The organism is Nocardioides zhouii, assembly GCF_004137345.1.
In the GTDB taxonomy this organism is placed as follows: Bacteria; Actinomycetota; Actinomycetes; order Propionibacteriales; family Nocardioidaceae; genus Nocardioides; species Nocardioides zhouii.
In genome coordinates this window covers 1-54,075 of the sequence record NZ_SDWV01000030.1, presented here as the reverse complement: position 1 = coordinate 54,075, position 54,075 = coordinate 1, and the positions used below count along the sequence as shown (strand labels likewise).

Here is a 54,075-nt window from a genome sequence, read left to right as displayed (position 1 = left end):
ACCTTCGCCGACCGCTGGCCGGCAGCAGAGACCTACTAATGGAAACCGCCGGAAACACCGTTACTGAAACAGTCCCGTCGCCCTGGCCGCCTTTCCGTGTCTGGGTATCTAGGGACGTTCTGGTAGGCGATACGGGGGTACGACCTACCAGAACGTCCCTAGATACCCAGAGGTCGGCGGTCCACCACGACGAGGCCGGGCCACCAACTGTCCACAGAGCAGTCGGATGGCGGTCTGGAGGGCGCCTTGGGGACAACCGGACGCACCGGTCGGTGGCTCTGCCGATGCTCGGTGGATGGACGAAGAGCGCTGGGTGCCGGGCGCGTGGCCATTGCGTGGTCTCGGTCCCCGTGAGGGACTGCTACCCGACCTCGTGTGGCCCGTACGCCGCCACGACGCGGGCGGGCCGACCGACTGGCAGACCCGCTCGGGCGCGTTCAGGCCCGTCGGCGGCGGGCTGTGGGTGCCTTCCGGCGTGGAGCAGACCGTCGGCCAACGGATCGTGGAGGCGGTGTCGAGGCTCCCAGCACATGGTGCTGTCACGGGCTGGGCGGCGCTGGGCTGGCTCGGGGCACGCTGGTTCGAGGGCATCGGGCCCCGGATGGAGCCGCGGCCCGTGACGCTGGCTCTCGGCAGTCGCCACACCCTCCGCCCGGACCATCACATCGAAGTGAGCCAAGAGCTCGTACCCGCTGGGGCGATCCGTCGCGTCCGAGGGATTCGTGTCACCAGCCCGTTGTGGAGTGTCGCCTTCGAGATGCGCAAGGCGCGATCCGACGAGGAGGCCGTCGTCGCGTTCGAGATGGCTGCCTACGACGACCTGGTGTCCGTCGCCGAGCTGGCTGAGTACGTCGACTCGGCGCTGTGGATCAGGCAGGGCGTGGCGCGCGTCCGCGAGCTGCTCGCGAACCTGGAGGAGAACAGCTGGTCGCCCCGGGAGCCGGTGATGAGGCGCACCTGGCAGGAGAGCGGCTTCGGCAGGCCACTGGCCAACTGCCCGGTGTTCGACCTCGCCGGCCGCTTCGTGGGGACGCCCGACCTGCTCGACGTCCAGGCCGGGGTCTACGGGATGTACGACGGGGGCCTGCACCTGGCCGGCGCCGTGCGGCACGTCGACGTCGCGAAGGAGGCTGCTTACCGAGCGCTCGGCCTCGAGGGCGCGACGATGATGGCAGGCGACCTGGCCGACAGGGACCCGTTCCGGGCGCGGCTCGGGGAGGCGTACGCACGCGCGGGGCGCCGTCCGCCCGAGTCACGTCTGTGGTTGCCGGGCCTGCCCGACTGGTGGACGCCGACCTTCACGGTCGACCAACGACGTGGCCTGTCCGTGGCCGAGCGATCCCGGGTGCTCCGGTACCGCCGGGCGTCCTGAGTCGTCTGTGGGCCGGGTATCTAGGGACGTTCTGGTAGGCGCACCGCCCTAGACACCTACGAGATCGTCCCTAGATACCGAGGGAGGGGGGATCAGGGGAGGAAGAGGTGGGCGATCCCGTAGCAGATCGCGGCGACGAGGGCGGCGGCCGGGAAGGTCAGCACCCAGGCGGTCAGGATCGACTTCGCGACGCCCCAGCGGACCGCGGAGAGCCGCTTGGTCGCGCCGACGCCCATGACCGCGGAGGTGATGGTGTGGGTGGTCGAGATCGGAGCCTCGAAGACGTACGCCGTCGTGTAGAGGACGGAGGCCGCCACCGACTCGGCCGCGAAGCCGCGGGGCGGGTCGAGGTGGATGATGCGACGACCGAGGGTGCGCATGATGCGCCAGCCGCCCGACCAGGTGCCGAGCGAGATGGCGGTCGCCGCCGCGAGGATCACCCACAGGGGCAGTCCGTCGGACTCGGAGACGTAGCCGCCGGTGAGCAGCGCCAGGAAGATGACGCCCATCGTCTTCTGGGCGTCCTGGAGGCCGTGGCCGAGGGCCATCGCCGCGGCGGAGACGGTCTGGGCGACCTTGAAGCCGCGGTTGGCCTTGCTCGGGTTGGCGTTGCGGAAGAGCCACATGATCGCCAGCATCAGCGCGAAGCCGAGCGTGAACGCCACCACGGGGGAGATGAACATCGGGATGACGACCTTCTCGATCACCAGCGCCCAGTTGGCGGACGCGCCGGCGACGACTGCCGCGCCGACCAGGCCGCCGATGAGGGCGTGCGAGGAGGAGGACGGCAGGCCGTAGTACCAGGTGATGAGGTTCCACGTGATCGCGCCGAGCAGGCCGCACATCACGATCACCAGCCCGTGGCTGCCGGGTCCGGGATCGATGGTGTCCGAGACGGTCTGGGCGACCTTCTGGCCCAGGAAGGCGCCGACGAAGTTCATGACGGCCGCCATGGCCAGGGCCACGCGAGGCTTCAGGGCGCCCGTGGACACGGACGTGGCGATCGCGTTGGCCGCGTCGTGGAACCCATTGGTGTAGTCGAACACCAGGGCCACGACGACGACCGCGATGATGATCGCGAGTTCCATCAGGAGCAGCTCCTGGAAGTCGTCGGGAGGGCGTCAGCACTCATCCCTAGGACTCCTTGACCGCGATCTGTTCCACGATGTTGGCGACCTTCTCGAACGCGTCGATCGCCCCTTCGAGAGCCTCGACGACGTCCTTCAGCTTGAGCACCTGCATGGCCTTGTACTCGCCGCTGAACAGGTGGGCCAGGATCCGCCGGAAGGACTTGTCGCCCATGTTCTCGAGGCGGTTGATCTCGATCCAGTACTCGTCCAGCGAGGACATCGACTCCAGGGACGGCATCGCCGCAGCAGTGAGCTCGGCGCAGCGCTGCAGCACCTCGACCTGCTGGGTGGTCTCCGGCGGCAGCGACGTGACCTCGTAGAGGAGGACGAGGTCGACGGCCTCGTCCATCATGTCCATCACGTCGTCGAGCGCCGAGGCCAGGTTGTAGATGTCCTCGCGGTCGAACGGCGTCACGAAGGTGCTGTTGACGCGGCGCACGATCGAGTGGGTCGTCTCGTCGGCGGCGTGCTCGGCCTCGCGCATCCTCTGCGCGATCTCGGCCTTCGGCGAGCCGTCTGCCAGCATTTCGCTGAGGAGCTGGGCTCCGACGACGAGGTGGTTCGCGGCTTCGGCGAACAGGTCGTAGAACGAGCTGTCGACAGGGCGGAACTTCAAACGCACGGCGAACTCCGAACGGGGGGCGGATGAACCGTCGTTCATGCTAGGGGGTGACCTGCTCCGGCACGCAACCGCGAGCCGGACGATCGGCCCGACTGTGACCCGGGCCGCAGGCGTACGACGCTCAGCGCCGGCGGCGGCGCTGACGGGCGATGAGCTCGTCCTGCAGGTGGCGCTGGCCGGTGTGGAGGTGCCACTCGCCGTCGGAGTCGAGGTCCCACGCGGTGGTGTCGGGGTCCATCGAGAGGTCGAGCAGGTCGCGGACCTCGTCCACCACGTGCGGGTCGCGCAGCCGCACCAGCACCTCGACGCGGCGGTCGAGGTTGCGGTGCATCATGTCCGCCGACCCGATCCACGCCGCCGCGTCGCCCCCGTTGTCGAACCAGAAGACCCGGCTGTGCTCGAGGAACCGGCCCAGCACGGACCGGACCCGGATGGTCTCCGACAGGCCGGGTACGCCGGGGCGCAGGGCGCAGATGCCGCGGATGATCAGCTCGACGCGGACCCCCTCCTGCGAGGCGAGGTAGAGCGCGTCGATCACCGCCTCGTCGACCACCGAGTTCGCCTTGATCCGGATCCCGGCCTCGCGGCCGGCCTGGTGGTGGGCGATCTCCTGGTGGATCTGGGCGACCAGGCCGTCGCGGACACTGGCCGGGGCGACGAGCAGGTGGTCGTACGTGCGGTTGCGGCTGATCCCGGACAGGTTGTTGAAGAGCAGCGCCACGTCCTCACCGATCTCCGGGTCGGCCGTCAGCAGGCCGAGGTCCTCGTACAGCCGCGCGGTCTTCGGGTTGTAGTTGCCGGTGCCGAGGTGGACGTAGCGGCGGATCCCCTCGGGCTCGTCGCGGACGACCATCGAGAGCTTGCAGTGGGTCTTGAGCCCGACCAGGCCGTAGACCACGTGGCAGCCGGCGTGCTCGAGCTTGCGCGCCCACCGGATGTTGGCCTGCTCGTCGAAGCGGGCCTTGATCTCCACGATCACCAGCACCTGCTTGCCGGCCTGCGCGGCGTCGATGAGCGCCTCGATGATCGGGCTGTCGCCCGAGGTGCGGTAGAGCGTCTGCTTGATCGCCAGCACGTGCGGGTCGGCGGCCGCCTGCTCAAGGAAGCGCTGCACCGAGGTGGCGAAGGAGTCGTACGGGTGGTGCAGCAGCACGTCGTGGCGGGCCACCGAGTCGAACACGTCGACGGGGGAGGCGGACTCGACCTCGGCGAGGCTCGGGTGCGTCGACGGGAGGAAGGCGGCGTACTTGAGGTCGTCGCGCGGCAGGTCGGCGATCGAGTGCAGTCCGGTGAGGTCGAGCGGGCCGGGCAGCGAGACGACCTCGTCGCGGGCGACGCCGAGCTCGGAGACGAGCAGGTCGAGCACCTTCGGGTCGATCGACTCCTCGACCTCGAGCCGTACGGGGGCCCCGAACCGGCGGCGCAGCAGCTCCTTCTCGAGCGCCTTGAGCAGGTTCTCCGCGTCGTCCTCCTCGACCTCGAGGTCCTCGTTGCGGGTGACGCGGAAGGTGTGAGCGCCCAGCACCTCCATGCCGGGGAACAGCTTCTTGAGGTGCTCGCCGATGACGTCCTCGATCGGGACGAAGCGCTGGTTGCCGAGGCCGACGAACCGGCCGAACGTCGGCGGCACCTTGACCCGCGCGAAGTGCTCGGTGCCGGTCTTGGGGTGGCGTACGACGACCGCGAGGTTGAGCGACAGCCCCGAGATGTAGGGGAACGGGTGGGCCGGGTCGACCGCGAGGGGGGTGAGGACGGGGAAGATCCGGTCCCTGAAGAGCTTCTTGCAGACCTTCTGCTCCTCGCGGTCGAGCTCGGCCCAGCGGACGATCTCGATGCCCTGCGACCCGAGCTCCGGGAGCAGGTCGGCCAGCGCGCGGGCGTGGCGCTCCATCAGGTCGCGGCAGCTGGCCCAGAGCTGCTCCAGCTGCTGGCGGGGCATCAGGCCGCTGGCGGCCCGGACCGCGACTCCGGCGTCGATGCGGCGCTTGAGGCCGGCCACCCGGACCATGAAGAACTCGTCGAGGTTGCTGGCGAAGATGGCCAGGAATCGTGCCCGCTCGAGCAGCGGAAGCCGGGTGTCCTCCGCCAGCTCGAGGACCCGCTGGTTGAAGCGGACCCAGGAGACCTCGCGATCGATGAATCGGTCGTCGAACTTCTCCACGGCCTCGATCTGCGCAGCGTCCGGGGTGTACGGCGGCTCGACGTCGAAGGTGTCGGTGGGGTGGCCGAAGGGCTCCGTGACAGGTCCTTCCTCGACCGAGGGAGAGGCGGCGCTGGCGAGGGTGGCAGGCTCCGGCATGGAGCCAGTGTGGCACCGGGAGGTGAACGCGGGGTGACGTTCGTTTCAGTAGACGAGGGCCTGGACGTCCTCGGCGAGGACCTGCTCGGCGAAGACCGCGGCACCGGCGATCGTGACTCCGTCGCGCAGGTCGCCCTCGACGATCCCGCGCCGCGCCGCGCACTGGGAGCAGACGGTGATGGTGCCGCTGGTGAGCACCGCGCCGACCAGCCGGTCGAGCGGCGTCGCGAGGTCGAGCGCGAATTCCTCGGCGCGACCCGGGACCGCGAACCAGGCGGCCTCCCCGGTGAGCCAGAGCGACACCTCGGCACCCGCGGCCGCGGCAGCCGCGGCGACGGTGAAGGCTTGGTTGCAGCGCTCGGCGTCCTCGGCCCCGCAGGTGACCTTGACGACCAGTGGGCGAGCCATTCCCCCACACTAGAGTGCTCTCCATGCCTTTCGAGCTGCCGGACAACCTGCACCCCAACTGCGGCCCCGTGGCGTGGCTGCTGGGCACGTGGCGCGGCAACGGCCACGGCGAGTACCCGACGATCGCGCCCTTCCAGTTCGGCCAGGAGCTGATCTTCACCCACGACGGGCGCCCGTTCTTCCACTACATGGCGCGCGCGTGGATCGTCGACGACGAGGGCGAGTTCGTCCGCGACGCGGCGATGGAGACGGGCTTCCTGCGCTGTCCCGAACCCGGCAAGGTCGAGTTCCTCCTGTCGCACAACATCGGCTTCTCCGAGATCTGGTACGGCGCTGCCGAGGGCGGCAAGGTCGAGCTCCACACCGCCGGCGTCGCCTTCACCGAGACCGCCAAGGAGGTGACGGGCGGGTCGCGGATGTACGGCAACGTGGACGGCGACCTCCTCTACGCCTTCGACATGGCCGCCGTCGGCCAGGAGCTCCAGCCCCACACCTGGGCCCGCCTCCAACGCGCATGAGCACTCCCCACGAGCACCCCGCGAACACCAGCGACGACCTGGCGGCACGACTGCGGGAGCAGGGTCTGCGGCTCACCCCGCAGCGACAGCTCATCCTGCGGGCGATCGAGGAGCTGCGCCACGCGACGCCCGACGAGGTGCTCGCCCACGTACGCGGCCAGGTGAGCTCGGTCAACGCCTCGACCGTCTACCGCACGCTCGAGGTGCTCGAGGAGCTCGGGCTGGTGCGCCACACGCACCTCAGCGACCGTGCGCCGACGTACCACTCGACGATGGAGCACGAGCACGTCCACGCCGTGTGCCGTACGTGCCAGGCGGTGCGCTCGTACGACCCCGCGGTCGTCCAGCCGGTGGTCGACGCGCTCGCGGCCGACGGGTTCGTCGTGGACGTCGGCCACCTCGCGATCTTCGGCACGTGCGCGGACTGCTCGGCGGCAGCTGCAGTCCCACCCGCGACCTAGACTTGACCCATGCAGTCCCCCCTCCTCGCCCTGCCCGGGGCCGTCGCCGGCGACGGCATCGACGCCCCGGTGGCCGCGCACTACGGCTCGTTCAACACCGAGCAGCGCGCGCTCTCCCGGGGCGACGGCTTCGTCGACCTGTCCCACCGTGACGTCCTCCGGATCTCCGGGCCCGAGCGCCTGTCCTGGCTGCACAACCTGACGACCCAGTACTTCGACGGCCTCGCCCCCGGTGCGTGGACCCAGGCGCTCGTGCTGAGCCCGCAGGGCCACGTCGAGCACGCCTTCGCCGGGGTCGACGACGGCGAGGCGTTCACCGCCCACACCGAGCCCGGCGCCGGCGCGTCGCTCGTCGCGTGGCTCGAGCGGATGAAGTTCATGACCCGGGTCGAGGTCTCGCTGGTCGACGGCCTCGCAGTGATGTGGCGACCGGGCGAGGGCGGCGGCCGCTACGACCTGGTTCCGCGCGACAAGCTCGCCGCGTACGCCGACGCAGCCGGACCCGCCGCCGGGCTGTGGGCCTTCGAGGCGCTGCGGATCGAGCGCGGGGAGCCGCGCTTCGGGCTCGACACGGACCACCGCACGATCCCCAACGAGGTCGGCTGGATCGGGCCGGCGGTGCACCTCGACAAGGGGTGCTACCGCGGCCAGGAGACGGTTGCGCGGGTCCACACCCTCGGCCGCCCGCCGCGCCGTCTCGTCCTCCTGCATCTCGACGGATCGGAGAACCGGCTGCCGAAGGCCGGCTCGCCCGTGTCCCTCGACGGACGCGACATCGGCTTCGTCGGATCCAGCGCCCGGCACCACGAGCTGGGGCCGATCGCGCTCGCGCTCGTCAAGCGCAACGTGCCCGTCGACGCCGCCCTGACCGTGGATGAGATGCCCGCGGCACAGGAGGTCATCGTGGACCCCGAGGTCGGCCTGCACGTCCGCCCGCTCCGCTGACTTCCCCCCGCCCGCCCCGGGTATCTAGGGACGATCTGGGAGGTGGAACGACCGTCGGACCTACGAAATCGTCCCTAGATACCGGGCGGCGAGGGAGGGCGGGTCGTACGGCGGTACTGCACGTGCGTGTCGGCGTCAGCGTGCTCGAAGCCGAGGCGTGAGTAGACCGCGACGGCCGGCGCGTTGTCGGACTCGACGTAGAGCAGGACCTCCTCGACGCCCAGGCCCGCAAGGTGGTGCAGCCCGGCGAGCGTGAGCACCTTCCCGAGGCCGCGTCCCTGCGCGGCGGGCGCGACGCCGACGACGTACACCTCGCCGGTCACGTCGTCGTGCCGCTTGGTCCAGTGGAACCCCAGCACCCCCGAGGCGTCCTCGGCGACGAGCAGCCCGGCCAGGTCGAACCACGGCTCCGCCATCCGGCGCGCGAGGTTGGCGGCGTCCATCGCGCCCTGCTCGGGGTGGTGCGCGAAGGCGGCGGAGTTGACCGCCACGACCGCGTCCGCGTCGCCGTCGCGCCACGACCGGATCGTCACACCTGCCGGGACCTCCAGCGCGGGCAGCGGCAGCGAGGACCCGCGTCGCATCACCCAGAGGTCGCGCACCCGGTCCCAGCCGTACGCCGCCGCGAGCCGCGCCGCGGCGGGGTGGTCGCCGTGCGACCACGCCGTCAGCCCGCCGGCGTACGACGCCTCGAGCCGGCCGAGCAGTGCCGCGCCGAGACCACGGCCGCGCATCGTCGGGCGCACCACCATCGACAGGTCGCCGTCGTGGACGAGCGCGAACGCATCGTCCTCGGAGAGCACCTCGGCCACCCCGTCGGCGAGCGCCATCCGGGCCGCCTCGTCGAGCGGGGACGCCCCGTCGGCCGCTGCCGACTCGTCCGCGATCGCCAGCACGTGGTCCATGCGGCGACCCTAGCGAGCGGGCGGGGGGCGTCGCGGGACGGCCACGAATTCGCCGAACCCGCGCATCCGGTGGCTGCATCGGGCACGATGAGCCCGCTCGGATCCGGAGGGGGACACATGCTGGGACGCCTGCGCGCGGCGGTGGCGGTGACGATGCTCGGCGGCATCTTCGCGCTGGCTGCCCTGGTGCTGGGCGGCCTGATCGGCTCCATCGTGTGGGTGGTGCGCACCGGCACGCCCGGCGGCGCCCTGCTCGGGGCGGTGTTCGCCTCGGTCGCCTTCGTGCTGGTCGTCGCGCTCGTACGCGTGGTGCGGGCGTCGCCCACTGTGCCCGCGGGCATGGGGGTCTCCGTGATGGCCGAGCCGGAGCTCTGGGGACTGGTCCGCGAGGCCGCTGCGGCTGTCGGCACCCGCACGCCGGACGAGGCACGCCTCGTCATCGACGCCAACGCGGGCGTCACCGAGGACTCGCGGTTCCTCGGCCTGGCGCCCGGCCAGCGCGTGCTCCACATCGGACTGCCGCTGCTGCAGACGCTGACCCGCACCGAGCTGCTCTGGGTCCTGGGCCACGAGATGGGCCACTTCAGCGACCGCCACACCGTGATGTCGGGCGTCACCCGGCGGGGGCTGGTCGCACTGCACGAGGTCGTCGCCGGACTCGGGCCCCGCAACGTGCTCGGGTGGCTCTTCCGCGGCTACCTGGCCGTCTACGCACGGGTCGTCCACGCGTTGTGGCGTGGTCAGGAGCTCGACGCCGACCGCTGGGCCGCGACCCTCGCGGGGCCGGAGTCCGGGATCTCCGCGTTGCGCACCGTCGCCTCCACCTCGGCGGCGTGGGCGACCTTCGTCCACGACTACGCCTCGGTCGGCACCGGCATCGGCCTTGTTCCGCGCGGGCTGCTGGCCGGGTTCGCCGACTTCCTGTCGGAGCCGGTGCACCGCGACGTGGACGTCGACCGGCTGGTCGCCGATGAGCGCCGCTCGGCCTTCGACACCCACCCGTCGACCGCCCGGCGCATCGAGCGCCTCCGTGCACTGGTGGGGGAGCAGGGCCGCCCGGTCCCGGCGGACGACGTCGCCGCACTCCTCGTCCTGGTCGACCCCGCACAGGCGATCGCGGAGACCGAGGCACACGTGGCGCGCACCGACTCGCTCGTCGCCGCCCCGTGGGAGCGGGTGGTGCGGCTCGGCAACCGGCGCCGCGAGGAGGAGCGCGCTCTCGCGGTGATGTCCGCGGTCGACCGGATGATGTCGGGCGCCGGCGACCTCAGCCAGGCGTTCCACGTCGTCGCCACCCGTCGCGGCCGCGAGCTCGCCGAGCTCGTCACCGGAGGCCGAGCCCTCGACGACGCGGACGTCACCCGCGTCGTGCGCGAGGCCCTCCAGGTGCTGGTGCGGGTCGCCCTCGTCGGTGCGGGGCACGCGTCGTACGTCCTGCGCTGGGACAGGCCCGACGTGGTCGTCGACGAGAACGGCGTGGAGGTCGACGTCGCCGGCCTCGTCGCCGACATCCCCGGCAACCCGGACTCGGCCGAGTGGCTGCTCGAGGTGCTGCGCGCGGAGGGGATCCCGCGCACGTGGAACCCGGGAGTCAGCAGCACCGCCGTGGGACCGAAGGGCCCCGAGGTGCTGGCCGTCCTGGTCGTCAAGCAGTCGATGCGATGGAGCTTCCCCGTCGTCTACGTGACCGAGGCCGGCCTGGCCGTGCGGCAGATGGGCTACGGCGAGTGCTGGTCCATCCCGCCGCTCAGCGTGCGGAAGTCGCCCGCCCAGCTCCTGGCCCACTCGGTGCGCATCGACGGCATCTTCCTGCTGGGCGACCCGCAGACCGAGATCGTGCCGTGGGGCGAGGTCGAGCACGTGACGTACGTCGACGGCGCCCGTCCGCGCCTGACCGTGCGCCGCCGCGGCCGGTCGCGGTCCTACCGGGTCATCGGCGTCGCCGGGAGCGCGCTGGACGCCCTCGCGAGGTTCAACTACGGGCGGATGTCGCTCGGCTGAGCCGAGGTCGACACCCCGACCTCGGCTTCCTTGTCGCGGGTCGGCACCACGAAGCGGTAGCCGACGTTGCGGACCGTGCCGATGTGGTGCTCGTGCTCGGTGCCGAGCTTGGCGCGCAGCCGGCGTACGTGCACGTCGACCGTGCGGGTGCCGCCGAAGTAGTCGTAGCCCCAGACCTCCTGGAGCAGCTGCTCGCGGCTGAAGACGCGGCCCGGGTGCTGGGCGAGGTACTTGAGGAGCTCGAACTCCTTGTACGTCAGGTCGAGCGGCCGCCCACCGATGCGCGCGGTGTACGTGGCGTCGTCGACGACGACCTCGCCGCGGTGGATCACGTGCGCCGACGGGTCGTCGGGAGCGGCGGCGCTGGCGCGACCGATCGCGAGCCGGATCCGCGCCTCGAGCTCGGCGGGACCGCAGGTGTGGAGCACGACGTCGTCCATGCCCCAGTCGTGGGCGACCACGGCGAGGCCACCTTCGGTGACGACGAGCAGCACGGGCGCGTCGGCGCCGGTCGTCCGGATCAGGCGGCACAGGTCACGCGCGGCAGCGAGGTCCTGGCGCCCGTCGACGAGGACCAGGTCGGCCTGCGGGGCGTCGAGCAGCGCGGCTCCCTGCGCGGGCAGGATCTTCACCGTGTGGGAGAGCAGCGCGAGTCCGGGGAGCACCTCGGCCGAGGGCTGGAGCGCGCTCGTGAGCAGCAGCAGTGCACTCATGCGGGGTCCCCGTGGCGTTGTTCGGGGGAGCGCAGCGGCGGAGAAGAACGTCGTGGGGTGCTCATGAGGCGGCCTCCTCCTGCGCCGGCGGATGAGGAAGGATATCCCGCATGAGCGGCAACGCGGGGCGAGACGAGAGTCGTGAGACGGTCACCGTCCGCTACTGGGCCGGAGCCCGCGCGGCGGCCGGCACGGCCGAGGACGCCTTCGACGTCGAGGGGGACGTCACCCTGGCCGATCTCGTCGAACGCGTGCTCGCGCGTCACCCGGACGACCGGATGGCGCGGACCGTCGGTGTGTGCTCGGTCCTGGTCGGCGACCGTCCGGTCCGGTCCCAGGATCCCGCGACCGTGGTGGTCGCGCCGGGCTCGGTCGTCGAGCTCCTGCCGCCCTTCGCGGGCGGCTGATCTGTCAAGGACCCCCTGATGCGCATTGTCAAGGAATCCCCTAGGCTTCGCGCGCACGCAAACGGGGGTTTGCCACACGGGGGAATCCCACCAGCCGAAGGTGAAGGCCACGGTCACCGTGTTCGAGATCGTCGGCGTCAAGAAGAACGGCGACGACAAGCTGAAGCAGCTCGGCAAGGGCAAGATCAAGAAGGGCACGGGCGTCGTCCGCTTCAAGAAGGCGCTCGGCAAGGGCAAGCACACGCTCGTGTTCTCCGTGAAGGGCAAGGGCAAGGTCGGCTCGGGCGACATCGAGAAGAAGATCAAGCTCAAGCGTTGATCGACAGCACGGCCACGGCACACAGCACCAGCGAACGGCCCCGCGGAGCACCAGTTCCGCGGGGCCTTCCGCGTCCCGACCCGACCAGCGGGAACACAGCCCGACCCTCCGGGCGTTGAGCCCGTCATGACCTCCGGAGCCTGGATCGCCGTCGGCGCGGTCGCGCTCGCGCTGGCCTTCGGGCTCTGGCGGCTCGTCACCGACGGCCGCTTCCGCGGGACCCATGTCGTACGCCGTTCCGCACCCGACGCGGCAGTCGAGGATCACCCGGCCTCGCGGCCGGCGGCCGACCTGGTCGCAGCGCTCGGCGAGTCGCTGGGGGAGCGGGCGACGCTCCTGCAGTTCTCGAGCGCCTTCTGCGCGCCGTGCCGTGCCACCCGTCGCGTGCTCGGCGACGTCGCGGGGATCGTCGACGGTGTCACCCACATCGAGATCGACGCGGAGCACCACCTCGAGGCGACCCGCGTGCTCGGAATCCTGCGCACCCCCACCACGGTGGTGCTCGACGCCGACGGTCACGAGGTCACCCGGGCCACCGGCGCACCGACCCGCGACCAGGTCCTGACGGCGTTGGCGCAGGCGTGATCTCACGATATGGATGCACTGCTCGCATGGTGAGACAGCGCGGGGGCGTGACGGCGGGAGCGCCTACTGTCGTCGTCATGTCATCGACCATGCTCACCAAGCGCCGCGCAGTGGACCACTGCCGCGTGCGCTCGGCGCTGTGTCGAATGTCCTGACGGTTCCGCCGGAGAACTGAGCACTTAAGTCCATCAGATTACTGGACTACGCTCGTCGGTGGGACCCGCGTCGGCCGTGTGCCGTCGCGCCCGGCTCGTGCTGCGCCGACCACCTCAGGAGAGACATGTCCACCACCGCTTCGCCTCGCACCACCCCCGGTGTCGTCAGCCCCCCGTCCGGGGCCATCGACCCGCGCGGCCCGCAGCTCGCGGCCGGCCTCACCGCCGTGGTGCTCGTCGCCGTGCTGCTCCTGCCGTCGCCCGCCGACGTCATCCTGCTCGCCGGCCAGGCGGTGCTGTTCGCGATCGGCGCGGTGCGCGGCGTACAGGCCACGCCGCACGCCTGGCTCTTCCGCACGCTCGTCCGGCCGCGGCTGGCCCCGCCCACGGAGTGGGAGGCACCGGAGCCGCCGCGCTTCGCCCAGGCCATCGGCCTGGCCTTCGCCGTGGTCGGCCTCGTCGCCCTGCTGTCCGGCGCGACGCTCGTCGGCCAGGTGGCCGTCGGTGCCGCGCTCGTGGCCGCCCTGCTCAACGCCGTCTTCGCCTTCTGCCTGGGATGCGAGGTCTACCTGCTCGTCCGCCGCGTCATCGCCTGACACCGCACCATCCACGACTGTTCACCACCACAAGGAGCACACCACCATGAGCCGCGAGAACACGCTCGTCACCGCCCAGTGGGTCGAGGACAACCTCGACACCGACGGCATCGTCCTGATCGAGGTCGACGAGGACACGACCGCCTACGACAAGGGCCACATCAAGGGCGCCATCAAGCTCGACTGGACCACCGACCTCCAGGACCAGGTCCGCCGCGACTTCGTCAACAAGTCCCAGTTCGAGGCGCTGCTGTCCGAGCGCGGTGTCGCCAACGACGACACCGTCGTGCTCTACGGCGGCAACAACAACTGGTTCGCCGCCTACGCCTACTGGTACTTCAAGCTCTACGGCCACCAGGACGTCAAGCTGCTCGACGGTGGCCGCAAGAAGTGGGAGCTCGACTCCCGCGAGCTGACGAACGAGGCGGTCACCCGCGCCGGGACGTCGTACACCGCGACCGAGCAGGACGCCTCGATCCGCGCCTACCGCGACGAGGTCGTCGCCGCCATCGGCACCCAGAACCTCGTCGACGTGCGCAGCCCCGACGAGTACGCCGGCCGGCTGCTCGCCCCCGCGCACCTCCCGCAGGAGCAGGCGCAGCGCGCCGGCCACATCCCGACCGCGGCGAGCGTCCCGTGGAGCAAGGCGGCCAACGACGACGGCACCTTCAAGTCCGACGACGAGCTGAAGACGATCTACAGCGAGGCCGGCGTCGACTGGGACAAGGACACCATCGCCTACTGCCGCATCGGCGAGCGCTCCTCGCACACGTGGTTCGTGCTCAAGGAGCTGCTGGGCCAGGAGAACGTGAAGAACTACGACGGCTCGTGGACTGAGTACGGCTCCCTCGTCGGCGTCCCGGTCGCTCTCGGTGACGAGAAGGGTGAGGCCTGATGTGCGGCGCGGTTGAGGGCGGCCTGTCGCTCGACGGCGTCAACGTCGCCAAGGAGGCCGTGATCCAGGGCCAGGTGCTGCGCGGTCCCGGCGGCGAGCCCGTGGGGAACGCCTACGTGCGCCTGCTCGACCGGACCGGCGAGTTCACCGCCGAGGTGCCGACCTCGGCCACCGGGCACTTCCGGTTCTTCGCCGGTGACGGTGAGTGGACGCTGCGCACGCTGGCCCCGAAGTCCGACCCCGTGGACACCGCGGTCACGGCCACGACCGGATCCGTCGCGGAGGTGCAGGTGCTCGTCAGCGCCTGATCCCGACCCGCAGAGACCGCCCCGTGGCCAACACGGGGCGGTTTCCGCATTTTCATCGTGTTTCTCACCAAGTCGCGGTGGCGGACCCGGTGCGCTCGTACCGTGGAAATTCCGGGTTCGGGAGGGAGGGTCTCGTGGACACTCGGCTGCCCGACACCGGGGACCTGTGGCGGCTCACGATGGAGCACTCCCCGGTCGGGATGGCGATCGTCTCCCTGACCGGCGACATCGTCCTCGCCAATGTCGCGCTCTGCGACATGCTCGGCTACGAGCCCGAGGCGCTGACCGGGATGACATTCCACGACGTCACCCACCCCGACGACCTCGCCCGGGACCTGCGCCTGGTCGAGCGGTCGCTCGCGGGCGAGATCGGGTCCTACCGGGTCACCACGCGCTACATCTGCGCCGATGGCAGGACCCTCGTCGCCGACATCTCGGTGGCGCTGCTGCGCGACTCCGACGGGGAGCCGATCCATTTCATCTCCCAGGTCGCCGACCGCACGGAGCGGCACGCCTTCGTCGAGCGCCTCGACGCGGCCGACGAGACCGCGTACGACCTGCTGAGCAAGGGTCAGGCGATCCTGGACAGCGTGTCCGTAGGACTCCTCCTCGTCGACGCTGACGGCACCTACAGCGCGTGGAACCGGCGCCAGCAGGAGCTCCTCGACATCGCCTTGCCGGACGGCCATGACGGTCGCGCCGGCCAGAGCGGTTTCGTGTACGACGCCGACCAGCAGGTGGCGTTGTCCTTCGATCAGTTCCCGTGTGCCCGCGCCACCGCGGGCGCGGGGGAGGAGTTCGACGACCTGCTCATCTGGATCGGGGAGGACCCGACGGCCCGGCGGGCGCTCTCCGTGTCGGCGCGGACGGTCCGCGACCGCTCCGGCGCGCTCACGGGTGCCGTGCTGGCCTACAACGACGTGACGGAGCTGATCCGGGCGGTCGGCGCCAAGGACGAGTTCGTGTCGAACGTGTCGCACGAGCTGCGTACGCCGCTCACGTCCGCGCTCGCCTACCTCGAGCTGCTCGAGGAGACGGTCGAGCAGCTGCCCGAGGCCCGCCAGCAGGTGAACGCGGCCCGGCGCAGCATGCTGCGCCTCTCCCAGCTGGTGGCCGACCTGATCTTCTCGACCAAGGCGTCGTCGGGGTCACCGGTGATCGATCCCTATCCGACCGACCTGGCCACGATCGTGCGCGAGGCCGTGGCGGCCGCGGCCGTCGATGCCGACGGCGCCGGCGTGCAGCTCAGCAGCGATCTCCCGGTCTCCGTCGAGGTGGTCGTCGACGGGATGCGGATGCGGCAGGTCCTGGACAACCTGATCTCCAACGCGATCCTCTACGGCCGCCCCGGCGGCCACGTCGAGGTGACCGTCGTCGGGGCCGGCCGGCGGGTGGTGCTGACCATCGCCGACGACGGCGAGGGCGTCGACGCCGAGGAGGTGGGCGAGGTGTTCGACCGCTTCTTCCGCGGCGAGAACGCCCGGCGCCGTCACATCGGGGGAACTGGTCTAGGCCTGTTCATCGTCCGCACCATCGTCGAGGCCCACGGTGGTCAGGTGCTGTTTGACAGCACTGCAGGCGAGGGCACCACCGTACGGGTGGACCTGCCGCGATGAGCCGCGAAAGCCCGTGCCCACAAGCGTGGAAACGCGAGGACCCCCCGCACGAGGTGCGGGGGGTCCGGGCGCGTACCGGGTGGGGTCCGGTGCGTGTCTCGCACGGTGGGGGTCATCGTGCGGGACTGTCGTTCACATCTGCATCGAGAGGCATTTGCCAACGGCTCTTGCCCAAGTTTGCCAAAGCGCGACACACTCTGCACAGGCTTTGACACTATTTCTTTCGACAGCTTCACTCGGGATGCTGCTCACCAACCCCACACAGCACAACAAACCCTGGAGACACACATGAAGAGCAAGGCCCCCCGCCTCGTCATCGCACTCATCGCCGTCGTCAGCCTCGCCGGAATGACCGCACCCGCCGACGCCGCTGCCCCCGCCAAGCAGGCGCGCACGATTTGGTGCTGCTGATCGCTCCCGACGGAGGCTGATCGCTCCGAAGCTTCAGCTGTGGGCGAGCGTGGTCGTGGCCACGCGCGCCCGCAGCCCGGACGACACCGCCGCTCGGCGGTAGGCGTCCAACGCGGCCTCGTGCAGGCCGACTCCGTGGAGGAGGTCGGCGAGGTCGAACCACAGTTGCGCAGCACCCTGATCGGCGCCGATCGCTGACAGCACGTGCACCGCGCGCTGGTAGGAAGCCGTTGCGCGATCTGTCGCGCCCTCCGCCGCCAAGGTCCTGCCCTCCAGGGTCAGCGCCTCGGCCTGGATGAGGGGAGCGTGACCGTCGGCAGTGGTCTGGACCTGCTCGACCAGATCGCGGCTCTCCGCGAGGTCGCCAGCGAGGAATGCGACCCGCGCCAGCCCCAGCAGAGTCCAAGCCATGTCGGCCGGGGTCGCACTGCTCCAACGCATGTCCGCGGCTGCCTGCTCAAGGTTGTCACGGGCACCCGAGAGATCGGGCGGGTCGAGCTCGAGGTGGAGCCGTCCGACCTCACCGCGCAGCCGGGCGAGGTTGCGTGAGTCCTGGCCCTCACCCATGAGAGCCAGTGCGCGCTCGGCGAGAGGGACTGCAGCGGCGACGTCGCCGCGCCTGGCCTGCATGGCGCTTGCGTTCCAGTAGGCCGAGGCGCGGGCCTTGGGTGAGCCGAGCGATTCTGCGGCCGTGATTGCCTTGCGGCAGAGGCGTACGGCGTGGGCCGTGTCGCCACGCTCGAAGTGGGCGGCCGCCACGGTGACGGCGAGCTGGACGGCTTCGTCGCTGGATCCGAGGCCGGCCTCCTCGACGTGAGCCATGACCCGCTCGCCGCACTCGATGGCGCGGCCCAGGTCGCCGGTCTCACGATAGATGCGGCTCAGCGCGATGCCAGCCTTGATCTTGGTCAGGCCGTCGACAGAAGTGTCCTCGATGAGCGACTCCAGCTCGAGAACGGCGTCGTCCTCGCGCTCCGTGGCCTCCAGGGCCCGCGCGTGCAGGAGGCGCGCGCGCACGCGCATGGCGTCCATCTGCGTCGTCGCGAGCATCTCGAGCGCCGTGCGCAGGTGCTCCTCGGCATCCTCGGGCTGGCCCGACTCGAGCGACAGCTCGGCATAGTCGAGGGCCAGACGCATCTCGTCGATCTCACGACGCTCCGCCACACCGAGCAGCGACTCCACGGACACGTCGAGGCGCTCGGCGAGCGTCTCGAGGGCCGGAGCGGTGGGCTGGCGGTGCCCGGACTCGATGCGCGAGAGGTAGGCCACCGACATGACGTCATCGGCCACCTCACCCTGGGTGAGGCCGCGCGCCTGGCGCGCAGACCGGAGCCGGCCGCCCAGTGCCGCGCGGTCGGTCTGCGCCAGCACTTCGGCAAGTCGCGAGTCCATGGGGTCATTCTGGAACACGTTTGCCAGAGAAAGGTCGAATCTGGCGAAGTATTACCTAAGAAAACCCGAACCTGCCGTCCGCACGTGGCGGCCGGCAGGTTCGAAAGCGGGGTTTTTCGTCAGGTGGCGCTGTTGATCATGCCCGCGCCGACGGTCACGCCGGTCGCCTCGTCGATGAGGATGAACGAGCCCGTGGTGCGGTTCTTGGAGTACGGGTCGCACAGCAGCGGCACCGTCGTACGGAGCTGGACGCGACCGATCTCGTTGAGCCCGAGCTCGCCGGCCTCCTGGTCGCGGTGCAGCGAGTTGACGTCGAGGCGGTACTGGATGTCCTTGACCATCGCGCGCCCGGTGCGGGTGGTGTGCTTGATGGCGAGCTTCTGGCGCGGGCGCAGCGGCTCGTTGGTCATCCAGCAGACCATCGCGTCGATGTCCTGGCTGGGCTTGGGAGCGTTCTTCGGACGGGCGATCATGTCGCCGCGCGAGACGTCGACGTCGTCCTCGAGGTGGACCGTCACCGACATCGGCGGGAACGCCTCGGAGACCTCGTTGTCGAAGAGCTCGACGCGGGAGATCGTCGACGTCATGCCGCTGGGCAGCACGACGACCTCGTCACCCTTCTTGAGCACGCCGCCGGCCACTTGGCCGGCGTACCCGCGGAAGTCGTGGTACTGGTCGGACTTCGGCCGGATGACGTACTGCACCGGGAAGCGGGTGTCGACCAGGTCGCGGTCGGAGGCGACGTGGACGTTCTCGAGGTGGTGCATCAGCGTCGGGCCGGAGTACCACGGGGTGTTCTCGGACCGGTTCACGACGTTGTCGCCCTGCAGCGCCGAGATCGGGATGACCTCGAGGTCGGGGATGTTCAGCTTCGTCGCGAAGGTCGTGAACTCCTTCTGGATCTTGTCGTAGACGTCCTGCGACCAGTCGACGAGGTCCATCTTGTTGATCGCCAGCACCAGGTGCGGCACCCGGAGCAGCGACAGCAGCACCGCGTGGCGGCGCGACTGCTCGGTGAGGCCCTGGCGGGCGTCCACCAGGACGAGGCCGAGGTCGGCCGTCGAGGCGCCGGTCACCATGTTGCGGGTGTACTGGATGTGCCCGGGGGTGTCGGCGATGATGAACTTGCGGCTGGGCGTCGCGAAGTAGCGGTAGGCCACGTCGATCGTGATGCCCTGCTCGCGCTCGGAGCGCAGGCCGTCGGTGAGCAGCGCCAGGTCGGTGTAGTCGTAGCCCTTGGACTGGCTGGTCGACTCCACCGCCTCGAGCTGGTCCTCGAAGATCGACTTGGAGTCGAGGAGCAGGCGTCCGATCAGCGTGGACTTGCCGTCGTCGACCGAGCCGGCCGTCGCGAACCGGAGGAGGTCCATCTCGAGCTGGGCGACGGTGTGGGAGTCGTTGGTCTGGGACTCGTTGCTGCCCATCAGAAGTAGCCTTCCTTCTTGCGGTCTTCCATGGCTGCCTCGGAGAAGCGGTCGTCGCCACGGGTGGCGCCGCGCTCGGTCACGCGGGCGATGGCGATCTCGTCGATGATGGCCGCGGTGTCGGTGGCCACCGACTCCACGCAGCCGGTCTGGGTGCGGTCGCCGACGGTGCGGAAGCGCACCATCTTGGTCTCGACCTTCTCGTTGCCCTTGGGCTGGATCTCCGGGCCGAGCGACAGCAGCATGCCGTCGCGCTCAATCACCTCGCGCTCGTGCGCGAAGTAGATCTGCGGGATCTGGATCTGCTCGCGGTGGATGTAGTGCCAGATGTCGAGCTCGGTCCAGTTGGACAGCGGGAAGATGCGCATGTGCTCGCCGGCGTGGATGCGACCGTTGTAGAGGCTCCACAGCTCGGGGCGCTGCATCTTGGGGTCCCACTGGCCGAAGTCGTCGCGGTGGGAGTAGACGCGCTCCTTGGCGCGGGCCTTCTCCTCGTCACGTCGCCCGCCACCGAAGGCGGCGGTGAAGCCGTTCTCCTCGATCGCGTTGAGCAGGGCGCCGATCTGCTGCCGGTTGCGGCTGGTCTTGCCGTCGTCGACGACGTGGCCGGCGGCGATCGCGTCCTCGACGGAGGCGATGATCATCCGCGCGCCGAGCCGCTCGACCCACGAGTCGCGGGTGGAGAGCACCTCGTCGAAGTCGAGGCCGGTGTCGACCTGGAGGAGCGGGAACGGCAGCTTGGCAGGGAAGAACGCCTTCTCCGCAAGACGGAGCATGACGATGGAGTCCTTGCCACCGGAGAACATCAGGACCGGCTTCTCGAACTCGGCGGCGACCTCACGGAAGATGTGGATCGACTCCGCCTCGAGCTGGTCCAGCTGGCTCAGCTGGTAGTCGACGTGGGTGTTGGTCATGACGCAGGGGAGACCTCTCTCGGGACAGCAGCCATCATCGTAGCGACGGGCGTCGCCGCGGACGATTCGCACTCACGCGACGAGTCGGCGAGACTCCCCGGATGAGCCGCACACCTCGACTCGCAGCCCAGCCCCGTCGCCTCGGAGCGCACCACCGCGTGCTGTCCGGGCTCGTCGTCGTGGCCTTCGCCACGACCGCCTGCTCCGCGTCGCCGACCGAGCCCGAGGTGTCCGACTTCCGGGCCAGCGACGACGTACAGGCGCGGGTGCTGCCCCAGCTCGCCGGGACCGGCGAGGACGTGGAGACTGCCGACGACGCCGCCTGGGTCGTCGACGCGACCGTCGCCGGCGTCGAGGAAGGCACGACCGTCACCCTGCTCGCGAAGTCCGAGGACGGCGGATGGGAGTCCGTCTCGGAGGGAGAGACGGACGCGGACGGCAACGCCGCGCTGACCAGCGACACCTCGGGAGAGCTCGCCGTGGTGGTGGGCGAGGGCGACGACGCGATCGGGACCGAGGTCTCGACCGACGACGCCCCGGAGCCGACCTTCACCGACGACTTCGACGAGGACTCGGTCGACGGGACCGGCGCGAGCTGGCACACGCGCGACCAGGGCTTCACGGGCGTACGCAAGTGCTCGCGCGCCGACGACAGCGCGGCCGAGGTCGCCGACGGCGCACTGGTGCTCAGCGTGCTGGAGGATCCGGACGGCGGTGAGTGCCAGCTCCCGGGACGTCGCAAGAGGTTCCCGCAGCGCCTCAACGGGCACGTCGGCACCGAGGGCGTCTACTCCTTCACCTACGGCTACGCAGCGGCCCGGATCCGCACCCAGTCGGCGCGCGGGCAGCACGCGGCGTTCTGGATGCAGGCGGTCGGCGGGCAGCAGACCGGCGGGCCGAAGGCCGGTGGCGCCGAGATCGACATCATGGAGTACTTCGGTGACGACCACCCCGAGGGCGGCCTGACGAGCTTCACCTACTTCCTCGACGAGAACGGCGACAAGCAGACCGTCGGCGGCTGGCTGCCCGACGTCGAGCAGTACGGCGACGACTGGGCGAGCGAGTACCACGTGTTCTCCGTCGAGTGGACTCCCGACGAGTACGTCTTCCGGATCGACGGCCAGGTCACCCAGCGTCTCGAGGGCGAGACCTCCGGCCGCGAGGAGTTCCTGATCCTGAGCCTCCTGTCCTCCGACTACGAGCTGCCCCGCTTCAACGGCGAGCTGCCCGAGCACATGGAGGTCGACTGGGCGCGCGTGTGGGAGACCAACCCCGCTCAGGGCTGATGCGCCTCCTCGAAGATCTGTCGCAGAACGGGAGAAACTGCCGCGCCGTTCTGGTCCACTCCTTACGGTGAGGACCTCGTCCACCGACGAAGGGGTCCCGGTCATGCCGCGTCGCCCGCTCCTCCTGCTCCTCGCCTCTGCCTCCGCGCTCATGGCGATGCTGCTGGGCGCCGGCTCAGCCGCACCGTCCTGGTCGGCTCCCAAGCCATCCAGGGCGACCGCGATCGCCCAGTCCGTCTCCGTGCAGGTGCTGCCGCAGCTGGCGGCCACCGGTACGGCGCCCGAGCCGGCCTCGGCCGCCATGAGCGCGATCACCGCCACGTTCTCGCCCGTCGCACCTGGTCGCCGGGCGGACCTCGAGCTCCTGGACGGCAAGAGGTGGGTCGCCTTCGCGATCGCCTCGCAGGACGCCAGCGGCCGCGTGCTCTTCACCATCCCCTACGCATGGCGTGGCCTCCCGGCGACGTACCGGGTGATGGCCCGCAGCTCGGCCGAGCTCCCCGAGGTCACCTCGGCGCGGGTGCGGACCGATGCCTGGGGCACGCCGATCCTCTCCGACGAGTTCTCCGGGTCAGCGCTCACGGCACCGTGGGACCACCGGGTCCAGGGCTACGAGGTCCCGAGCCGCCGCTGCTCGAAGACGGACCCGCGCGGGACCGCGGTCGGAGGTGGGGTGCTGTCCCTCAGCGTCATCGACGACCCGGACCGTGACGACCCGTGCACCTTCACCAACAACCAAGGTGTCAAGCAGTCGACGTTCTACCGGCTCAACGGGCACGTGGGCACCCAGGGCAGGTTCTCCTACAAGTACGGCGTCACCGCCGCCCGGATCAGGTTCCAGGATCTCCGCGGCCAGCACGGCGCGTTCTGGATGCAGGCACCCGTGGTGGAGTCCGGCGCCGAGATCGACGTGATCGAGTGGTTCGGCACCGGTTCGTCCGGGTTGAGCAGCGGCGTCTGGACCTACAGCGGGGGGACACAGACGAAGGTCGCCGAGACGCCACCCGGCGACGATGCGTTGTACGGCTCGGACTGGGCCGGCACCTACCACGTGTTCTCGGTCGAGTGGACGCCCACGGAGTACGTCTTCCGCATCGACGGCAAGGAGGTGCTGCGCACCACGGCTGGGGTGTCGCAGACCGAGGAGTACCTGATCCTGAGCCTGCTCGTCTCGAACTTCGAGTCCCTCCGGGTGACGTCGCCGGACCAGCTGCCGCAGACCTTGGCTGTCGACTGGGTGCGGGTCTGGCAGCGCTAGGGGCTGTCCAGCACCAGCGTGATCGGGCCGTCGTTGACGCTCGCGACGCGCATGTCGGCACCGAAGCGTCCACGCTCGACGTGGGCGCCGAGTCGCTCGAGCTCGGCGCACACCGCGTCGTAGAGGGGCTCGCTCACCGGCCCGGGCGCTGCTGCCAGCCAGGTCGGTCGACGGCCCTTGCGCGCGTCGCCGTACAGCGTGAACTGGCTGACGACGAGCACTGGCGCCGCGACATCGCTGGCGCTCTGCTCGCCGCGCAGCAGCCGCAGGTCCCAGACCTTCCGCGCCGTCCAGGTGACCTCGCCGGCACCGTCGCCGTGGGTGACCCCGAGGTAGACCAGCAGGCCCGGCCGGTCGAGCTCGCCGACCACCTCGCCGTCGACCGTGACGCTGGCGGAGAGGACCCGCTGGATGACTGCGCGCATGGTGCAAGGATGCCGCCATGCCTGACGCTTTGCTGATCACGGTCGCGCCCACGGGCGCCGAGACCGCCAAGGCCGACTGCTCGGCCCTCCCCACCACGCCCGAGGAGATCGCCCGCACCGCCGCCGAGTGCGAGGCCGCCGGGGCGGCGATGATCCACCTCCACGTGCGCGACACGTCGCACGCGCCGACGCTCGACCAGGCGCTGCTGCGCGAGTGGGTGGCGGCCGTACGCGAGTCGTCGTCGCTGGTGGTGCAGCTGTCCACGGGCGGGTCGGTCCACGATCCGCTGGACGAGCGGCTCAAGGTGCTCGACGCCGAGCCCGACTCGTGCAGCCTCACCATGGGCACGACCAACTTCGGCGACGACGTGTTCCTCAACCCCTGGCCGTTCGTGAAGGACCTCTACCAGCTCGCCCTGTCGCGCGGCGTCGCCCCGGAGTTCGAGCTCTTCGACCTCGGCCAGGTGCACGCGCTCGGCCGCCTGGTCCGGGAGTACGGCGTCCCCGCCAGCGGCAAGGTCCACGTCGACTTCGTGATGGGCGTCCCCGGCGGCATGCCCGGCACCGCGCCGGCCCTCGTCGCCGGCGTCGCCGCGCTGCCGCCCGAGGTGACGTCGTGGTCCGCCACGGGCATCGGTCGCTCGACGCTCGCCGTCGCGATGGCCTCCCTGTCGATGGGCGGCCACCTGCGCGTGGGGATGGAGGACGTGCTCACGATCAGCCGCGGCGTCCCGGTGGACTCCAACGCCCAGCTCGTCTCCCGCGCCGTCGACCTCGGCCGGATCGCGCAACGTACGCCGATGTCGCCTGCCGGGTGCCGGGAGCTTCTCGGCCTGGGGTGAGCGGTGAGTGAGGGGGTTTCCGCGGCCCTGCAGCGCCCCTTGCGCACCGCTGGTCGGCGTGGCGGCGTACGACACGCGCGCCGGCGGTGGCTGAGGAGCATGTGGCGGGCTTGGAACACCCCTCACGCACCGCTGGTCGGCGTGTCGTCGTACGACGCTCGCCCCGGCGGTTGTCCAGCCACAGTCGGGGCGTCGAGGAGGTGGCCTCGCCACCGCTCTGGCCTCAGGTGTCGTCGACCTTCTTCATCCCGACGAGCCCGGGGCGGTAGTCGGGATCCTCGAGCTGGGCGATGGTCGGGGAGCCGAACATCGGCAGGCCCTGCGACTTGCGGATGAAGCCCCAGACGACGGGCAGCACGAGCAGCACGAACAGGCCGACACCGGCGATGAGCATCGGGTGAGTCTCGTCCTCGCCGGCGCCGAGCGGGGCCCAGCCGGCCTTGTCGAGCAGCGCGACGCCGCTCATGGTGAGGACGACCACGATGCCGCGCCGGATGAAGGACTGCGGGACGCGGGGGGCGATCGCCGAGCCGATGAGGGTGCCGGGGACCGAGCCGATCACGAGCGGGACGAGTATCCCCCAGTCGAGGCCGTGCAGCGCGATGTTCGAGATCGCGGCGGCCATCACGAGCGGGACGGCCTGGACGAGGTCGGTGCCGACGAGGCGTACGGCGGAGAGGCCGGGGTAGAGCATCAGCAGGGCGATCATGATGACCGAGCCGGAGCCGACGCTGGTGATGCCGACCAGGAGGCCGCCGAGCGCGCCCACCAGCAGGGTCGGGATCGGTCGGACCGCAGGGTTGTCGTCGGGGTGCTCGCCGCCGCGGACCCGCACCAGGTTGAGGTAGAGGCGCAGGGCGTACGTCGCCGCCGCGAGCAGCAGGGCGAAGCCGATGGAGAGCTTGAGCGCGTCGTCGATGTCCTCGGGGTCCACCACCCACGACACCAGGTGTGGTCCGAGCAGGGCCATCGGGATCGACCCGATCATCAACCACTTCGCAAGCTGCATGTTGGGCGAGCCCTCGCGCTTGTGCACGATCGCGCCGCCGGTCTTGTAGATCGCGGCCGCGGTCAGGTCCGCCGTGACGACCGTCGCCGCCTCGCCGACGCCCAGGAAGATGAGCGCGGGCGTCATGAGGGCGCCACCGCCCATGCCGGTCAGCCCGACCACGATGCCCACGACGAAGCCGGCAGCGAGGATCGAGAAGAACGTGACGGTGATCCAGTCCATCAGCTGTCTCCGGTCAGACGGGGCACGACGACGCTCAGCATGGCAGTGATCGTGCCGGTCGCCGTGGCGGCGGCCTTGGCACCGCGCCGGTAGGGGTCGGCGACGTCGAGCTCGGGGTGGGCCGGCTGACGCTTCTGGCCGACCGCGGCAATGAGCTCGAGGCCCGTCAGCCCAGGGATCTCCGCCACGGCCGCGGCGAACTGGCCGAGGGTGAAGAGCTGGCGGTGCAGCTGCGGGTAGTCGTCGAGGACGTGCTGGCGGTGGATCGACTCGGCGGTCAGGACGAGGTCGGCATCGAGGAGCATCTCCGGCTTGAGCCGACGGCTGCGGAAGCCAGTGACGTCGAGCCCGGGGACCGTGTCCACCATGACCGGGTTCATCCGGTGCCCGGTCCGGGCGTGGGTGCCGGAGCTGCTGAAGACGATGTCGGCATCGGGACCGGCGAGGTCGCGGGCGATGAGCTCCATGGCGGGCGAGCGGCAGATGTTGGCGGTGCAGAGGAACAGCACCGAGAGCGGTTCGGTCATGCGTCGGCGCCCGCCCGCCCGGTCAGGTGGAGGTAGCCGGCCTCGTCGAGGGCCACCAGGACGTCGTCGAGCGCGTCCTCGATGGTGCGGCCGGTCGTGTCGACGCGTACGGCCGGGTCGTCGGGCTCCTCGTAGGGCGAGGAGATCCCGGTGAACTCCGGGATCTCACCGGCCCGGGCCTTGGCGTAGAGGCCCTTGCGGTCGCGCCGCTCGCACTCCTCGAGCGGCGTCGCGACGTGGACGAGGAAGAACGCCCCGCCGGTGCCCTCGACCATCTCCCGCACCTGCGCGCGCGTCTCGGCGAACGGCGCGATGGGGGAGCAGACGGCCACGCCACCGTGACGGGCGATCTCGGCGGCCACCCACCCGATGCGGCGGATGTTGGTCTCGCGGTCCGCCTTGGAGAAGGTCAGCCCGGCCGAGAGGTGCCGGCGTACGACGTCGCCGTCGAGGCTGGTCACGGAGCGACCACCCTGCTCGAGGAGCAGGTCCATCAGTGCCCGGGCCAGCGTCGACTTGCCGCTGCCGGACAGGCCGGTGAAGAACAGTACGAGGCCCTGGTCCTCCGGCTCGGGACGGTCGGCGTCGACGATCTTCGCGATGGCTGCCGGGTGGCTGTCGTCGGCGGGGGAGGCCAGGGCGTGGACCGGGTCCGGCCCGGCGTACGTCGCCACGACCCGCGCGCCGAGCTCGTGGTCCACGTCGGCGTCACCGTGGGTGGGCAGGGGGACGGCGACGACGACGGCGTCGGGGAGCAGCGCGGCCGCGGCGAGGGTCGCGCGGACGAGCGCGACGGGGGAGAGGGCGGCCGTGCCGGTGCCGGTCAGCGCCACGAGGACCACGCGGCCGAGACCGCGCAGCTCGTCGAGCTCGGCGGCGGTGAGCGCGTCGGCGACCGGGACGAACGTGGCACCCGCGTGCTGGTCGCGGACCTGGGCCGGGGTGAGGTGCAGCCGCCGGAAGGGGCCGTACTGGGCGTGGGTGAGCGGCTCGAGCGAGCCGTCCGCCGCCACGCGCGCCAACGGCAGGCCCTCGGGGTCGACGAGCTCCGCCTCCGCCGCGCCGTCGGGCAGGTCGAGCGCGACCGGACTGCCGGGCTCGTTGAAGCGGGTGAGCGGGGCATAGGCGCCGGAGACCAGGAGCTCCAGGTCGTCGAGCTCGGTCGGCGTGGGGCAGTGCTGGATCACCCGCGCATCCTCTCACTGTGCTGGTCGGTAGCCTGCGCACCATGTCTGCTGTTGGTCTGCCCGTCACTGGATTGCCCGTCGTGGCAGAGATCGTCCGCTCCGGGTTCGTCGAGGGCCACCACTACGGCTCGATCGTCGCGCTCGCGGCCGACGGGTCCGTCGACTGGTCGGTCGGCGAGGTCGTCGCCCCGGTACTGCCGCGGTCGAGCAACAAGCCGATCCAGGCCCTCGCGATGGTCGAGCTCGGCCTGGACCTGCCGGCGGACCTGCTCGCCCTCGCGTGCGCATCGCACTCCGGGGAGCCCTTCCACGTCGAGGGCGTACGCCGCACGCTGGCGAGCGCCGGGTTGGACGAGTCGGCCCTGCAGACACCGCCGGACTACCCGCTGGACGACGTGGCCCGCGAGGCGGTCATCCGCGCCGGCGGCTCGAAGTCCTCGATCCTGATGAACTGCTCGGGCAAGCACGCCGCCATGCTCGCGACGTGCGTCGTCCGGGGGTGGGACACCGCGACGTACCTCGATCTCGACCACCCACTGCAGCTCGCCATCCTGGAGACGTTCTCCCGGCTGACCGGCGAGCCGGTCACCACCGTGGCGATCGACGGCTGCGGGGCCCCCCTGCTGTCGACCTCGCTCACCGGGCTCGCGCGGGCGTTCGCCGCGCTGGCGTCCGCGACCGAGGGTCCGGAGCACCGGGTCGCCGAGGCGATCCGGCAGCACCCCGAGTTCGTCAGCGGCACCACCCGCGACGAGGTCGCCCTGCACCGCGCGGTGCCGGGCCTCATCGGCAAGGCCGGCGCCGAGTCCTGCTACGCCGTCGCCCTGCCCGACGGCCGTGCCTGGGCGCTCAAGACCGACGACGGCGCACCCCGCGTACGCCCGGTCCTGATGGCCGAGGCGCTGCGCCGCTCGGGCGTCCTCGACGGCGCCGGGGTCGATGCCCAGGCGGTCGAGACCACCGGCCGGCTGGAGCTCCTGGGCGGCGGCAAGCCTGTCGGCGTGATCCGTGCTGCCTTCTAGCTAGCACCGACAACTCAAGTGCCACCTGCCCTGTGTGAGGGCTATCACCTGCTACCAGTTTGATTCTGCTAACAGTTGTTAGCACACTGGAGGCATGGCCAAGGACAAGAGCACCAAGACGAGCGGCACCGTCGTCGGCTCCTTGGGCTCGCTGGGCGACTACCTCAAGGAGCAGCGCCTGGCCGCCCAGTTGTCGCTGCGGCAGCTCGCCGACCAGGTCGGCGTGAGCAACCCCTACCTCAGCCAGATCGAGCGCGGACTCCGCAAGCCCTCCGCCGAGGTGCTCCAGCAGCTGGCGCGTGCCCTGCGCGTCTCCGCCGAGCAGCTCTACGTCCGCGCCGGCATCGTCCACCCCGACCCGGGCCAGGCGGGCTCCGTCGAGCTCGCCGTGCTGGCCGACACCGGCCTGACCGAGCGGCAGAAGCAGTCCCTGCTCGACGTCCACGCCTCGTTCCTCGCGCTCAACGACCGCGACACCACCCCGACCCAGACCTGACAGACACATCCACCAGAAGGAGCACGACATGGCCACCGCCAAGTTCGACATCAAGACCGCTGACCTGAAGAACCAGGCACTGAGGCCAGTCCTCGCCTACGTCGGCGTCACCGACCTCGCCGTCGAGGCCGTCCGCGAGGCCGTGGCCGACGTGCAGAAGCGCGTCACCGCCCGCGTCGCCGACGTGCAGAAGTTCGACGCCAAGGCCGAGGCCAAGGCCCGTCGTGCGGCCATCGAGGCCCGCGTCGCCGAGCTCCAGGCCGAGGCGAAGGCGTACCCGACGAAGGTCTCGACCCTCGTCGACGAGAACGTCGCCGCGGCCAACGCGACCTACACCCAGCTGGTCAAGCGCGGCGAGTCCCTCGTCGGCCGCATCCGCCGCCAGGAGTCGACCACCGCGACGGTGAAGTCCGCCAGGACCACGGTCGCCAAGGCCAAGACGACCGCGACGCAGGCCAAGAAGGCTGCTGACGCCAACGCCACCGCCGCGGACCGGACCGCCGCCACCAAGGTCGCGCCGAAGCCGAAGAAGACCGCCAAGAAGGCCACCCGCTCCGCTGCCGCCAAGAAGGCGTCCGCCACGACCGCCCGCAAGACCGCGGCCAAGAAGACGGCGACCGCCCAGAGCAGCGCCAAGGCCACCGCCACCGCCGCCACGACGACGGCGACCAACGCCGCGAAGGCCGTCACCGACGCCGCCGAGAAGATCGGCGACTGAAGAGCACTCGACCATGACCAGCTGACGCTGTTCTGAGAAAGGACCCCTGCCCGGTTCGGGCGGGGGTCCTTCGCATCTGCCCTTAGGCTGGGGTGGTGAACATCTACGCGTTCCAGAGCACGGCCATGCTGGTCGTTCTCGTCGTGCTGCTCGCGATCAAGGGATTCGCGTTCATCAACTCGCTCACCTACTCGACCGAGGCGTACGAAGCGGCGGGCAAGCTCACCAAGCAGGCGTGGTGCGCCATCACCGGGCTCGGCTTCGGCGCCCAGCTGATCCTGATCGGCTCCTCGCCGCTCGGGATCATCCACCTGGCCTTCACGATCGCCTCGCTCGTCTACATCGCCGACGTGCGTCCTGCGCTGGCCGAGGTGACGTCCGGCCGCCGTTAGGCAGCCCTAGGCCAGATAGCGGTCGAGGGCGACCAGCGCGTCCTGGGGCTCGAAGCCCGTGGCCCGGATCTTCTCCAGCGACAGCGCGGAGTTGAGCGGTCGCGGGGCGAACGGGTTGCCCTGTGCGAGCACCCCCTCGGCGTACGCCGTGGTGCTGGTGCCGCTGACGTCGTCGGCACTGCGACCGGACCGCTCGAAGACGGCCTGCGCGATCTCGCGCCACGACATCGGGGCTCCGCCGTTGGAGACGTTGTACGTGCCGAAGGCAGCGCCGGTGTCAAACAGGTGGCGGGTGGCGCGCACCAGCTCATCGGTGAAGGCCAGCCGGCCGACCTGGTCGTCGACGACGCTGGGCGAGACGCCCTTGTCGGCGAGGGCCTGCATGGTGCGGACGAAGTTCTTGCCGTCGCCGATCACCCAGGACGTACGCACGACGTAGTGGCGCGGCGCGAGGCCGACCGCGAGGTCGCCCGCTGCCTTGGACTGCGCGTAGACGCCGAGCGGCGACAGCGGCTCGTCCTCGACGTGGCCGGGGTCGAGCGGTGCCGTGCCGTCGAAGACGTAGTCCGAGGAGTAGTGCACGAGCGTGAAACCGTGCTCACGGGCCAGTCGCGCCAGGGTGGCCGGCCCGGTGGCGTTCGCGGCCCAGGCGGCCACGCGGCCCTCGGTGGTCTCGGCGGCGTCGACGGCGGTGTACGCCGCCGCGTTGAGCACGACGGCGTACTGGTGCCACGGCCACGCGGCGACCGCCGCGCTGTCGGTGAGGTCGAGCGCGGTGACACCTTCGCCGGCGAAGAGGTCGACGCGGTCCGCGTCGGGGTGGGCTGCGAAGAGGGCGCGGCCGAGCTGGCCGAGCGCGCCGACGATGAGCGTCTTCTTCGGCGCCATCGCGGTGCTGGGGTCGAGCGTGGGGCTGTTCTGGTCCTTCTCGCTGATGATCGCCTCGCTCAGCGGGATCGGCCAGTCGATCGCCACGGTCGGATCGCCGAGCGCGAGCGCCGGATAGGTGACGCCGGGGCGCCAGTGGTCGTTGACGAGATACGTGTACGCCGTCGCGTCCTCGAGCACCTGGTAGCTGTTGCCGACGCCCCGCGGGACGAAGACCGCGACGGAGGTGTCCATCTCCAACGTGAACGTGGCGCCGAACGTGTCGCCCTGGCGCATGTCGACCCAGGCACCGAAGATCCGGCCGGTAGCCAGCGAGATGAACTTGTCCCACGGCTCGGTGTGGATGCCGCGGGTCACGCCGCGGTCGCTGTTGAAGGAGACGTTGTTCTGCACCGGGCCGAAGTCGGGCAGCCCGATGGCGAGCATCTTCTCGCGCTGCCAGTTCTCCTTGAAGAACCCGCGGTCGTCGTCGCGTCGGTCGAGCCGTACGACGACCAGGCCGGGGATCGCCGTCGTCTCGAGGCTGGGCAGGCTCACTGGCCCTTCTCCGCGTACTTCGCCTCGGTGGCGTCCTTGTGGGGGCGCCACCAGTCCTCGTGCTGCTGGTACCACTCGATGGTGTTGCCGAGGCCGGACTCGAAGTCCTGGAACTTCGGCTGCCAGCCGAGCTCCTGGCGCAGCTTGCCCGACTCGATGGCGTAGCGCAGGTCGTGGCCGGCGCGGTCGTTGACGTGGTCGAAGGCGTCGGCGGGCTGGCCCATCATCGTGAGGATCAGCCGGACGACCTCGAGGTTGTTCTTCTCGCCGTCGGCGCCGATGAGGTAGGTCTCGCCGATGCGGCCCTTCTCCAGGATCGTCAGGACGGCCGAGGAGTGGTCGTCGGCGTGGATCCAGTCGCGGACGTTCTCGCCCGAGCCGTAGAGCTTGGGGCGGATCCCGTCGATGACGTTGGTGATCTGGCGGGGGATGAACTTCTCGATGTGCTGCCAGGGGCCGTAGTTGTTGGAGCAGTTCGACACCGTCGCGCGGACGCCGAAGCTGCGGACCCAGGCGCGCACCAGGTGGTCGGACCCCGCCTTGGACGCCGAGTAGGGCGAGGACGGGTTGTACGGCGTGTCCTCGGTGAAGCGCTTGGGGTCGTCGAGCTCGAGGTCGCCGTACACCTCGTCCGTCGAGACGTGGTGCAGCCGCTTGTCGTGCTTCCGCACCGCCTCGAGGATCGTGTACGTGCCGAGGATGTTCGTCCGGATGAACGGGCTCGGGTCGTTGAGCGAGTTGTCGTTGTGCGACTCCGCCGCGTAGTGGACGACTGCGTCGTGCGCCGCGACGAGCGGGTCGACGGCGTCCTCGTCGGCGATGTCACCGACGACGAGCTGCACGCGGTCCTCGGGGAGGCCGGCGAGCGACTCCTTCGAGGCGGCGTACGTCAGCTTGTCGAGGACGGTGATCCGGAGGTCGGTGTGCTCGACGAGGTGGTGCACGAAGTTCGACCCGATGAACCCCGCGCCCCCGGTCACGAGAAGGCGTTCCATGGCGGGGAGTCTAGGGCGCAGTGCTGCCGGCGGTGGAGCCGGTGACGCTGAAGCTCGGCTGCGTGACGAGTCCCGGGTCGACGTACGACGCCTTGCCGCGGCCCTGCCGCGTCCAGCCCTCGGGGAGGTCGGTGACGTCGTAGCCCTGCGGCCACTGCACGTTGACCGTCAACGCCTGCGCGATCACCATCCCCTGCGGGGTCGCGTCGAGCCGGTAGGTGAGCTCGTCGCCGGTCACGTCCGCGGCGGCGGGCACGGTGTAGGTCAGCACCGCCTCGCGCGTCGTACGCGGAGGCAGGATGAACCGGACCAGCTTGTAGGGGCGGCCGTAGTAGTCGAAGGTGCCCGTGCCGAGGGACCTGCCGCCCGCAGTGGCGCTGGTGATCTCCACGCCGTCCGGCAGGAAGACGCCGACCGTCATGCCGTTCCAGCGGGTGCGGCTGCTGCCTCCCCTGTTGTCGCCGTAGATCTGGTTGGCGCCGTAGGGCGGCGAGTCGTTGAAGACGGAGACGGTCAACGTGACCTCCGCCGAGCCGTCCTCCTGCAGCTGTACGTCGCTCGTGACCGTGCGGCGCTGCCAGAAGTCGGACTTGCTGATGTTGGTGTTCTGGTTGAAGACGGCGATGTAGTCGTGGTCGGTGTCGGAGAGGTCCCCGGCGAGGCCGACGTCGGTGACCGCGGCCTGGAGGTCGGGGTCGCGCATCCAGAGGGCGAAGTGGCGGGCCTGCGCCGAGCTGCGCAGCGACTCGATCTTCTCGAGGTTGTTGCCGGGCTCGAACACGCGGTCGGCGAAGACGGGGACGATCGCCCGGTTGAGGTCGTGGCGAGCCGCGGTGTCGGGGTAGGTGTCGTAGTCGCCGACGAGCTTCTGGGTGAAGTTGGAGGCGTCGAGCGTGCCGTAGAGCGGGGCCTCGACGGGACCGGTGACCCGCAGCATGTCGGCCAGCGCGACGACGTCGACCATCACGAGGCCGTCGACCTCCTGGCCCGTACGCCGCTCCCACCCGCGGAGCAGCTCCTCGCCGGAGACCGACCAGTCAGGGGCGAAGGTCGCCGTGGAGATCCGCAGCTTGCCGTCGTGGAACGGGTTGCCCTCGACCTTGTCCCACCGTCCGACGCGGAACAGGTCGGGGTCAGTGGTGTCGCGGGCGTCGCCCATCGTGAGCTGGCCGTCCGCGACGTCCATGGGCACCACGGTGAGCGGTGCGCCGCCGGAGAAGCGCTGCTCGCTCGGGTTGAGCAGGGCCAGCAGGTAGGTCCGGTCGCCCTCCACGCCGAAGAGGTCGGGGAGGACCGCGGACAGGGACTCGGCACGGCGCGCCGTCGCCGCGACGGGCGCCACGACGTCGGTGGCCTGGTCGCGGGCCTCCGACAGGCGGGTGCCGACACCGACCGCGGAGTCGCTCACCTCGCCGAGCTCGAGCTGGGCGCTGTCGAGCTGGTCGCTCACCTCGGTGACCGTGCGCACCACCGACTGCAGCGTCGGCACGTCGATCGCACCGTCGGCGAACAAGGTGGCGTCGTCCCCGCCGACCGCGGGCCACGTCTCGAGCGCGAGCTCGGCGGCCGAGGTCAGGTGGTCGAGCGCGTTGCCGAGATGGCGTACGTCCGCGACCGGCCGGCCGACGATCGGGACGAAGCTCCAGATGTCACCGCCGATGCCCTGCATCGCGCCCTGCACCTCGTCGGCGTGTCGCCGCGCGCTCTGCACGCTGGCCTCCGCCGCGTCGATGTCGCCGGCCTCGAGCGACGCCTTGGCCGCCTCGAGGTCGGCCTTGGCGCCCGCCGCGTGACCGGGGGCCTTGAGGAACGGGATCGCGAGCAGGGCGAGGCCGACCAGCAGCAGGAACAGGCCGGCGATGACCGTCGTCGGCCGTACGAGACGACGCTCGCGCGGAGGACGGGTGGACGGCATGCGGCAATGGTGCCAGTCCACCCCGAGGATCGTGGCCCCCTAGGCTGAACCCATGCGCGGAATCATCCTGGCCGGCGGCACTGGCTCGCGGCTGCACCCGATCACCCAGGGCATCAGCAAGCAGCTGGTGCCGGTCTACGACAAGCCGATGATCTACTACCCGCTCTCGACGCTGATGCTCGCCGGCATCCGCGACGTGCTCATCATCACCACGCCCCACGAGGCCGACGGCTTCCACCGGCTGCTGGGCGACGGCTCGCAGTTCGGCATCAACCTGACGTTCGCCGTCCAGCCCAGCCCGGACGGCCTGGCGCAGGCGTTCATCATCGGCGCCGACCACATCGGCTCGGAGCGCTCGGCGCTGGTGCTCGGCGACAACATCTTCTACGGCTCGGGCCTCGGCCAGCAGCTGCTGCGGTTCAGGGACCTCGACGGTGCCGCGGTCTTCGGCTACCACGTCGCCGACCCGCGCGCGTACGGCGTCGTGGAGTTCGACGACGAGGGCCGCGCGCTCTCGCTGGAGGAGAAGCCGGAGCACCCCAAGAGCGACTTCGCGGTCCCGGGGCTCTACTTCTACGACAACGACGTGGTGCAGTACGCCGCCGAGCTGGCGCCGTCGGCGCGCGGCGAGCTGGAGATCACCGACCTCAACCGCCGCTACCTCGAGGAGGGGCGCCTCCACGTCGAGGTGCTGCCCCGCGGCACCGCGTGGCTCGACACCGGCACGTTCGACTCGCTCAACGACGCGTCCAACTTCGTGCGCACCATCGAGGGCCGGCAGGGCTTCAAGGTCGGCGCCCCCGAGGAGGTCGCCTGGCGGATGGGCTGGCTCTCCGACGACGAGCTGGTCGAGCGCGCCGGACCGCTCCGCAAGAGTGGCTACGGCGAGTACCTGCTCGGCCTGCTGCAGCACGGCTAGGGTTTCTTCGCCCCCTTGTCGCGATCCCCGGGTACCCGGGGAAACTGGAGCCTCCACCCCGAAACTTCGCGGGCAAGGCTCCAGTTTGGGACTGGAAGCTCCCGCAGACGGCGCTCAGCGGAGGTCGGCGGCGACCATTCGCGCGACGATCTCCTCGAACGCGACCGTCGGCTCCCAGCCGAGCACCTCGCGGGCGCGGGTCGCGTCGCCGACCAGCTCGGTCGGGTCCGCAGGCCGGAAGAAGCGCTCGTCCTGGCGCACCAGGTGCTCCCACTCGCCGACCCCGGCGGCGGCGAACGCGGCACCGACGAACTCGCGTACGGAGTGTGCGCGCCCGGTCGCGACGACGAAGTCGCCCGGCTCGTCGGCCCGCGCCGCGCGCACCATCGCGTCGACGTAGTCCGGCGCCCAGCCCCAGTCGCGGCGGGCGTCGAGGTTGCCGAGGACGAGCTCGTCGGCGTCGCCGCGGGCGATCGCGGCGACGGTCGAGGTGATCTTGCGGGTCACGAAGCGCTCGTGGCGCCGCGGCGACTCGTGGTTGTAGAGGATCGCGCTCGACACGTGCTGGTCGCGCTGCCGGAAGACGCCGGCGCTGAGGTGCGCGAAGGCCTTCGCGGCGCCGTACGGGTTGACCGGCCGGATCGCGCTGGCCTCGGTCTGGGGGCTCTCCGCGGGCTCACCGAAGATCTCGGCGCTCGAGGCCTGCACGAGGCGTACGCCTCCCGCAAGCCGCGCCGACTCCATCAGCGCGACGGCGGCGAGGCCGTTGACGTGGGCTGTGAGGTCGGGCTCCTCCCACGACTGGGCGACCGAGCTGATCGCGGCGAGGTTGTAGACCTCCTGCGGCGCCAGGTCGAGCACCAGGCGGCGCGTCGCGTCGAGGTCGCCCAGGTCACCGGTGTGGAGGACGACCGCGTCAGGGCAGTGCTGTGGGTGGCCGTCGGCGCGCAGCACGAGGGCGTGCACCTCCATGCCGTCCGCGACGAGGCGCTCGGCGAGGTAGGTGCCGTCCTGGCCGCCGATGCCGGTGATGAGGGCGCGAGCCGTCACCAGCCCGCCTTGACCGCCGCGATGTCGCTGTCGACCATCATCGCCACGAGCTCGGGGAACGAGACCGTCGGCGTCCAGCCGAGCTTGTCCTTCGCCTTGGTCGCGTCGCCGATGAGCAGCTCCACTTCTGCGGGTCGCATGAAGCGCGGGTCCTGCGTGACGTGCTTGGTCCAGTCGTCGACGCCGACGTGCGCGAACGCGAGGTCGAGGAAGTCGCGGATCGAGTGCGTCTCACCGGTGGCGATGACGTAATCGTCGGCCTCGTCCTGCTGGAGCATCCGCCACATCGCCTCGACGTAGTCGCCGGCGTAGCCCCAGTCGCGCTGCGCGTCGAGGTTGCCGAGCGCCATCGAGTCCTGCTGGCCGAGGTGGATCCGGGCGACGGCCTGGCTGATCTTGCGCGTCACGAACTCCGGACCGCGGCGCGGCGACTCGTGGTTGAAGAGGATCCCCGACGAGGCGTGCATGCCGTAGGACTCGCGGTAGTTGATGGTCATGTAGTGGCCGTAGACCTTGCTCACGCCGTACGGCGAGCGCGGCCAGAGCAGGGTGCTCTCGGACTGGGGCACCTGCTGCACCTTGCCGAACATCTCCGAGCTCGACGCCTGGTAGAACCTGACGCTGTCGGGCGCGTCGCCCGCGTGGAGGCGTACGGCCTCGAGCATGTTGAGCACGCCCATGCCGGTGACGTCGCTGGTGACGAAGGCGTTCTCCCAGGAGTACGCGACGAACGAGATCGCGCCGAGGTTGTAGACCTCGTCGGGCTGGGAGTCGCGCATGGCGCGCATCAGGCTGGACAGGTCGGTGAGGTCGCCGTTGTGCAGCCGTACGTCGGGCACGAGCTTGGTGACCAGCTCGCGCCGGGGGTTGTTCTGGCCGCGGATCAGGCCGTGGACGTCGTACCCCTTCTCGAGCAAGAGCTCGGCGAGGTAGAGGCCGTCCTGGCCGGTGATTCCGGTGATGAGAGCGCTGGGCATGCCCGCATTCTGTCAGGGGCGCCGATCGTTAGGGTGGCCGCATGAAGATCCTCGTCAGCGGCGGCGCCGGCTACATCGGCTCGCACACCGTCATCCAGCTCGTCGCAGCAGGCCACGACGTGGTCATCGTCGACAACTTCAGCAACGCGAACCCGACGGTGCTCGGGCGGATGGAGTCGCTGACCGGCACCGCCCTCGCGGCGCACTCGTTCGACCTCTGCGACTACGACAAGACCGAGCACCTCTTCGCGTCCGAGGGCTTCGACGCGGTGATCCACTTCGCCGGCTACAAGGCGGTCGGCGAAAGCGTCGAGAAGCCGCTCGACTACTACGAGAACAACCTCGGCTCGACGTTCTCGCTCGTCCGCGCGATGCAGAAGCACGACGTCGACAAGCTCGTCTTCTCCTCCAGCGCGACGGTCTACGGCACCGACCAGGCGGGCGCGACCGAGGACCGGCGCACCTTCGCGACCAACCCCTACGGCTGGACCAAGGTCATGCAGGAGCAGATCCTGCGCGACATCGCGGCCGCGTCGCCGGAGTCGCGTTTCGCGCTGCTGCGCTACTTCAACCCCGTGGGGGCCCACGAGTCGGGCACGATCGGCGAGGACCCGTCCGGCACCCCCAACAACCTGATGCCCTACATCGCGCAGGTCGCGGTCGGCAAGCGCGACAAGCTCCGCATCTTCGGCGACGACTACGACACCGTCGACGGCACCGGCGTCCGCGACTACATCCACGTCGAGGACCTCGCCGCCGGCCACGTCGCGGCGCTGGAGGCGCTCACCACGACCACCGAGCCGGTCAACGTCTGGAACCTCGGCTCCGGACGCGGCACCAGCGTGCTCGAGCTGCTGCACGCCTTCGAGCGGGCCGTGGGCCGGGAGCTGCCGTACGAGGTGGTGGCCCGGCGCCCCGGCGACGTCGCCGAGTCGTACGCCGACCCGTCCAAGGCCAACGCCGAGCTCGGGTGGAGCACGCAGAAGACCGTCGACGACATGTGCGCCGACGCCTGGCGCTGGCAGTCGCAGAACCCTCAGGGCTTCTCGGGCTGATGCTCGCGTCGCTGGTCCTGGCCGCCGTGCTGCCACTCACCGGCACGACCATCGTGATCGACCCTGGCCACCAGCTGGGCAACCACAACTTCCCGGCGCAGATCGACGCGCCGGTGCCCGCCGGCGGCTTCACCAAGCCCTGCAACACCACCGGCGCCGCGACCGACGGCGGGTACGCCGAGGCGACCTTCGCCTGGCAGGTCTCGCGGCTCGTGGAGCGCAGGCTGCGTGCGCTGGGCGCGACGGTGACGCTCACTCGCCACAGCAACCGCCAGGACCGCTGGGGTCCTTGCGTCGACGTCCGCGGTCGCGCGGGCAACCCCTCACCCGGCAGTCCGGGCGCCGACCTCAAGCTGTCGATCCACGCCGACGGGTCGTACGCCGCGGGAGCGCGCGGCTTCCACGTGATCGCCCCGGCCGACCGGGCGCCGTGGACCGACGACATCTTCGCGCCCTCGGCCCAGCTCGCGGCGTCGGTCAAGGCCGGCCTGCTGGACCGGCGCTTCGTCGTCGCCAACTACATCGCGGGTGGCGACGGACTCGACGTCCGTTCCGACCTCGCCACCCTCAACCTCTCCGACATCCCCACCGTGATGGTCGAGCTCGGCAACATGCGCAGCGCGAGCGAGGCCCGCGTGATGACCTCCCCGGCCGGCCGGGCGCGCTACGCCCGCGGGCTGGTCTCCGGGGTGCGCACCTTCTTGGGCTGACCAACGTAGGCAGTTGGCCGCGCGGCGCAGCCGATGCAGGCGGCGTACGGCCTTGGCGCCGGTCGAACTGCCTACGTTGCTGGCCTGTGGAGAACGGGATGCGGCGCTCGGCTCCTCCGACGAGAGTGCTCGGATGCAGCCGCGCGAAGCCATCCGCATCCTCGGCGGTGTGGCGCGCTGGAACGAGATCGAGTGCCTGGTGTCCCGCGAGGACGTCGACGCCGAGCTCGCGGCGGGCAGCATCAGCCGGCTCCGGCGCGGCACCTACGCGCTCGGGGACCTCGAGGACGCACGTGCTCGGGCGCAGGCCGTGGCGGGTGCCATGTCGCACCTGAGTGCGGCGGTGCACCACGGGTGGAAGGTGAAGCATCCGCCGCAGCGACCGACGATCACCCTGCCGCGCAACCGGTCGCTGCCCGACGACGAGTCGCTGCAGGTGTTCTGGCAGGACCTCAGCCTGATGCAGGTCTACCGGGGAGTCACCCGTCCGGTCGAGACCGTCATCGGGTGCGCGCGGGCGTACGACTTCGACGAGGGCGCTGTGCGTGGCCGACTCGGCGCTCCGCGAGAACGCCGTGACGCCCGGTCAGCTGCTCGCCGCCGCCGAGGCCAGTCCGCGCACCGGGCGCGCCAAGGCGCTCGCCGTGGCGCGGGCGGCCGACGGGCGAGCCGCCAACCCGTTCGAGTCGTGCACCCGCGCGATCGCACTCGGCGTACCCGGACTGTCGGTGCGCCCGCAGGTCCGCATCCGAGGGGTCGGCCGGGTCGATCTCGCCGACCTCGTGCTCGGCATCGTCATCGAGTGCGAGTCGTTCGAGTTCCACAGCGATGTGGCGTCGCTGCAGCGGGACGTGCGGCGCTACACCGCCTGCGCCCGGCGAGGCCTGGTGGTCGTCCGCTTCACGTGGGCCGATGTCATGTTCGACCCCGACTACTGCCGCGGAGCCCTCGAGGACGTGGTGAGGATCAGACTCCAGCAGGCAGTTCGGCGCACCTGGTGACCGACTGAGCGTGAGCCCTGGAGCGTCAGAGCCGAACTGCCTACGTTCGTACGACGCTCAGCGCACGGTGAGCTCGTCGAGCCCGCGGAGCACGACGCGGAGGTGGGCTACCTCGTGGGTGCGGACGAGGTGGGTGCCGCCGAGGGCGGCGAAGACGCCGTAGAAGCCCTCGGCCTTGCGGAACTCGTCGCCGAAGAGGTCGTACGTGTGAGGCACCGCGTTGCACACCGGGACGCCGAGCGGCCGGAGCCGGAAGCCCTGCGCCAGCACGCGCGCCTGGTGGCGCGCGCGGGTGAGGGGGTCGACCAGGTTGCCGTAGTAGAACCCCATCCCGGGGTCGATCACGATCTTGTCGACGCCGAGCGAGCGGGCGTGGGTGAGGCGCGGGGCGAAGTGGTCGAGCAGGACCGGGATCGGGTCGGCGCCGGGTGGGACGTCGGCGATCTCCCGCACGTTGGCCGTCTCGCCGAAGCACAGGACGACAGCGGCGTCGTACTCCGCGGCGAGGGCGAGCATCTCGTCCTCGTGCTCGCGGCCCGTCATGTTCAGGATGCGGGCTCCGGCGTCGAGGCAGGCGCGGACCACGGCCGGCTCGTACGTCTCGACCGAGACGACGGCCTCCTCGGCGAGTCCCTTCACGGCCGGCACGAGGGCGGCGATCTGGTCGTCGGCGGAGACCCGCGCGGCGCGGGCGGTGCTCGACTCCGCGCCGAGGTCGATGATCGCGGCGCCCTGGGCCGCCTGCACCCGCCCGATGCGTACGGCGTCGGCGGGGCTTGTCGCCACGCTCTCGCGGTAGGTGGAGTCGCGCGACAGGTTCACGCAACCCATCAGGGTCACCGGTCCGTCGCCGATGACGACCGAGCCGCGCGGCCCGGGCAGCACGACGGGGGCGACGGGCGACGCCCACGCCTCACCGTGGGCGTTCTGCAGGGCGGCGAGGTCCGCAAGGGTGATCACGTTCGCCAGCGTAGGCGGCAGGATGAAGGGCGTGAGCGACCTCGAGCTGCGACGACTGGCCGACCTCTCCGACGACGAGCTCGCGGAGGCGTACGCGCCGCGCGGCGAGCCGTGGCTCCGGGTGAACTTCGTGAGCACCGTCGACGGCGCCGCGCAGGGCTCCGACGGACTGAGCGGGACGATCAACAACGACGCCGACAAGCGGGTCTTCGATGCCCTGCGCACCCGGGCGGACTGCCTGGTGGTGGGCGCCGGCACCCTCCGGGCGGAGGAGTACGACGTTCCGCGCGTGCCGCTGGTGGTCGTGAGCAGGTCGGCCGACCTGCCGCCGACGCTGCGCGATGCCCCGCGCGGGCGCATCCTGATGGCGACCGTCGGCTCGTCCGACGGGCTCGCCGCGGCGCGGGAGGCGCTGGGCGAGGACAATGTGCTCGTCCTCGGTGACGACGAGATCGACCTCGCCGGGCTCAAGGCCGAGCTGGCCGCGCGCGGCTGGACCGAGCAGCTCTGCGAGGGCGGTCCGTCGCTCTTCGCCGACATGCTGGCCGCGGGCGTCGTCGACGAGCTGTGCTGGACCGTCGTGCCCGTGCTCACCGGCGGCGACGCCGTACGCATGGCCACGGGTGCCGACGTGGACGTGGCGCTGCGCCCCGTCCTGCTGCTCGAGCAGGACGGGACGCTGCTGGGCCGGTGGCTGGTGGAGTGACCGGCCTCAGGGAGCCGGGTAGTCCACCACGTAGCTCGGCTGGCCAGACCTGGTGCTGTCGACCCGGTCCCCGGTGTCGTTGACCACGTGCTCGATGCTGCCGGCGTCGAGGTTGACGGTCAGCACGTGGTGCAGTCGGACGCCGGCACGCACCGGCACCTCGAAGCCGCTCGCGGTGGTGATCGACGGGTCATTGCGGTTGAAGACGTAGACGCCGCCGCCGAAGAGCTGGTGCCGCAGCACGTCGTCGCCGACCTTGTAGCCCGTCCACCCCAGGGTGCCGTCCGGTCGGGTCCAGTCGGCCTGGGAGGGCGGGTCGTAGGGCAGCTCGTTCTGGTAGAGCACGACGTGGCCGTCCTCGCCGGTCCAGATGGTGTTGTGCTGCTGGTAGTGCTCGACGAACAGGCCGGTGGCGTGCACGCGGTCGCCGGTGACGATCAGGCCGACGCGACCGATGTTGGTGTTCCAGCGGTCGGTGTCGCCGACGGCGCCGGCGGTGAAGCCCTCGATGCCGTGGTCGGCGCGCCACACCCAGGCGTGGTCGATCAGGACGTCGTCGGCGTCGATGCGGAGGCTCACGTCGGCCTTGCCGATGTGCGGGCCGCCGACGCGGAAGTAGACATCGTTCAGCGTCGTGGTCGGCACCGCCGCAGGCGTCCGGCGGTCACCGGAGCGGCCCGGCTGGCCCTGGAGGTGCATCAGGTTCTGCGAGAGGCCGGTGCCCGCGTCGACCGTCACGCCGGCGATGACCACGTCGGTCGCCCCGGGGCGTACGACGACGGGGGTGGCGCCGCCGACGGCAGTCAGCGTGGCCTGCCCCAGGCCCAGTACGACCGTGTGGTCGCGGCGTACGACGAGGCTGCGGTCGACGTCGTACACGCCGGGGGTGAGGAGGAGGTTCTGGCCGCGGTCGAGCGCCTGGCGCAGCACCTGCGCGGGCTGGCCGGGGCTGGCGACGTGGAAGGACGAGAGCGGCAGGTCGCGGCCGGCGGTCGTGCCGCCGGCCCAGGACGTGCCGCGCGACTCGGTGCGGGCGTCGGGCACCCGCACCTGCCAGCGGCCGTCGTCGCCCACGTGGAGGAACGGCTTCTCGCGGCTCAGCGGGGTGCGGTCGAGCGTGGTGTAGGGGTTGGTGGGGAAGCTGGCCTCCGACGGTGCGCCGATCGTTCCTGCGAAGACCTGGTTCCACACGCCGTTGGACCACTCCACGACCTCGCTGTTGCGGGTCAGCCACTGCTGCTGCGAACCATTGATGACCGTGCCCGCGCGGGAGTCGGCGAGGTAGCCGCCACTCGCGAACTGCGGGCCCGCGGTGCAGTAGTCCATCAGGGAGAGGTTGCCGCCGCGGATGTCGACGCGGCGCAGCGACGAGGCCTGTGAGGTCGCCCAGAAGTTGGCGGACGCGCGGCAGCCGTCCTGGCCCGTGCCGTTGACGTCGATCGTGAGGTTGGACAGTGAACGCCAGAAGTTGTTCAGCGCGACGCAGTAGGGCTGGGTGGGTCCGTCGCTGAGGCAGCGGTTGTAGACCTCGACCTTGCCATTGATCACCGTGTCGGAAGGGCTCGCGCCCAGTCCGGCGACCTCGGTGTAGTAGCCGACCTTGATCTGGAGCGGCTCAGCAGCGGTGCCGTAGGTGCCGGGCAGGAAGAGGAGGCTCCACCGCTCCGAGGACATCTCCGCGTCGACCTGTTGCTGCCAGATCTGGTCAGCGCGCTGGCGGATGCTGGCCACCGACATCGACGGATCGAACACGACGACCCGCTGGCCGAGGTCGGGTCCTGCGACCACCGGGGGAGCGGCGCCCGCAGTCACCGCCGGGGTGGCCAGACCGGTGGCGGATGCGAGACCGGCGGCAAGGAGGACGAGGGCCGCGAGCGTGGCGCGCAGCGGCGTACGGCGGCTGAGGCGTGGACGGGACATGGCGACCTTTCCGAGGGGTGCTGGGAGCGCTCCCACTCTGGCAGTCAGACGTGACGTACGCCACACCCAGTCCGGCGTGCTCAGCCGGCCAGCGCGTCGAGCAGGGCCTTGTTGAACGCCGGGATGTCATCGGGGTTGCGGCTGGTGATGAGGTTGCCGTCGACGACGACCTCCTCGTCGACCCACTCGCCGCCGGCGTTGCGGATGTCGGTCTGCAGGCTCGGCCAGCTGGCGACGCGCTTGCCCTGCACGCGGTCGGCCTCGACGAGGGTCCATGCGGCGTGGCAGATGGCGGCGACGGGCTTGCCGGAGTCGACGAAGTCGCGCACGAAGGCGACGGCGGTCTCGTCGGCCCGCAGGGCGTCGGGGTTCGCGACGCCGCCCGGGAGGACGAGCGCGTCGTAGTCGCCGATGGCGACGTCGCTGACGCGGCGGTCGACCCGCTGGGTCGAGGACTTGTCGAGGTGGTGGAACAGCTGCACCTCGCCCTCGTCGAGCGACACGAGCTCGGCGACGTGGCCGGCGTCGACGGCCGCCTGCCACGGCTGGGTCAGCTCGACCTCCTCGACGCCCTCGGATGCGGTCAGGAATGCGATGCGCTTGGACATGGTTCCACCGTCGCTCGGTAATGGGGGCAGGACAACACACGGAGGGGTGGGCGCTAGCGTCGCGGCATGAGCGACGTCGATCTCACCTCATTGACCATCGCGGTGCTGGGCGGCACCGGCCCCCAGGGTCGTGGCCTGGCGCGCAGGTTCGCCGTGGCCGGTCTCGACGTCGTGCTTGGGTCGCGGGACGCGTCGCGGGCCGCCGAGGCGGCGGCCGGGCTCGCCGACGTCGGGCGCGTGCGGGGCACGACCAACGCCGAGGCAGCTGCCGCGGGCGACGTCGTGCTCGTCGTCGTGCCGTGGGACGGCCACGCCGAGCTGCTCGCCTCACTGACCGCGGAGCTCGACGGCAAGATCGTCGTCGACTGCGTCAACCCGCTCGGGTTCGACAAGCAGGGGGCGTACGCCCTGCCGGTCGAGGAGGGCTCGGCGACCCAGCAGGCCGCCGCGATCCTGACCGGGTCGCGCGTGGTGGGTGCCTTCCACAACGTCAGCGCCGTCCTGCTCGAGGACCCCGAAGTCGAGTCCGTCGACACCGACGTCCTCGTCCTCGGTGACGACCGCGAGGCCACCGACCTGGTGCAGGCCCTCGCCGACGTGGTCCCCGGCATGCGCGGCATGTACGGCGGCCGGCTGCGCAACGCCCACCAGGTCGAGGCGCTCACCGCCAACCTGATCTCCATCAACCGGCGCTACAAGGCGCACGCCGGGGTGCGCGTCACCGACGTCTGAGGGTTGTTGGGTGCTGTCAGTTTCCCCGGGTACCCGGGGAAACTGGAGCCTCCCCCGCGAAGTTTCGGGGCGGAGGCTCCAGTTTGGAGGGTTAGGCCGGGTCCCGGTGCGATGACGCGGGCGTGATCGTCCGTGACGCGAGGATCTTCCTGATCCGCCCGGCGAGCAGCCGAGGCGCGTCCAGTTGGGCCCAGGTGATGCGAATGCACACCCACCCCGTCAGTTGGCAGATGCGTTCTTCACGCGCCTTCTCGCGCAGGAGGAATGCCTCGAGCGTCTCGCCCTCGCGTCGGAAACGCTCGTACTTGATCCGCCCGTCGAACTCGAGGAAGACGCCGAGCTCGACCCAGGCGAAGTCGACCCGCGCGAACTCGACGCCGTACTCATCCACGATCACGACCTGCGGCTCGGGCTTCAGCAGTCCCTGCATGTAGAAGAAGTAGGCCGTACGCGACTCGCCCGCCGATTCGCGCCGCCGATCCGCAAGCCTCAGGACGACGGTCGTGCGGAGGCTGTTGGGCCACCAGCGCGTGCGATGCGCGAACTGTCGGACACCGTTCGTGGTCGTCAGTCCCGCGTGCAGCAGGCCGTCGACGGTGATGAGCGCCGACTCGACGGTGGAGATCGTGGTCATCTCGACCGCGCATCGGGTCGCGAGGGAGACGGGAACGCCGTTGACCTCCTTGACGTGGTACGCCGGCATCGTGCCCGCATGCTGCACGCGGTCAGCCTCCTTGCGGCCCGCCCGTCCGTCCGTACGGGTGGTGTGCACCTTGGTGAGGTCGTGACCCCAGACGGGAGCGCCTTGCTCGATCGCGGACGACACGTGGGTGAGCACCGTGCTGGGATGCGATCGAGCCAGGACGGCACGAGCGCGTACGCGGTGCTGGTCCTCCGCGCTGAGGGAGTGCCAGAGCGTCGCGTCGCAGTAGCTGCCGTGCCGGATGTGATGGAGTTCGCCGGTCTTGACCCGTGTACGGATCTGGCGATCGGTGTAGCCGGCGGCCAACAGCTCGCGTCGCAGCACGACGACACCGGTCAGGTCGAGGGGTTCGTTCTTCCACATGACATGTGACTGCCCGCGGGCGCACGCCGCGAATCACGCGATCGGTGACCTGTGGACAACGGGGTTGAGGCCCGCGCCAAGGACCTTCCATATCCAAACTGGAGCCTTGCCCGCGAAGTTTCGGGGTGGAGGCTCCAGTTTCCCCGGGTACCCGGGGATCGCGACAGGGGAGACGTGCCCTCAGGCGATCCCGCCCGCGTTGTCCTTCGCGAGGGAGCGGGAGATGACCATCCGTTGGATCTGGTTGGTCCCCTCGAAGATCTGCATGACCTTCGCCTCGCGCATGTAGCGCTCGACGGGGAAGTCGCGGGTGTAGCCGTAGCCGCCGAGGACCTGGACGGCGTCGGTGGTGACCTTCATGGCGTTGTCGGTGGCGACCAGCTTGGCCACCGAGGCCTCGCGGGAGAACGGCAGCCCGGCGTCGCTGAGGCGGGCCGCGTGGAGCATGGTCGCTCGCGCGGAGATGACCGCGGCCTCCATGTCGGCGAGCACGAAGGCCAGGCCCTGGTGGTCGATGATCCTGGTGCCGAACGTCTCCCGCTCGCGGGCGTACGCGACCGCGGAGTCGAGCGCGCCCTGGGCGAGGCCGGTCGCGACGGCGGCGATGCCGAGGCGGCCGGAGTCGAGGCCGGCGAGCGCGATCTTGAGGCCCTCGCCCTCGGCGCCGAGCCGGCGGGAGGCGTCGATGCGGACGTTGTCGAAGCGCATGGTCGCCGTGGCCGAGCCGGTGAGGCCCATCTTGCGCTCCGGCGGGTCAGCCGAGAGGCCCTCGGCGGAGGCCGGTACGAGGAAGCAGGAGATGCCGTTGCGGTCGTCGGAGGTCCGCGCCATCACCTTGTAGAAGTCGGCGTGACCGCCGTGCGTGGTCCAGGCCTTGGCGCCGTTGATGACGTAGGAGTCACCGTCGCGGCGCGCCGACGTACGCATCGCGGCGGGGTCGGAGCCGGCGTGCGCCTCGGAGAGGCAGTAGGCGCCGAGCAGGTCGCCGCTGAGCATGTCGGGCAGCCACTCGGCGCGCTGCTCGTCGGTGCCGAAGTAGGCCAGGCCGAAGCAGGACAGGGCATGCACCGAGACGCCGACGCCGACCGAGGCCCACACGGCGCCGATCTCCTCGAGCACCTGCAGGTAGACCTCGTAGGGCTGCTCGCCGCCACCCATCTCCTCGGGATAGGGCAGCGACAGCAGGCCGGCCTGGCCGAGCATCGCGAACACGTCGCGCGGGAAGGTCTCGGTCGCCTCCGCCTCCGCCGAGCGGGGAGCGAGCTCCTTGGTGGCGAGCTCGCGGGTCAGCGCTAGCAGGTCGCGGGACTCCTCGGTGGTCAGGTGGCGGCGCGCGGTCATGCGGGGTCCCCGAGGCGTTGTTCGGGGGAGCTCAGCGGAGGAGAAGAACGTCGCGGGGTGCTCATGGCGAGGACGTTACCGCCGGGGTGGACGTCTCAGTCCGGTGGCTGCACCAGTCCCTGCTCGGCCAGGACGCCGAGGGCGTCGGTGACCAGCTGGTGGGCGTCCGGGTGCTCGCCGAGGAGGGACGTCGTCTCCGCGACCAGCTCGTCCAACGTGCGGGGCGAGGCCAGCGCGAGCCAGGCGACGACGCCGAGCCCGGCGAGCACGTGGATGCGGTCGTCGATCATCAGCACGACCTCGTCGTCGTACTCGACCGCGTCGAGCCAGGGCGTACGCCGCCACCCGCCGGGCACCGACGCGGCAGCCGACGAACCGCCGGGGTGGTGGAGCCGGGCGGGCGCGGGCTGCGGCTCACTGTCGAGCAGGCCGACCAGCTCGTCGATCCGGTCGGCGATCTCGCGGTACTTCAGGCTCCACACCCCGCCGCAGGCGTCGATGGTCTCCGCCAGCCGCAGGATCGGGTGTTCGAGCCGCACCAGCGACGAGGTCTGCGCGACCACCTCGGCGATGGCGTACGCCGGCGACACGGGCACGAGTCCCGAGTCGTCGTGACCGCGGTGCAGCAGCACGATCCGGTGGAGGTGCGACGTCGTGGGCGGGTGGAGGAGGCCGAGCTCGTCGGGGGAGAGGGAGTGCTTGACGCCCGGGGTGTCCGGAGCAGCCATGACCGACAGAGGCTTCGGGTGGCCGTGCACGAGCAGCTTGCCGTCGATCGAGAGCGTCTCGTCGGAGACGTAGCCGAGCCGGGTCGCCAGCAGGCCGATCGCCGTGGTCTTGCCCGACCCGGACGGTCCGATGACGGCGAGCACGCGTCCCTCCGGGTCGGCCACTGCGCCGGCGTGCAGGTTGACCCGCTGTCCGGCGGTGGAGTCGAGGGCGGCCATCGTCACTAGGGAGGTGATCGCGTAGTCGCGGGCCATGTCGTCGTCGACCGGGAGGTGGTCGACGTCGATGACCGTGTCCGCCGTGCGATCACTGAGGGCGCGGCTCCACTGGCGGCGCAGGCGCAGGGCGTCGTCCCCGGTGACCGGGATCCCGACGGGGACACCGAGCGCTTCCACCACGACCTCCGGTGACGATGGCTCGGTGCTCACGTCGGTCACTCTAGGGTGGCAACGTGGGGTGGTTGCGTGATCGTCGGTGGATGGTCGCTGCCGCGTTGTCGTACGTCATCGGGCTCGCGGTGCTCGTCGTCGGCCCGTGGGGCTGGGAGCTCAACCGCCTCACCGTCAGGATCTACACCTTGTTCCGCTACGACTGGCGGCTCACCCCTGACGGGATCGGGCCCGAGCACTACGGGATCGCGCTCAACGTCCTGCTGTTCGTGCCGCTCGGTGCGGTGCTCGCCGCCCTGACCCGACGGCCGGTGCTGACGCTGCTCGTCTGCCTTGCCTGCTCTGCGTTCGTGGAGGTCTCGCAGGCGCGGTGGCTGCAGCGCGAGGGCGGGTGGACCGACATCGTGGCCAACACGGTCGGGGCGCTGGTGGGCGTCGCGCTGGTCAGTCTGGCGACACGAGCCCGACGTCGACCAGCTCCGCGATGAGGGTCAGAACATCACCACGGATCTGTTCCGGGTCGGTGTCCCACATCTGCGCGGCGGCCTGCGTGATCTCGTCGTGGGAGCCGCCGTCGGCGATCGCCAGCCACACCACGCAGGCCGAGCCGGCGAGCGTGGTCGGAGGCCCCAGGGGGAGCCGGGCGACGTAGGCCGACGGGATGCGTCCGGAGTCGAGGCCCTCGAGACTCACCCACGCCACGTCGTCGGCGATCCGGTAGCGCGTCATGCCCGACCGTCCCGACGGGCGATCTCGCCGAACACCTGCCGCACCCGCCTGGCCTGTCGTGCACGGACCTCCTGCCGCGTCGGCGGGCGACCCAGCTCCATCCGGAGGTGATCGCGATTGACCCAGAGCGCGGAGGTGAGCAGGGCTGCCTTGGCGCGGGCGTCCGGGGCCGCCGCGAGCCGGGCCCGCCACTCGTCGAGCCGGCTGCCGCCCGTGAGGAAGTGCTTCCAGAGTGCGTACGTCGGCGCACCGCGGTGCAGCTCGAGCTCGCCGATCCCGGCGGCCAGTGCCACCTCGGCACCCAGCTCGGCCGTCAGCCGACGTACGTCGTCCTGCTCGCTGGGGTCGGCGTGCGTCCACGCGTCGTCGACGTCCGCGAAGCTGCCCGACCGCGCGGCGTGCAGGACCAGGATGAGCCGCTGGGCGGTGCGCCCCGGCACCGGGCAGTCGCGGTGGGCGATCGAGTGGCGTACGGCGTCGCGGGCCAGGACGTCGAACGCCTGCTCCGCGTCGATGGTGACGCCGGGCCAGCTCACGTGGACGTCGACCCAGCCCCACCCGTCGTGCCACCAGTTGGCGGCGTGGGCGAAGACTGACCCTGTCGCGAAGTCCGTACGCCGCTCCCAGCCGACCGACTCCAGGGCGGTGACAAGGCGGTGGAGGTGCGAGGGCCGCACGAGGACGTCGACGTCACTGGACTGGCGGCCCGCGTCCCGAAGGCCCGGAAGGACCGCAGGCCCCTTGAGGTGCAGCAGGTCGATGGCCCGGTCGTCGGCCAGCTTCTGGACCACGGCGTGGGCGAGGTGGACGCGAGCGCCGATGGGCATCTGGCCCACCGCGGCGTCCACCTGCTCGGTCATGCCACCATCGTGCCAGCCGCACCGGGGTTCGCGGTTCTGCCGGCTGGTTGCGATGGACGCCCTAGACTCACGGGCATGACGTTTGCGGACTTCGTACGACTGAGCCGCGCCTATGTGTGGGTGCTGATCGGTTGCACGATCCTCGGCGCGCTCCTGATGATCGCCAAGACGACCCGCGAGCCGGTGCTCTACTCCGCGACGTCGTCCGGCCTGGTCCGGGTGGGCGCGGCCTCGACGGCAGGGGAGGAGCAGAGCAACTCCCAGCTCGCCGAGGACAAGGCCAACCTCTACGCGTTCCTCGTCACCAAGACGCCGGTTGCGGCCGAGGTGGTGGACGATCTCGGCCTCGACGTGCCCCCCGAGGCCATCGCCGGCCGGTTTTCAGCATCGGTCGACGCTGCCGTGAACTCCCTGACGGTCTCGGCCGTCGGCACGACGCCGGAGGAGGCGCGCGACCTTGCCAACGCGGTCGTCGACGCCGTCGTCGTGGTGGCCCGGGATATCGACGGAGGCACCCTCACGCGCATCATCCCGCTCGAGGAGGCGCAGCTCCCCGGCGCGCCGTTCACCCCCAACTATGAGAGAGCGGCCATGAAGGGCGCCATCGGCGGCCTGGGGATCGCGTACGCCTTCCTGATCGCCCGCCGCCTCATCGACCGCCGGGTCCGCTCGGCGAAGCACGTCGAGGAGGCGACTGGCGCCTCGGTCCTGGGCATCATCCCCAAGGAGGAGGCCCTCGGACGCAGCCACCGCGGAGTCCGGGGCGATCTGGGCAAGGCCGCCGAAGCGTTCCGACAGCTGCGCACCAACCTCCGCTTCGTCGATGTCGACAACGAACCCCGGAAGATCGTCGTCACGTCGGCCCTCCCGGGTGAGGGCAAGTCCACCGTCTCCGCCAACATCGCTCGGTTGGTCGCCCAGGCCGGGACCCCGGTGCTGCTGATCGACGCCGACCTGCGACGCCCGATGATCGCCACGACGTTCGAGATCGACGGCGCCGTCGGGCTGACGCAGGCACTGGCCGGCGACGTCGAAGTCAAGGACGTCATCATCGACTCCGGGATGACCAACCTCAGCCTGCTGCCGGCAGGACGGATCCCGCCCAACCCGAGCGAGCTGCTCGGGTCGCTGCGGATGAAGCAGATGATCGACGACCTGGCCCTGGACTACCTCGTCATCCTCGACGCCCCGCCGCTGCTGCCGGTGACCGACGCCGGACTGCTGTCCGCGTTCTGCGACGGAGCACTTCTCGTGCAGGCGTCGGGCAAGACGCAGATCGAGCAGAGCCAGCACTGCCGCCGGATCCTCGACCAGGTCGGCAGCCGCCTGCTCGGAGTCGTGCTCAACAAGGCACCGATCAAGGGCGCAAACGCGATCGTCTACGGCGGCGGGTACGGCGGGTACGGCGGGTACGGCGGCGGCTACAAGTCCGAGTACAAGTCGCGCGAGGCGTACTCCACCGCCGGCAAGGGACGTCGTCGCCGTGAGGCGAAGGTCGACAAGGCCGACACACCTGTGACGCCCGACAAGCCCGCGCGACCGGTCAAGGCCGGCAGGACCTCCAAGCGCTGACCTCAGGGCGGTCGGCCGTCGGCTTGGTCAGTACGCGCCGCGGCTGCCCATCACGGCGCTGACGGTGCGCGCCAGGATCAGCAGGTCCTGCACCATCGACCAGTTGTCGACGTAGTAGAGGTCGAGCCGGACCGTGTCCTCCCACGACAGGTCGGAGCGCCCCGAGACCTGCCAGAGCCCGGTCATGCCCGGCAGCACGTTGAGCCGGCGCAGCATGTCGTCCTCGTACTGCTCGACCTCCGACGGCAGGGGCGGGCGCGGGCCGACGAGACTCATCTCGCCACGCAGGACGTTGACGAGCTGGGGCAGCTCGTCGAGCGAGAACCTCCGGATGAACCGGCCCGGCCTGGTCACGCGGGGGTCGTCATGGCTCTTGAAGAGCACGTGGTCGCGTGCCTCGACCTGGGTCAGTCGCTGCTCCGCGTCGATCGACATCGAACGCAGCTTGAGGCAGGTGAACTCGGCGCCCTCCCGTCCGACCCGGACCTGGCGGAAGAGTGCGGGACCACCGTCGTGGCGCTTGATCCAGAGCATCAGTCCGAGCAGCAGCGGCCACAGCACGACGAGGATGGCGACGGATCCCACGAGGTCGAACGCGCGCTTGGCGTCGTTGCTCGCCAGCTGGGAGCGCGATCGGCCGAGGTGCATGAGAGGCAGTCCGGCAACGGGCCGGATGCTGATGCGCTCGCTCGAGACGTCGGTGACGTTGGGGGCGACGATGATCTGCACGTGCGCGTGGTCCTCGAGGTCCCAGGCGAGCCGCCGCAGGGCCGTCGACGAGCTCACCGCGCCCGCGGTGAAGAACACGATGTCGGGGTTGAGCTCGTCGACGACGGCTCGCACCTCCTCGCTGTGGCCCAGCACCGGGATGCCGCTCGACGTCACCTCCAACCCGGCGTAGTCGCTGGGCACGAGGCACCCCATCACCTGGTAGCCGAGCCACTTCTCGCGATCCAGGACGGTGTAGATCTCGCCGATGTAGCCGGGGGTGCCCACCAGCAGCACCTTCTCGTTGAAGTGGCCGGCGATGCGAGCGCGCTGGATGAGGCGTCTCGTCAGCAGTCGGCCGAGAACAAGCAGTAGTACGCCGATCGGGAAGAGCAGCACGAAGAAGCCGCGCGAGAGGGGGTACTGCATCAGGAACGCCATCGTCGCGACGAGCGCCGCGGTGAAGAAGGACGCGTTGACGACGAGCTTGAACTCCTCGGTGCCCGCGCCGAAGACGTGCAGCTCGTAGGTGCCGAAGAAGACCAGCATCACCAGCCAGGTGCCCACGAAGAAGCCACTGGCGAGGGAGGAGTTCTCCAGGACGTCGCCGGCGGTGTCGAAGATCGACAGCGACACCCGGAACCGGATCGCGAGGACGGTCGCGATCGCGATCATCACGAGGTCGACCGCGCCGACGAGCCACGGGAGGAGCTTGATGCCCTCAGGGCGCATACCGGTCCATCCCCCTCTCGGACTGCCCGTCGCCGAGCGCGACGGACCGGATCCTGTCGATGAACCGGGACTCCCCGAACTGCTCGGCCCTGGTCCGCATGGTGTCAGAGTGCCAGTCGTGGCGCTCGGAAAGCGCGAGTGCGGCTGCGATGGACGGCGCGTCGGCCCGGTCGAAGAACAGGCCGGTCCGGCCCTCGACGACCGTCTCCAGGAACCCGCCGCCCCGCAGCGCGATGGTCGGCACCCCGAACGCCGCGGCCTCGAGGGGGGCCAGGCCGAAGTCCTCGTGGCTCGCGGCGACCAGCACGCCCGCACCGGCGTACGTCGAGCGCAGCTGTGCGTCGCCCAGGCCGCCGAGCAGGCGCACGTGGTCGGGCAGCGTGGCGCGGAGCCGCGCCTCCTCCGGGCCGTGGCCGACGACGACCAGGCGGCGGCCCGTGCCGCGCACGGCCTCGATGACCGCGTCGACGTTCTTGTAGGGGAGCAGCCGGGACACCACCAGCGCGTAGCCGGTGTCCCAGTCGGCCAGCTCGGGGACCGGCTCGCGCGGCGCCGAGGCGTCCATCCCGTGCGGGGGAGGCAGCAGCTCGGCGTCGCGGCCGTACGTCGCCTCGATGCGCTGCTGCACGACCCGGCTGTTGGCGAGGTAGACGTCGACGCCGTCCGCAGCGCGGCGGTCCCAGCGGCGGAGCAGCGGGCGGAGCGCCAGGACGGGCGGTCCGAGCGGGGAGCGCCAGGCAGGACCACCGAGGTACTCGTCGGTCTGGTAGAGCCAGCGCGCCGGGTTGTGGCAGTACACGACGGTGCGCCCAGTAGTGCGGAAGCCGTGCGCCCAGCCGCTGCTCGACGCGACCACCACGTCGGCGTCGATGTGCATCCGCGACGACGCAGGCGCCAGCAGGGGGAGCGCGAGCCGGTGGTCGCGACGCAGCACGCCGATCCGGTTGAGGGGCGACGTCCGGATGTCGGCGTCGGCGAACTCGGGGTAGGTGCCCTCGGGGTCGTACAGGGTGGTGTGGACCGGTGCGCCGGGGAAGGCCTTCATCAGGCTCAGCACGACGCGCTCGGCGCCACCACGCTGGGTGAGGTAGTCGTGGGCGATCGCCACGGTGGGACCGTTGCTCACTGGTGCACCATCTTCCTGTCGGCGGTCACCTGATCGCTGATGCACCCGAGGTGCCGTTGGGTCACTGCCC

General features: G+C 70.7%; 56 protein-coding genes. 28 read left to right on the top strand and 28 right to left on the bottom strand.

Annotated features, from left to right (window positions below; all coding sequences use genetic code 11):
- The first annotated feature begins 295 nt into the window (after positions 1-295).
- Positions 296-1,372: a hypothetical protein gene (locus tag EUA94_RS20665; RefSeq protein ID WP_129428766.1), complete on the top strand. Its 1,077-nt coding sequence runs from the start codon at positions 296-298 to the stop codon at positions 1,370-1,372.
- A gap of 92 nt (positions 1,373-1,464) precedes the next feature.
- Here EUA94_RS20665 and EUA94_RS20660 read toward each other — a convergent pair whose 3' ends face one another.
- The 4 genes from EUA94_RS20660 to EUA94_RS20645 all read right to left on the bottom strand — a co-directional run bounded on the left by EUA94_RS20660 (position 1,465) and on the right by EUA94_RS20645 (position 5,831).
- Positions 1,465-2,460 carry an inorganic phosphate transporter gene (locus EUA94_RS20660; protein WP_129428764.1) on the bottom strand — a complete coding sequence of 332 codons (996 nt, stop codon included), beginning with the start codon at positions 2,458-2,460 and terminating at the stop codon, positions 1,465-1,467.
- A 46-nt stretch (positions 2,461-2,506) separates the two neighbouring features.
- Positions 2,507-3,124 carry a DUF47 domain-containing protein gene (locus EUA94_RS20655; RefSeq protein ID WP_129428762.1) on the bottom strand — a complete coding sequence of 206 codons (618 nt, stop codon included), beginning with the start codon at positions 3,122-3,124 and terminating at the stop codon, positions 2,507-2,509.
- A gap of 121 nt (positions 3,125-3,245) precedes the next feature.
- Entirely contained in the window at positions 3,246-5,423 is a 2,178-nt protein-coding gene (locus tag EUA94_RS20650) for an RNA degradosome polyphosphate kinase (RefSeq protein ID WP_129428761.1), read from the bottom strand.
- Between the two features lie 45 nt (positions 5,424-5,468).
- The gene (locus EUA94_RS20645; RefSeq protein ID WP_129428759.1) at positions 5,469-5,831 is read right to left on the bottom strand and encodes a DsrE family protein; all 363 of its coding nucleotides are present in this window, start codon (positions 5,829-5,831) and stop codon (positions 5,469-5,471) included.
- A 23-nt stretch (positions 5,832-5,854) separates the two neighbouring features.
- Between EUA94_RS20645 and EUA94_RS20640 the strand changes: the two genes are divergently transcribed.
- From EUA94_RS20640 to ygfZ, 3 genes are read left to right on the top strand one after another with little or no spacing between them, the layout of a single operon-like run.
- Positions 5,855-6,349 (top strand): heme-binding beta-barrel domain-containing protein, encoded by a 495-nt coding sequence (locus EUA94_RS20640; protein WP_129428758.1) that lies wholly within the window; start codon positions 5,855-5,857, stop codon positions 6,347-6,349.
- Positions 6,346-6,810 carry a Fur family transcriptional regulator gene (locus EUA94_RS20635; RefSeq protein WP_129428757.1) on the top strand — a complete coding sequence of 155 codons (465 nt, stop codon included), beginning with the start codon at positions 6,346-6,348 and terminating at the stop codon, positions 6,808-6,810. The genes EUA94_RS20640 and EUA94_RS20635 overlap by 4 nt, the downstream gene beginning before the upstream one ends.
- A 9-nt stretch (positions 6,811-6,819) precedes the next feature.
- Positions 6,820-7,755 (top strand): CAF17-like 4Fe-4S cluster assembly/insertion protein YgfZ, encoded by a 936-nt coding sequence (gene ygfZ / locus EUA94_RS20630; protein WP_129428755.1) that lies wholly within the window; start codon positions 6,820-6,822, stop codon positions 7,753-7,755.
- Positions 7,756-7,829: 74 nt separating this feature from the next.
- Here ygfZ and mshD read toward each other — a convergent pair whose 3' ends face one another.
- A complete protein-coding gene (gene mshD / locus EUA94_RS20625) occupies positions 7,830-8,660 on the bottom strand; it encodes a mycothiol synthase (RefSeq protein ID WP_129428753.1) in 831 nt (276 codons plus the stop codon).
- 117 nt (positions 8,661-8,777) lie between these two features.
- Between mshD and EUA94_RS20620 the strand changes: the two genes are divergently transcribed.
- A complete protein-coding gene (locus EUA94_RS20620; protein ID WP_129428751.1) occupies positions 8,778-10,661 on the top strand; it encodes a M48 family metallopeptidase in 1,884 nt (627 codons plus the stop codon).
- On the opposite strand, the gene EUA94_RS20615 is transcribed toward EUA94_RS20620, so the two are convergent.
- On the bottom strand, positions 10,637-11,374 hold the full coding sequence (locus EUA94_RS20615; protein ID WP_129428749.1) for a response regulator transcription factor: 738 nt from the start codon (positions 11,372-11,374) through the stop codon (positions 10,637-10,639). The genes EUA94_RS20620 and EUA94_RS20615 overlap by 25 nt on opposite strands.
- Before the next feature lie 110 nt (positions 11,375-11,484).
- On the opposite strand from EUA94_RS20615, the gene EUA94_RS20610 reads away from it, so the two are divergent.
- From EUA94_RS20610 to EUA94_RS22995, 8 genes are all read left to right on the top strand, one after another.
- Entirely contained in the window at positions 11,485-11,781 is a 297-nt protein-coding gene (locus tag EUA94_RS20610) for a MoaD/ThiS family protein (RefSeq protein WP_129428748.1), read from the top strand.
- 100 nt (positions 11,782-11,881) lie between these two features.
- Entirely contained in the window at positions 11,882-12,100 is a 219-nt protein-coding gene (locus EUA94_RS20605; RefSeq protein WP_129428746.1) for a hypothetical protein, read from the top strand.
- 126 nt (positions 12,101-12,226) lie between these two features.
- Positions 12,227-12,685 (top strand): TlpA family protein disulfide reductase, encoded by a 459-nt coding sequence (locus EUA94_RS20600; RefSeq protein ID WP_129428745.1) that lies wholly within the window; start codon positions 12,227-12,229, stop codon positions 12,683-12,685.
- Positions 12,686-12,965: 280 nt separating this feature from the next.
- On the top strand, positions 12,966-13,436 hold the full coding sequence (locus EUA94_RS20595; protein ID WP_129428743.1) for a DUF4395 domain-containing protein: 471 nt from the start codon (positions 12,966-12,968) through the stop codon (positions 13,434-13,436).
- Positions 13,437-13,482: 46 nt separating this feature from the next.
- Positions 13,483-14,331, top strand: coding sequence for a sulfurtransferase (locus EUA94_RS20590; protein WP_129428741.1), 849 nt, complete (start codon positions 13,483-13,485; stop codon positions 14,329-14,331).
- Positions 14,331-14,639 carry a DUF1416 domain-containing protein gene (locus tag EUA94_RS20585; protein ID WP_129428740.1) on the top strand — a complete coding sequence of 103 codons (309 nt, stop codon included), beginning with the start codon at positions 14,331-14,333 and terminating at the stop codon, positions 14,637-14,639. The genes EUA94_RS20590 and EUA94_RS20585 overlap by 1 nt, the downstream gene beginning before the upstream one ends.
- Positions 14,640-14,773: 134 nt before the next feature.
- On the top strand, positions 14,774-16,255 hold the full coding sequence (locus EUA94_RS20580; RefSeq protein WP_129428738.1) for a sensor histidine kinase: 1,482 nt from the start codon (positions 14,774-14,776) through the stop codon (positions 16,253-16,255).
- 288 nt (positions 16,256-16,543) lie between these two features.
- Complete coding sequence (locus EUA94_RS22995; protein WP_277986128.1) at positions 16,544-16,666, top strand: hypothetical protein; 123 nt, start codon at positions 16,544-16,546, stop codon at positions 16,664-16,666.
- A gap of 33 nt (positions 16,667-16,699) precedes the next feature.
- Here EUA94_RS22995 and EUA94_RS20575 read toward each other — a convergent pair whose 3' ends face one another.
- From EUA94_RS20575 to cysD, 3 genes are all read right to left on the bottom strand, one after another.
- The gene (locus EUA94_RS20575) at positions 16,700-18,058 is read right to left on the bottom strand and encodes a helix-turn-helix domain-containing protein (protein ID WP_129428736.1); all 1,359 of its coding nucleotides are present in this window, start codon (positions 18,056-18,058) and stop codon (positions 16,700-16,702) included.
- A gap of 119 nt (positions 18,059-18,177) precedes the next feature.
- Positions 18,178-19,482, bottom strand: a complete 1,305-nt coding sequence (gene cysN / locus EUA94_RS20570) for a sulfate adenylyltransferase subunit CysN (protein ID WP_129428734.1) — start codon at positions 19,480-19,482, stop codon at positions 18,178-18,180.
- The gene (gene cysD / locus EUA94_RS20565; protein ID WP_129428732.1) at positions 19,482-20,396 is read right to left on the bottom strand and encodes a sulfate adenylyltransferase subunit CysD; all 915 of its coding nucleotides are present in this window, start codon (positions 20,394-20,396) and stop codon (positions 19,482-19,484) included. Before cysD ends, cysN begins: the two co-directional genes overlap by 1 nt.
- Positions 20,397-20,497: 101 nt before the next feature.
- On the opposite strand from cysD, the gene EUA94_RS20555 reads away from it, so the two are divergent.
- The gene (locus EUA94_RS20555; protein WP_165357079.1) at positions 20,498-21,682 is read left to right on the top strand and encodes a glycoside hydrolase family 16 protein; all 1,185 of its coding nucleotides are present in this window, start codon (positions 20,498-20,500) and stop codon (positions 21,680-21,682) included.
- A gap of 67 nt (positions 21,683-21,749) precedes the next feature.
- Positions 21,750-22,940, top strand: a complete 1,191-nt coding sequence (locus tag EUA94_RS20550) for a glycoside hydrolase family 16 protein (protein ID WP_129428730.1) — start codon at positions 21,750-21,752, stop codon at positions 22,938-22,940.
- On the opposite strand, the gene dtd is transcribed toward EUA94_RS20550, so the two are convergent.
- Positions 22,937-23,365, bottom strand: coding sequence for a D-aminoacyl-tRNA deacylase (gene dtd, locus EUA94_RS20545; protein ID WP_129428728.1), 429 nt, complete (start codon positions 23,363-23,365; stop codon positions 22,937-22,939). The two genes, EUA94_RS20550 and dtd, sit on opposite strands and share 4 nt — an antisense overlap.
- A 17-nt stretch (positions 23,366-23,382) precedes the next feature.
- On the opposite strand from dtd, the gene EUA94_RS20540 reads away from it, so the two are divergent.
- Entirely contained in the window at positions 23,383-24,207 is an 825-nt protein-coding gene (locus EUA94_RS20540; protein WP_129428726.1) for a beta-keto acid cleavage family enzyme, read from the top strand.
- A 223-nt stretch (positions 24,208-24,430) separates the two neighbouring features.
- On the opposite strand, the gene EUA94_RS20535 is transcribed toward EUA94_RS20540, so the two are convergent.
- Genes EUA94_RS20535 through cysC form a run of 3 tightly spaced genes read right to left on the bottom strand, consistent with a single transcriptional unit; the run spans position 24,431 to position 27,152 of the window.
- Complete coding sequence (locus EUA94_RS20535) at positions 24,431-25,438, bottom strand: sulfite exporter TauE/SafE family protein (RefSeq protein WP_242495080.1); 1,008 nt, start codon at positions 25,436-25,438, stop codon at positions 24,431-24,433.
- The gene (locus EUA94_RS22800; RefSeq protein ID WP_129428724.1) at positions 25,438-25,965 is read right to left on the bottom strand and encodes an arsenate reductase/protein-tyrosine-phosphatase family protein; all 528 of its coding nucleotides are present in this window, start codon (positions 25,963-25,965) and stop codon (positions 25,438-25,440) included. The genes EUA94_RS20535 and EUA94_RS22800 overlap by 1 nt, the downstream gene beginning before the upstream one ends.
- Positions 25,962-27,152: an adenylyl-sulfate kinase gene (gene cysC / locus EUA94_RS20525; protein ID WP_242495078.1), complete on the bottom strand. Its 1,191-nt coding sequence runs from the start codon at positions 27,150-27,152 to the stop codon at positions 25,962-25,964. The genes EUA94_RS22800 and cysC overlap by 4 nt, the downstream gene beginning before the upstream one ends.
- Before the next feature lie 41 nt (positions 27,153-27,193).
- Between cysC and EUA94_RS20520 the strand changes: the two genes are divergently transcribed.
- The 4 genes from EUA94_RS20520 to EUA94_RS20505 all read left to right on the top strand — a co-directional run bounded on the left by EUA94_RS20520 (position 27,194) and on the right by EUA94_RS20505 (position 29,780).
- On the top strand, positions 27,194-28,174 hold the full coding sequence (locus EUA94_RS20520) for an asparaginase (protein ID WP_129428722.1): 981 nt from the start codon (positions 27,194-27,196) through the stop codon (positions 28,172-28,174).
- Positions 28,175-28,268: 94 nt separating this feature from the next.
- Complete coding sequence (locus EUA94_RS20515) at positions 28,269-28,670, top strand: helix-turn-helix domain-containing protein (protein WP_129428721.1); 402 nt, start codon at positions 28,269-28,271, stop codon at positions 28,668-28,670.
- Positions 28,671-28,698: 28 nt separating this feature from the next.
- Entirely contained in the window at positions 28,699-29,388 is a 690-nt protein-coding gene (locus EUA94_RS20510) for a hypothetical protein (RefSeq protein ID WP_129428719.1), read from the top strand.
- A gap of 95 nt (positions 29,389-29,483) precedes the next feature.
- A complete protein-coding gene (locus EUA94_RS20505; RefSeq protein ID WP_129428717.1) occupies positions 29,484-29,780 on the top strand; it encodes a DUF2516 family protein in 297 nt (98 codons plus the stop codon).
- 6 nt (positions 29,781-29,786) lie between these two features.
- Here the strand turns inward: EUA94_RS20505 and EUA94_RS20500 are convergent, their stop codons facing one another.
- Genes EUA94_RS20500 through EUA94_RS20490 form a run of 3 tightly spaced genes read right to left on the bottom strand, consistent with a single transcriptional unit; the run spans position 29,787 to position 34,115 of the window.
- The gene (locus EUA94_RS20500; RefSeq protein ID WP_129428716.1) at positions 29,787-31,205 is read right to left on the bottom strand and encodes a sugar nucleotide-binding protein; all 1,419 of its coding nucleotides are present in this window, start codon (positions 31,203-31,205) and stop codon (positions 29,787-29,789) included.
- Entirely contained in the window at positions 31,202-32,200 is a 999-nt protein-coding gene (gene rfbB, locus EUA94_RS20495; RefSeq protein WP_129428714.1) for a dTDP-glucose 4,6-dehydratase, read from the bottom strand. The genes EUA94_RS20500 and rfbB overlap by 4 nt, the downstream gene beginning before the upstream one ends.
- Before the next feature lie 10 nt (positions 32,201-32,210).
- Positions 32,211-34,115, bottom strand: coding sequence for a DUF4012 domain-containing protein (locus EUA94_RS20490; RefSeq protein ID WP_129428713.1), 1,905 nt, complete (start codon positions 34,113-34,115; stop codon positions 32,211-32,213).
- A 52-nt stretch (positions 34,116-34,167) separates the two neighbouring features.
- On the opposite strand from EUA94_RS20490, the gene rfbA reads away from it, so the two are divergent.
- Positions 34,168-35,034 (top strand): glucose-1-phosphate thymidylyltransferase RfbA, encoded by an 867-nt coding sequence (rfbA, locus tag EUA94_RS20485; protein WP_129428711.1) that lies wholly within the window; start codon positions 34,168-34,170, stop codon positions 35,032-35,034.
- A gap of 114 nt (positions 35,035-35,148) precedes the next feature.
- Here the strand turns inward: rfbA and EUA94_RS20480 are convergent, their stop codons facing one another.
- Positions 35,149-36,084, bottom strand: coding sequence for a GDP-mannose 4,6-dehydratase (locus tag EUA94_RS20480; RefSeq protein WP_242495076.1), 936 nt, complete (start codon positions 36,082-36,084; stop codon positions 35,149-35,151).
- Positions 36,081-37,061 (bottom strand): GDP-mannose 4,6-dehydratase, encoded by a 981-nt coding sequence (gmd, locus tag EUA94_RS20475; RefSeq protein ID WP_129428707.1) that lies wholly within the window; start codon positions 37,059-37,061, stop codon positions 36,081-36,083. The genes EUA94_RS20480 and gmd overlap by 4 nt, the downstream gene beginning before the upstream one ends.
- A gap of 41 nt (positions 37,062-37,102) precedes the next feature.
- On the opposite strand from gmd, the gene galE reads away from it, so the two are divergent.
- The 3 genes from galE to EUA94_RS20460 all read left to right on the top strand — a co-directional run bounded on the left by galE (position 37,103) and on the right by EUA94_RS20460 (position 39,827).
- Positions 37,103-38,116 (top strand): UDP-glucose 4-epimerase GalE, encoded by a 1,014-nt coding sequence (gene galE, locus EUA94_RS20470; protein ID WP_129428705.1) that lies wholly within the window; start codon positions 37,103-37,105, stop codon positions 38,114-38,116.
- Positions 38,116-38,826, top strand: a complete 711-nt coding sequence (locus tag EUA94_RS20465; protein ID WP_129428704.1) for an N-acetylmuramoyl-L-alanine amidase family protein — start codon at positions 38,116-38,118, stop codon at positions 38,824-38,826. The genes galE and EUA94_RS20465 overlap by 1 nt, the downstream gene beginning before the upstream one ends.
- 545 nt (positions 38,827-39,371) lie before the next feature.
- Positions 39,372-39,827, top strand: coding sequence for an endonuclease domain-containing protein (locus EUA94_RS20460; protein ID WP_129428703.1), 456 nt, complete (start codon positions 39,372-39,374; stop codon positions 39,825-39,827).
- A gap of 57 nt (positions 39,828-39,884) precedes the next feature.
- Here the strand turns inward: EUA94_RS20460 and EUA94_RS20455 are convergent, their stop codons facing one another.
- The gene (locus EUA94_RS20455; RefSeq protein ID WP_129428702.1) at positions 39,885-40,787 is read right to left on the bottom strand and encodes a dihydropteroate synthase; all 903 of its coding nucleotides are present in this window, start codon (positions 40,785-40,787) and stop codon (positions 39,885-39,887) included.
- A 31-nt stretch (positions 40,788-40,818) separates the two neighbouring features.
- Here EUA94_RS20455 and EUA94_RS20450 point away from each other — a divergent pair, with 31 nt between their 5' ends.
- Entirely contained in the window at positions 40,819-41,493 is a 675-nt protein-coding gene (locus EUA94_RS20450; protein ID WP_242495075.1) for a dihydrofolate reductase family protein, read from the top strand.
- Positions 41,494-41,499: 6 nt separating this feature from the next.
- Here EUA94_RS20450 and EUA94_RS20445 read toward each other — a convergent pair whose 3' ends face one another.
- Positions 41,500-43,413 (bottom strand): coagulation factor 5/8 type domain-containing protein, encoded by a 1,914-nt coding sequence (locus EUA94_RS20445; protein WP_207210677.1) that lies wholly within the window; start codon positions 43,411-43,413, stop codon positions 41,500-41,502.
- A gap of 80 nt (positions 43,414-43,493) precedes the next feature.
- Positions 43,494-44,021 carry a type 1 glutamine amidotransferase domain-containing protein gene (locus tag EUA94_RS20440; protein ID WP_129428700.1) on the bottom strand — a complete coding sequence of 176 codons (528 nt, stop codon included), beginning with the start codon at positions 44,019-44,021 and terminating at the stop codon, positions 43,494-43,496.
- Between the two features lie 66 nt (positions 44,022-44,087).
- On the opposite strand from EUA94_RS20440, the gene npdG reads away from it, so the two are divergent.
- Positions 44,088-44,753: an NADPH-dependent F420 reductase gene (npdG, locus tag EUA94_RS20435; protein WP_129428699.1), complete on the top strand. Its 666-nt coding sequence runs from the start codon at positions 44,088-44,090 to the stop codon at positions 44,751-44,753.
- 91 nt (positions 44,754-44,844) lie between these two features.
- On the opposite strand, the gene EUA94_RS20430 is transcribed toward npdG, so the two are convergent.
- The 3 genes from EUA94_RS20430 to EUA94_RS20420 form a co-directional block, all read right to left on the bottom strand.
- Positions 44,845-45,819: a hypothetical protein gene (locus EUA94_RS20430; RefSeq protein WP_129428698.1), complete on the bottom strand. Its 975-nt coding sequence runs from the start codon at positions 45,817-45,819 to the stop codon at positions 44,845-44,847.
- 180 nt (positions 45,820-45,999) lie between these two features.
- Entirely contained in the window at positions 46,000-47,160 is a 1,161-nt protein-coding gene (locus EUA94_RS20425) for an acyl-CoA dehydrogenase family protein (protein WP_129428697.1), read from the bottom strand.
- A 95-nt stretch (positions 47,161-47,255) separates the two neighbouring features.
- A complete protein-coding gene (locus EUA94_RS20420) occupies positions 47,256-48,317 on the bottom strand; it encodes a P-loop NTPase family protein (RefSeq protein ID WP_129428696.1) in 1,062 nt (353 codons plus the stop codon).
- Positions 48,318-48,349: 32 nt separating this feature from the next.
- Here EUA94_RS20420 and EUA94_RS20415 point away from each other — a divergent pair, with 32 nt between their 5' ends.
- A complete protein-coding gene (locus EUA94_RS20415; RefSeq protein WP_129428695.1) occupies positions 48,350-48,766 on the top strand; it encodes a VanZ family protein in 417 nt (138 codons plus the stop codon).
- Here EUA94_RS20415 and EUA94_RS20410 read toward each other — a convergent pair.
- Together EUA94_RS20410 and EUA94_RS20405 are read right to left on the bottom strand one after the other, a co-directional pair.
- Positions 48,723-49,007 carry a PqqD family protein gene (locus EUA94_RS20410; protein ID WP_129428694.1) on the bottom strand — a complete coding sequence of 95 codons (285 nt, stop codon included), beginning with the start codon at positions 49,005-49,007 and terminating at the stop codon, positions 48,723-48,725. The two genes, EUA94_RS20415 and EUA94_RS20410, sit on opposite strands and share 44 nt — an antisense overlap.
- Positions 49,004-49,867, bottom strand: a complete 864-nt coding sequence (locus EUA94_RS20405; protein ID WP_129428693.1) for a nucleotidyltransferase family protein — start codon at positions 49,865-49,867, stop codon at positions 49,004-49,006. The genes EUA94_RS20410 and EUA94_RS20405 overlap by 4 nt, the downstream gene beginning before the upstream one ends.
- Before the next feature lie 75 nt (positions 49,868-49,942).
- On the opposite strand from EUA94_RS20405, the gene EUA94_RS20400 reads away from it, so the two are divergent.
- Positions 49,943-51,439 (top strand): tyrosine-protein kinase domain-containing protein, encoded by a 1,497-nt coding sequence (locus EUA94_RS20400; RefSeq protein WP_129428692.1) that lies wholly within the window; start codon positions 49,943-49,945, stop codon positions 51,437-51,439.
- A gap of 27 nt (positions 51,440-51,466) precedes the next feature.
- Here the strand turns inward: EUA94_RS20400 and EUA94_RS20395 are convergent, their stop codons facing one another.
- Both EUA94_RS20395 and EUA94_RS20390 read right to left on the bottom strand, forming a co-directional pair.
- A complete protein-coding gene (locus EUA94_RS20395) occupies positions 51,467-52,879 on the bottom strand; it encodes a sugar transferase (RefSeq protein ID WP_129428691.1) in 1,413 nt (470 codons plus the stop codon).
- A complete protein-coding gene (locus tag EUA94_RS20390) occupies positions 52,869-54,005 on the bottom strand; it encodes a glycosyltransferase (RefSeq protein WP_129428690.1) in 1,137 nt (378 codons plus the stop codon). Before EUA94_RS20390 ends, EUA94_RS20395 begins: the two co-directional genes overlap by 11 nt.
- Between the last annotated feature and the right edge of the window lie 70 nt (positions 54,006-54,075).

Excerpts from the sequence above, each read along its gene's own strand:
- EUA94_RS20665 (WP_129428766.1), top strand. The coding sequence starts at position 296 with ATGGACGAAGAGCGCTGGGTGCCGGGCGCGTGGCCATTGCGTGGTCTC.
- EUA94_RS20660 (WP_129428764.1), bottom strand. The coding sequence starts at position 2,460 with ATGGAACTCGCGATCATCATCGCGGTCGTCGTCGTGGCCCTGGTGTTC.
- EUA94_RS20650 (WP_129428761.1), bottom strand. The coding sequence starts at position 5,423 with ATGCCGGAGCCTGCCACCCTCGCCAGCGCCGCCTCTCCCTCGGTCGAG.
- EUA94_RS20645 (WP_129428759.1), bottom strand. The coding sequence starts at position 5,831 with ATGGCTCGCCCACTGGTCGTCAAGGTCACCTGCGGGGCCGAGGACGCC.
- EUA94_RS20640 (WP_129428758.1), top strand. The coding sequence starts at position 5,855 with ATGCCTTTCGAGCTGCCGGACAACCTGCACCCCAACTGCGGCCCCGTG.
- EUA94_RS20635 (WP_129428757.1), top strand. The coding sequence starts at position 6,346 with ATGAGCACTCCCCACGAGCACCCCGCGAACACCAGCGACGACCTGGCG.
- ygfZ (WP_129428755.1), top strand. The coding sequence starts at position 6,820 with ATGCAGTCCCCCCTCCTCGCCCTGCCCGGGGCCGTCGCCGGCGACGGC.
- mshD (WP_129428753.1), bottom strand. The coding sequence starts at position 8,660 with ATGGACCACGTGCTGGCGATCGCGGACGAGTCGGCAGCGGCCGACGGG.
- EUA94_RS20620 (WP_129428751.1), top strand. The coding sequence starts at position 8,778 with ATGCTGGGACGCCTGCGCGCGGCGGTGGCGGTGACGATGCTCGGCGGC.
- EUA94_RS20615 (WP_129428749.1), bottom strand. The coding sequence starts at position 11,374 with ATGAGTGCACTGCTGCTGCTCACGAGCGCGCTCCAGCCCTCGGCCGAG.
- EUA94_RS20610 (WP_129428748.1), top strand. The coding sequence starts at position 11,485 with ATGAGCGGCAACGCGGGGCGAGACGAGAGTCGTGAGACGGTCACCGTC.
- EUA94_RS20600 (WP_129428745.1), top strand. The coding sequence starts at position 12,227 with ATGACCTCCGGAGCCTGGATCGCCGTCGGCGCGGTCGCGCTCGCGCTG.
- EUA94_RS20595 (WP_129428743.1), top strand. The coding sequence starts at position 12,966 with ATGTCCACCACCGCTTCGCCTCGCACCACCCCCGGTGTCGTCAGCCCC.
- EUA94_RS20590 (WP_129428741.1), top strand. The coding sequence starts at position 13,483 with ATGAGCCGCGAGAACACGCTCGTCACCGCCCAGTGGGTCGAGGACAAC.
- EUA94_RS20585 (WP_129428740.1), top strand. The coding sequence starts at position 14,331 with ATGTGCGGCGCGGTTGAGGGCGGCCTGTCGCTCGACGGCGTCAACGTC.
- EUA94_RS22995 (WP_277986128.1), top strand. The coding sequence starts at position 16,544 with ATGAAGAGCAAGGCCCCCCGCCTCGTCATCGCACTCATCGCCGTCGTC.
- EUA94_RS20575 (WP_129428736.1), bottom strand. The coding sequence starts at position 18,058 with ATGGACTCGCGACTTGCCGAAGTGCTGGCGCAGACCGACCGCGCGGCA.
- cysN (WP_129428734.1), bottom strand. The coding sequence starts at position 19,482 with ATGGGCAGCAACGAGTCCCAGACCAACGACTCCCACACCGTCGCCCAG.
- cysD (WP_129428732.1), bottom strand. The coding sequence starts at position 20,396 with ATGACCAACACCCACGTCGACTACCAGCTGAGCCAGCTGGACCAGCTC.
- EUA94_RS20555 (WP_165357079.1), top strand. The coding sequence starts at position 20,498 with ATGAGCCGCACACCTCGACTCGCAGCCCAGCCCCGTCGCCTCGGAGCG.
- dtd (WP_129428728.1), bottom strand. The coding sequence starts at position 23,365 with ATGCGCGCAGTCATCCAGCGGGTCCTCTCCGCCAGCGTCACGGTCGAC.
- EUA94_RS20540 (WP_129428726.1), top strand. The coding sequence starts at position 23,383 with ATGCCTGACGCTTTGCTGATCACGGTCGCGCCCACGGGCGCCGAGACC.
- EUA94_RS20535 (WP_242495080.1), bottom strand. The coding sequence starts at position 25,438 with ATGGACTGGATCACCGTCACGTTCTTCTCGATCCTCGCTGCCGGCTTC.
- EUA94_RS22800 (WP_129428724.1), bottom strand. The coding sequence starts at position 25,965 with ATGACCGAACCGCTCTCGGTGCTGTTCCTCTGCACCGCCAACATCTGC.
- EUA94_RS20520 (WP_129428722.1), top strand. The coding sequence starts at position 27,194 with ATGTCTGCTGTTGGTCTGCCCGTCACTGGATTGCCCGTCGTGGCAGAG.
- EUA94_RS20515 (WP_129428721.1), top strand. The coding sequence starts at position 28,269 with ATGGCCAAGGACAAGAGCACCAAGACGAGCGGCACCGTCGTCGGCTCC.
- EUA94_RS20510 (WP_129428719.1), top strand. The coding sequence starts at position 28,699 with ATGGCCACCGCCAAGTTCGACATCAAGACCGCTGACCTGAAGAACCAG.
- rfbB (WP_129428714.1), bottom strand. The coding sequence starts at position 32,200 with ATGGAACGCCTTCTCGTGACCGGGGGCGCGGGGTTCATCGGGTCGAAC.
- EUA94_RS20490 (WP_129428713.1), bottom strand. The coding sequence starts at position 34,115 with ATGCCGTCCACCCGTCCTCCGCGCGAGCGTCGTCTCGTACGGCCGACG.
- rfbA (WP_129428711.1), top strand. The coding sequence starts at position 34,168 with ATGCGCGGAATCATCCTGGCCGGCGGCACTGGCTCGCGGCTGCACCCG.
- gmd (WP_129428707.1), bottom strand. The coding sequence starts at position 37,061 with ATGCCCAGCGCTCTCATCACCGGAATCACCGGCCAGGACGGCCTCTAC.
- galE (WP_129428705.1), top strand. The coding sequence starts at position 37,103 with ATGAAGATCCTCGTCAGCGGCGGCGCCGGCTACATCGGCTCGCACACC.
- EUA94_RS20465 (WP_129428704.1), top strand. The coding sequence starts at position 38,116 with ATGCTCGCGTCGCTGGTCCTGGCCGCCGTGCTGCCACTCACCGGCACG.
- EUA94_RS20445 (WP_207210677.1), bottom strand. The coding sequence starts at position 43,413 with ATGTCCCGTCCACGCCTCAGCCGCCGTACGCCGCTGCGCGCCACGCTC.
- EUA94_RS20440 (WP_129428700.1), bottom strand. The coding sequence starts at position 44,021 with ATGTCCAAGCGCATCGCATTCCTGACCGCATCCGAGGGCGTCGAGGAG.
- npdG (WP_129428699.1), top strand. The coding sequence starts at position 44,088 with ATGAGCGACGTCGATCTCACCTCATTGACCATCGCGGTGCTGGGCGGC.
- EUA94_RS20430 (WP_129428698.1), bottom strand. The coding sequence starts at position 45,819 with ATGTGGAAGAACGAACCCCTCGACCTGACCGGTGTCGTCGTGCTGCGA.
- EUA94_RS20425 (WP_129428697.1), bottom strand. The coding sequence starts at position 47,160 with ATGACCGCGCGCCGCCACCTGACCACCGAGGAGTCCCGCGACCTGCTA.
- EUA94_RS20410 (WP_129428694.1), bottom strand. The coding sequence starts at position 49,007 with ATGACGCGCTACCGGATCGCCGACGACGTGGCGTGGGTGAGTCTCGAG.
- EUA94_RS20405 (WP_129428693.1), bottom strand. The coding sequence starts at position 49,867 with ATGACCGAGCAGGTGGACGCCGCGGTGGGCCAGATGCCCATCGGCGCT.
- EUA94_RS20400 (WP_129428692.1), top strand. The coding sequence starts at position 49,943 with ATGACGTTTGCGGACTTCGTACGACTGAGCCGCGCCTATGTGTGGGTG.
- EUA94_RS20395 (WP_129428691.1), bottom strand. The coding sequence starts at position 52,879 with ATGCGCCCTGAGGGCATCAAGCTCCTCCCGTGGCTCGTCGGCGCGGTC.